Annotated in this window: 51 protein-coding genes (1 of these 51 only partly in view); 26 read left to right on the forward strand and 25 right to left on the reverse strand. The window is 55.7% G+C overall.

From position 1 onward, the window contains the following. The 5 genes from QCD69_RS12830 to QCD69_RS12850 form a co-directional block, all read left to right on the forward strand. Positions 1 to 614: the 3' portion of a PstS family phosphate ABC transporter substrate-binding protein gene (locus QCD69_RS12830; RefSeq protein WP_301252294.1), read on the forward strand. Its footprint begins 310 nt before the window's first position; the window shows 614 of its 924 coding nt (coding positions 311–924); its start codon lies off the left edge, out of view; its stop codon occupies positions 612 to 614. Positions 615 to 789: 175 nt separating this feature from the next. Then, the gene (locus QCD69_RS12835; protein WP_253455088.1) at positions 790 to 1,893 is read left to right on the forward strand and encodes a cobalamin-independent methionine synthase II family protein; all 1,104 of its coding nucleotides are present in this window, start codon (positions 790 to 792) and stop codon (positions 1,891 to 1,893) included. Between the two features lie 382 nt (positions 1,894 to 2,275). Next, the gene (gene brnQ / locus QCD69_RS12840; protein WP_301252296.1) at positions 2,276 to 3,598 is read left to right on the forward strand and encodes a branched-chain amino acid transport system II carrier protein; all 1,323 of its coding nucleotides are present in this window, start codon (positions 2,276 to 2,278) and stop codon (positions 3,596 to 3,598) included. A gap of 67 nt (positions 3,599 to 3,665) precedes the next feature. Next, a complete protein-coding gene (gene proY / locus QCD69_RS12845) occupies positions 3,666 to 5,021 on the forward strand; it encodes a proline-specific permease ProY (RefSeq protein WP_301252297.1) in 1,356 nt (451 codons plus the stop codon). A 236-nt stretch (positions 5,022 to 5,257) separates the two neighbouring features. Beyond that, positions 5,258 to 5,752 (forward strand): Hsp20 family protein, encoded by a 495-nt coding sequence (locus tag QCD69_RS12850; RefSeq protein WP_301252334.1) that lies wholly within the window; start codon positions 5,258 to 5,260, stop codon positions 5,750 to 5,752. 156 nt (positions 5,753 to 5,908) lie between these two features. Here the strand turns inward: QCD69_RS12850 and QCD69_RS12855 are convergent, their stop codons facing one another. Beyond that, the gene (locus tag QCD69_RS12855) at positions 5,909 to 6,487 is read right to left on the reverse strand and encodes an Ail/Lom family outer membrane beta-barrel protein (RefSeq protein ID WP_301252298.1); all 579 of its coding nucleotides are present in this window, start codon (positions 6,485 to 6,487) and stop codon (positions 5,909 to 5,911) included. Between the two features lie 742 nt (positions 6,488 to 7,229). On the opposite strand from QCD69_RS12855, the gene QCD69_RS12860 reads away from it, so the two are divergent. Then, positions 7,230 to 7,637 carry a SymE family type I addiction module toxin gene (locus QCD69_RS12860; RefSeq protein WP_301252299.1) on the forward strand — a complete coding sequence of 136 codons (408 nt, stop codon included), beginning with the start codon at positions 7,230 to 7,232 and terminating at the stop codon, positions 7,635 to 7,637. Between the two features lie 100 nt (positions 7,638 to 7,737). Here the strand turns inward: QCD69_RS12860 and QCD69_RS12865 are convergent, their stop codons facing one another. The 6 genes from QCD69_RS12865 to QCD69_RS12890 all read right to left on the reverse strand — a co-directional run bounded on the left by QCD69_RS12865 (position 7,738) and on the right by QCD69_RS12890 (position 21,359). Next, complete coding sequence (locus QCD69_RS12865; RefSeq protein ID WP_301252300.1) at positions 7,738 to 8,208, reverse strand: VENN motif pre-toxin domain-containing protein; 471 nt, start codon at positions 8,206 to 8,208, stop codon at positions 7,738 to 7,740. Positions 8,209 to 8,402: 194 nt separating this feature from the next. Beyond that, on the reverse strand, positions 8,403 to 8,621 hold the full coding sequence (locus tag QCD69_RS12870; protein WP_301252302.1) for a hypothetical protein: 219 nt from the start codon (positions 8,619 to 8,621) through the stop codon (positions 8,403 to 8,405). Further along, complete coding sequence (locus tag QCD69_RS12875; protein WP_301252303.1) at positions 8,618 to 17,659, reverse strand: hemagglutinin repeat-containing protein; 9,042 nt, start codon at positions 17,657 to 17,659, stop codon at positions 8,618 to 8,620. The genes QCD69_RS12870 and QCD69_RS12875 overlap by 4 nt, the downstream gene beginning before the upstream one ends. After that, positions 17,656 to 18,201, reverse strand: a complete 546-nt coding sequence (locus QCD69_RS12880) for a toxin-activating lysine-acyltransferase (RefSeq protein WP_301252305.1) — start codon at positions 18,199 to 18,201, stop codon at positions 17,656 to 17,658. Before QCD69_RS12880 ends, QCD69_RS12875 begins: the two co-directional genes overlap by 4 nt. A gap of 9 nt (positions 18,202 to 18,210) precedes the next feature. Next, on the reverse strand, positions 18,211 to 19,899 hold the full coding sequence (locus tag QCD69_RS12885; protein WP_301252306.1) for a ShlB/FhaC/HecB family hemolysin secretion/activation protein: 1,689 nt from the start codon (positions 19,897 to 19,899) through the stop codon (positions 18,211 to 18,213). Between the two features lie 224 nt (positions 19,900 to 20,123). Further along, entirely contained in the window at positions 20,124 to 21,359 is a 1,236-nt protein-coding gene (locus QCD69_RS12890) for a histidine-type phosphatase (protein WP_301252307.1), read from the reverse strand. A 268-nt stretch (positions 21,360 to 21,627) separates the two neighbouring features. Between QCD69_RS12890 and ycgZ the strand changes: the two genes are divergently transcribed. From ycgZ to QCD69_RS12905, 3 genes are all read left to right on the forward strand, one after another. Further along, positions 21,628 to 21,873: a regulatory protein YcgZ gene (gene ycgZ, locus QCD69_RS12895; RefSeq protein WP_253455081.1), complete on the forward strand. Its 246-nt coding sequence runs from the start codon at positions 21,628 to 21,630 to the stop codon at positions 21,871 to 21,873. A gap of 173 nt (positions 21,874 to 22,046) precedes the next feature. Further along, on the forward strand, positions 22,047 to 22,340 hold the full coding sequence (locus tag QCD69_RS12900) for a hypothetical protein (protein ID WP_253455080.1): 294 nt from the start codon (positions 22,047 to 22,049) through the stop codon (positions 22,338 to 22,340). Between the two features lie 45 nt (positions 22,341 to 22,385). Further along, a complete protein-coding gene (locus tag QCD69_RS12905; RefSeq protein WP_125288395.1) occupies positions 22,386 to 22,634 on the forward strand; it encodes a biofilm/acid-resistance regulator YmgB/AriR in 249 nt (82 codons plus the stop codon). Positions 22,635 to 23,109: 475 nt separating this feature from the next. Here QCD69_RS12905 and QCD69_RS12910 read toward each other — a convergent pair whose 3' ends face one another. Then, entirely contained in the window at positions 23,110 to 23,712 is a 603-nt protein-coding gene (locus QCD69_RS12910) for a peroxiredoxin C (protein WP_125288397.1), read from the reverse strand. A gap of 177 nt (positions 23,713 to 23,889) precedes the next feature. Beyond that, positions 23,890 to 24,471: an ACP phosphodiesterase gene (locus QCD69_RS12915; protein ID WP_301252311.1), complete on the reverse strand. Its 582-nt coding sequence runs from the start codon at positions 24,469 to 24,471 to the stop codon at positions 23,890 to 23,892. Positions 24,472 to 24,639: 168 nt separating this feature from the next. Between QCD69_RS12915 and queA the strand changes: the two genes are divergently transcribed. From queA to secF, 5 genes are all read left to right on the forward strand, one after another. Then, on the forward strand, positions 24,640 to 25,710 hold the full coding sequence (gene queA / locus QCD69_RS12920) for a tRNA preQ1(34) S-adenosylmethionine ribosyltransferase-isomerase QueA (RefSeq protein WP_301252336.1): 1,071 nt from the start codon (positions 24,640 to 24,642) through the stop codon (positions 25,708 to 25,710). A gap of 94 nt (positions 25,711 to 25,804) precedes the next feature. Beyond that, positions 25,805 to 26,929: a tRNA guanosine(34) transglycosylase Tgt gene (gene tgt, locus QCD69_RS12925; RefSeq protein ID WP_125288399.1), complete on the forward strand. Its 1,125-nt coding sequence runs from the start codon at positions 25,805 to 25,807 to the stop codon at positions 26,927 to 26,929. A gap of 24 nt (positions 26,930 to 26,953) precedes the next feature. Continuing rightward, complete coding sequence (yajC, locus tag QCD69_RS12930) at positions 26,954 to 27,286, forward strand: preprotein translocase subunit YajC (RefSeq protein ID WP_125288400.1); 333 nt, start codon at positions 26,954 to 26,956, stop codon at positions 27,284 to 27,286. Positions 27,287 to 27,313: 27 nt separating this feature from the next. Continuing rightward, positions 27,314 to 29,161, forward strand: coding sequence for a protein translocase subunit SecD (secD, locus tag QCD69_RS12935; protein ID WP_301252315.1), 1,848 nt, complete (start codon positions 27,314 to 27,316; stop codon positions 29,159 to 29,161). 10 nt (positions 29,162 to 29,171) lie between these two features. Continuing rightward, positions 29,172 to 30,140: a protein translocase subunit SecF gene (secF, locus tag QCD69_RS12940; RefSeq protein ID WP_253455077.1), complete on the forward strand. Its 969-nt coding sequence runs from the start codon at positions 29,172 to 29,174 to the stop codon at positions 30,138 to 30,140. A 45-nt stretch (positions 30,141 to 30,185) separates the two neighbouring features. On the opposite strand, the gene QCD69_RS12945 is transcribed toward secF, so the two are convergent. Both QCD69_RS12945 and lysM read right to left on the reverse strand, forming a co-directional pair. Continuing rightward, entirely contained in the window at positions 30,186 to 30,734 is a 549-nt protein-coding gene (locus QCD69_RS12945; protein WP_253455076.1) for a DUF3251 domain-containing protein, read from the reverse strand. Positions 30,735 to 30,740: 6 nt separating this feature from the next. Then, positions 30,741 to 31,181, reverse strand: a complete 441-nt coding sequence (gene lysM / locus QCD69_RS12950; protein WP_125288404.1) for a peptidoglycan-binding protein LysM — start codon at positions 31,179 to 31,181, stop codon at positions 30,741 to 30,743. Positions 31,182 to 31,374: 193 nt separating this feature from the next. On the opposite strand from lysM, the gene nrdR reads away from it, so the two are divergent. The 6 genes from nrdR to pgpA all read left to right on the forward strand — a co-directional run bounded on the left by nrdR (position 31,375) and on the right by pgpA (position 35,434). Then, complete coding sequence (gene nrdR / locus QCD69_RS12955) at positions 31,375 to 31,824, forward strand: transcriptional regulator NrdR (RefSeq protein WP_125288405.1); 450 nt, start codon at positions 31,375 to 31,377, stop codon at positions 31,822 to 31,824. A 3-nt stretch (positions 31,825 to 31,827) separates the two neighbouring features. Next, positions 31,828 to 32,928 carry a bifunctional diaminohydroxyphosphoribosylaminopyrimidine deaminase/5-amino-6-(5-phosphoribosylamino)uracil reductase RibD gene (gene ribD / locus QCD69_RS12960; protein WP_253455074.1) on the forward strand — a complete coding sequence of 367 codons (1,101 nt, stop codon included), beginning with the start codon at positions 31,828 to 31,830 and terminating at the stop codon, positions 32,926 to 32,928. Positions 32,929 to 33,017: 89 nt separating this feature from the next. Further along, entirely contained in the window at positions 33,018 to 33,488 is a 471-nt protein-coding gene (gene ribH, locus QCD69_RS12965) for a 6,7-dimethyl-8-ribityllumazine synthase (protein WP_125288407.1), read from the forward strand. Positions 33,489 to 33,504: 16 nt separating this feature from the next. Further along, complete coding sequence (gene nusB / locus QCD69_RS12970; RefSeq protein WP_125288408.1) at positions 33,505 to 33,924, forward strand: transcription antitermination factor NusB; 420 nt, start codon at positions 33,505 to 33,507, stop codon at positions 33,922 to 33,924. Positions 33,925 to 33,978: 54 nt separating this feature from the next. Then, positions 33,979 to 34,950, forward strand: a complete 972-nt coding sequence (gene thiL / locus QCD69_RS12975) for a thiamine-phosphate kinase (protein ID WP_301252317.1) — start codon at positions 33,979 to 33,981, stop codon at positions 34,948 to 34,950. Continuing rightward, positions 34,934 to 35,434, forward strand: coding sequence for a phosphatidylglycerophosphatase A (gene pgpA / locus QCD69_RS12980; protein WP_253455072.1), 501 nt, complete (start codon positions 34,934 to 34,936; stop codon positions 35,432 to 35,434). The genes thiL and pgpA overlap by 17 nt, the downstream gene beginning before the upstream one ends. A gap of 77 nt (positions 35,435 to 35,511) precedes the next feature. On the opposite strand, the gene QCD69_RS12985 is transcribed toward pgpA, so the two are convergent. The 4 genes from QCD69_RS12985 to xseB form a co-directional block, all read right to left on the reverse strand. Further along, entirely contained in the window at positions 35,512 to 36,486 is a 975-nt protein-coding gene (locus QCD69_RS12985; protein WP_301252318.1) for an aldo/keto reductase, read from the reverse strand. Positions 36,487 to 36,569: 83 nt separating this feature from the next. Continuing rightward, positions 36,570 to 38,435 (reverse strand): 1-deoxy-D-xylulose-5-phosphate synthase, encoded by a 1,866-nt coding sequence (gene dxs, locus QCD69_RS12990; RefSeq protein ID WP_253455070.1) that lies wholly within the window; start codon positions 38,433 to 38,435, stop codon positions 36,570 to 36,572. A gap of 19 nt (positions 38,436 to 38,454) precedes the next feature. Further along, positions 38,455 to 39,354 (reverse strand): (2E,6E)-farnesyl diphosphate synthase, encoded by a 900-nt coding sequence (gene ispA / locus QCD69_RS12995; RefSeq protein ID WP_301252319.1) that lies wholly within the window; start codon positions 39,352 to 39,354, stop codon positions 38,455 to 38,457. Continuing rightward, complete coding sequence (xseB, locus tag QCD69_RS13000) at positions 39,354 to 39,596, reverse strand: exodeoxyribonuclease VII small subunit (protein ID WP_125288415.1); 243 nt, start codon at positions 39,594 to 39,596, stop codon at positions 39,354 to 39,356. The genes ispA and xseB overlap by 1 nt, the downstream gene beginning before the upstream one ends. 231 nt (positions 39,597 to 39,827) lie before the next feature. On the opposite strand from xseB, the gene thiI reads away from it, so the two are divergent. Beyond that, a complete protein-coding gene (gene thiI / locus QCD69_RS13005; RefSeq protein ID WP_125288416.1) occupies positions 39,828 to 41,276 on the forward strand; it encodes a tRNA uracil 4-sulfurtransferase ThiI in 1,449 nt (482 codons plus the stop codon). A gap of 165 nt (positions 41,277 to 41,441) precedes the next feature. On the opposite strand, the gene yajL is transcribed toward thiI, so the two are convergent. After that, positions 41,442 to 42,041, reverse strand: a complete 600-nt coding sequence (gene yajL / locus QCD69_RS13010) for a protein deglycase YajL (protein WP_253455067.1) — start codon at positions 42,039 to 42,041, stop codon at positions 41,442 to 41,444. Then, entirely contained in the window at positions 42,001 to 42,915 is a 915-nt protein-coding gene (gene panE / locus QCD69_RS13015; protein WP_301252321.1) for a 2-dehydropantoate 2-reductase, read from the reverse strand. Before panE ends, yajL begins: the two co-directional genes overlap by 41 nt. 150 nt (positions 42,916 to 43,065) lie before the next feature. On the opposite strand from panE, the gene QCD69_RS13020 reads away from it, so the two are divergent. After that, entirely contained in the window at positions 43,066 to 43,557 is a 492-nt protein-coding gene (locus QCD69_RS13020) for a YajQ family cyclic di-GMP-binding protein (protein WP_301252322.1), read from the forward strand. 175 nt (positions 43,558 to 43,732) lie between these two features. On the opposite strand, the gene QCD69_RS13025 is transcribed toward QCD69_RS13020, so the two are convergent. The 8 genes from QCD69_RS13025 to QCD69_RS13060 all read right to left on the reverse strand — a co-directional run bounded on the left by QCD69_RS13025 (position 43,733) and on the right by QCD69_RS13060 (position 52,865). Next, positions 43,733 to 45,097, reverse strand: coding sequence for an MFS transporter (locus tag QCD69_RS13025; RefSeq protein ID WP_253455063.1), 1,365 nt, complete (start codon positions 45,095 to 45,097; stop codon positions 43,733 to 43,735). A 126-nt stretch (positions 45,098 to 45,223) separates the two neighbouring features. Next, positions 45,224 to 46,111, reverse strand: coding sequence for a heme o synthase (gene cyoE / locus QCD69_RS13030; RefSeq protein WP_125288628.1), 888 nt, complete (start codon positions 46,109 to 46,111; stop codon positions 45,224 to 45,226). Positions 46,112 to 46,124: 13 nt separating this feature from the next. Further along, on the reverse strand, positions 46,125 to 46,454 hold the full coding sequence (locus tag QCD69_RS13035) for a cytochrome o ubiquinol oxidase subunit IV (RefSeq protein WP_125288421.1): 330 nt from the start codon (positions 46,452 to 46,454) through the stop codon (positions 46,125 to 46,127). Next, a complete protein-coding gene (locus tag QCD69_RS13040; RefSeq protein ID WP_253455061.1) occupies positions 46,454 to 47,068 on the reverse strand; it encodes a cytochrome o ubiquinol oxidase subunit III in 615 nt (204 codons plus the stop codon). The genes QCD69_RS13035 and QCD69_RS13040 overlap by 1 nt, the downstream gene beginning before the upstream one ends. After that, the gene (gene cyoB, locus QCD69_RS13045) at positions 47,058 to 49,049 is read right to left on the reverse strand and encodes a cytochrome o ubiquinol oxidase subunit I (protein WP_253455059.1); all 1,992 of its coding nucleotides are present in this window, start codon (positions 49,047 to 49,049) and stop codon (positions 47,058 to 47,060) included. The genes QCD69_RS13040 and cyoB overlap by 11 nt, the downstream gene beginning before the upstream one ends. Positions 49,050 to 49,053: 4 nt before the next feature. After that, positions 49,054 to 49,983 carry a cytochrome o ubiquinol oxidase subunit II gene (gene cyoA, locus QCD69_RS13050; protein WP_301252323.1) on the reverse strand — a complete coding sequence of 310 codons (930 nt, stop codon included), beginning with the start codon at positions 49,981 to 49,983 and terminating at the stop codon, positions 49,054 to 49,056. Positions 49,984 to 50,766: 783 nt separating this feature from the next. Beyond that, entirely contained in the window at positions 50,767 to 52,242 is a 1,476-nt protein-coding gene (gene ampG, locus QCD69_RS13055) for a muropeptide MFS transporter AmpG (RefSeq protein ID WP_301252324.1), read from the reverse strand. Between the two features lie 44 nt (positions 52,243 to 52,286). Beyond that, positions 52,287 to 52,865: a lipoprotein gene (locus QCD69_RS13060; protein WP_301252325.1), complete on the reverse strand. Its 579-nt coding sequence runs from the start codon at positions 52,863 to 52,865 to the stop codon at positions 52,287 to 52,289. Positions 52,866 to 53,150: 285 nt separating this feature from the next. On the opposite strand from QCD69_RS13060, the gene bolA reads away from it, so the two are divergent. From bolA to clpX, 4 genes are all read left to right on the forward strand, one after another. Next, positions 53,151 to 53,465 carry a transcriptional regulator BolA gene (bolA, locus tag QCD69_RS13065; protein ID WP_253455054.1) on the forward strand — a complete coding sequence of 105 codons (315 nt, stop codon included), beginning with the start codon at positions 53,151 to 53,153 and terminating at the stop codon, positions 53,463 to 53,465. Positions 53,466 to 53,785: 320 nt separating this feature from the next. Beyond that, positions 53,786 to 55,090 carry a trigger factor gene (tig, locus tag QCD69_RS13070; protein ID WP_253455053.1) on the forward strand — a complete coding sequence of 435 codons (1,305 nt, stop codon included), beginning with the start codon at positions 53,786 to 53,788 and terminating at the stop codon, positions 55,088 to 55,090. 326 nt (positions 55,091 to 55,416) lie between these two features. Then, a complete protein-coding gene (gene clpP, locus QCD69_RS13075) occupies positions 55,417 to 56,040 on the forward strand; it encodes an ATP-dependent Clp endopeptidase proteolytic subunit ClpP (RefSeq protein ID WP_125288429.1) in 624 nt (207 codons plus the stop codon). Between the two features lie 88 nt (positions 56,041 to 56,128). Beyond that, positions 56,129 to 57,101: ATP-dependent protease ATP-binding subunit ClpX (clpX, locus tag QCD69_RS13080; protein ID WP_301252328.1), on the forward strand; the 973-nt coding region annotated here is incomplete at its 3' end.

Below are 57,101 nucleotides of genomic sequence, written 5' to 3' on the forward strand. Positions count from 1 at the left end.
TGGCGATGGACGCGCTGGTGGTGGTGGTCAATCAGGATAATCCGCTACAGGGCATCAACGCTCAGCAGCTCGACGCTATTTTCTCCGTAACCCGCCGCTGCGGCGCGACGTTTGCCGTACGCAACTGGGGCGATCTTCAGCTTAAGCAGCAGGAATGGGCGCAGCGGCCTGTGCAGCGCTTTGGCCGCAATTCCGCTTCCGGCACCTGGGGATTCTTCCGCCAGCAGGCGCTGTGCAACGGCGATTTTCGTAACGACGTGGGCGAATATCCCGGTTCCGCTGCGGTGATCCAGGCGGTGGCAAGCACGCTGAACGGTATCGGCTACGCCAGCATGGGCGCGCATATGACCGGGGTAAAAACGCTGCCGGTCGCCCTTGACGGCGCTCGCGAGATTGCGCCTTCGGTAGAGAATATTCGCAGCGGCCGCTATCCCTACGCGCGTCCGCTCTATATCTATGTCAACAAAGCGCCGGGCCAGCCGCTGGAGCCGCTGACAAAGGCTTTTTTACGGCAGGCGCTGTCGGCGCAGGGCCAGGCGCTGGTCACCCAGGCGGGCTATCTGCCGCTGTCGGACGATCAGCTGAAGAAGGCCAGAGCAATGGTGGAGGGGTAAGCACCCTCAACATGAATTTTTTTCATGGGTAATGAAATTTCCTCGTTTGCCGCTGAATCTTTCTCATGACATTCTTGCATTCAGCCATTTAGACATCCAGATGTCTCAGGATAACAAACAGTAACTATTTCACCATGAAATTATGCGCCGCTGCGCAGGCCAGGAGTGACCGATCATGCAAAGAGATTCAGCCCAATACCGCGCCGAAGTTGTAGGAAGTTTTCTGCGTCCTGCCGTTATCAAGCAGGCCCGCGAGCAGTTTCAGGCCGGGGAAATCGACGCCGCCGCCCTGCGCCAGATCGAAGACAAAGCGATCCGCGAGGTGGTAGAGCACCAGCGCGCCAGCGGCCTGAAAGTAGTCACCGACGGCGAGTTCCGCCGCGCGTGGTGGCACTTCGATTTCTTTGACGGCCTGGACGGCGTGGAGCGCTATGAAGCGGAGCAGGGCATTCAGTTCAACGGCGTGCAGACCAAAGCCCGCGGCGTAAAGGTCACCGGCAAGCTGGGCTTCGGCAACCATCCGATGCTGGAAGATTTCCGTTTCCTGAAAAGCATCAGCGGCGACGCTATCCCTAAAATGACTATCCCAAGCCCAAGCGTGCTGCACTTTCGCGGCGGCCGTAAAGTGATTGACGCTAATGTCTATCCCGATCTGAAGGATTACTTCAACGATCTGGCGCTGACTTACCGCGATGCGATTAAAGGTTTTTATGACGCCGGCTGTCGTTACCTGCAGCTGGACGATACCGTCTGGGCTTATCTGTGTTCGGAAGATCAAAAGCGTCAAATCCGCGAGCGCGGCGACGATCCTGAAGAGCTGGCGAACATCTATGCTCAGGTGCTGAATAAAGCGCTGGAAGGCAAGCCGGACGATATGACCGTGGGCCTGCATGTTTGCCGTGGTAACTTCCGCTCGACCTGGATTTCCGAAGGCGGCTATGAGCCGGTCGCGGAAATTCTGTTCGGCACCGTGAATATCGACGCCTTCTTCCTGGAGTACGACAACGAGCGTTCTGGCGGGTTTGAGCCGCTGCGCTTTATCAAACCGGGCAAACAGCAGGTGGTACTGGGTCTGGTAACGACCAAAACTGGCGAATTGGAAGATCCGGAAACGGTGAAGAAGCGCATCGCGGAAGCGGCGCAGTTCGTCAGCCTGGATCAAATCTGCCTCAGCCCGCAGTGCGGCTTTGCTTCTACGGAAGAGGGCAACAGCCTGACCGAAGCGCAGCAGTGGGCCAAGCTGCGCCTGGTGGTGGATATCGCTAAACAGGTCTGGTAAGCCGGGCAAAAGATGCAAAAGGCGCGTTTATACGCGCCTTTTGTGCATCCATTGGCAAAATAATGCAGAAAATAACGCCGGGAAGTTCAAAAAAAATACAAATCATGTAAGGCATCTCGCCTGTAATCTGAAGTGATTATCTGGCTTAAGCAATTTCTACGCTATATCACTCTGCTTTCTCGATCCCGTATTGCCTTTCTCCGCTATAAACGTTTTACTTACCGCCGTTTTATTTATCTCCCTGTATAAAAGATCATAAATAGCGCAAACGCGCCGGTATTTCTGTCAGGCAGTTATCCGCCGTGGCAAAAGATCGGGCGCTGAAAGCGCACGGGGAAACGGAACCGACATCGCGATTTCACTCAACATCAGTACGGGCCTTATGACAAATCGTTTAACTTCTAAAGACATCCTCGCGCTGGGCTTTATGACATTCGCCCTGTTTGTGGGTGCCGGTAACATTATTTTCCCGCCGATGGTGGGTATTCAGTCCGGGGAACACGTCTGGATCGCCGCGCTTGGCTTTTTGCTGACCGCCGTCGGCCTGCCGGTTATCACCGTTGTCGCGCTGGCGCGCGTGGGGGGCGGTATCGATGCGCTCAGCTCGCCGATTGGCAAAGCGGCGGGCATCGTGCTGGCCACCGTCTGCTATCTGGCCGTCGGCCCGCTGTTCGCCACGCCGCGCACCGCGACCGTCTCTTTTGAAGTGGGTATTGCGCCGATGACCGGCGACAGCCCGCTGCCGCTGTTTATTTACAGCCTGGTCTATTTCGCGCTGGTCATTGGTATCTCCCTTTATCCGGGCAAGCTGCTGGATACCGTCGGGCATATCCTGGCACCGCTGAAGATCGTGGCGCTGGCCGTACTGGGCATCGCCGCGCTGATCTGGCCAGCGGGCGGCCTGGCACCGGCTACCGATGCTTATCAGCATGGCGCTTTCTCCAGCGGCTTTATTAACGGCTATCTGACGATGGATACGCTGGGCGCGCTGGTGTTTGGCATCGTTATCGTTAACGCGGCGCGTTCTCGCGGCGTCAGCGAAGCCGGTCTGCTGACGCGCTATACCATTATCGCGGGCCTGATCGCCGGGGTTGGTTTGACGCTGGTTTACCTTGCTCTGTTTAAACTGGGTTCCGACAGCGCCTCTATAGTCGATCAGAACGCCAACGGCGCTGCTATTCTGCACGCCTATGTGCAGCATACTTTCGGCGACCTGGGTAGCCTGTTCCTGGCGGCGCTGATTTTTGTTGCCTGTATGGTGACGGCGGTTGGCCTGACCTGCGCCTGTGCCGAGTTCTTCCAGCAGTATCTGCCGCTGACCTATCGCCAGCTGGTATTTATTCTGGGCCTGTTCTCGATGCTGGTGTCCAACCTGGGGCTGAGCCAGCTGATCCAGTTCTCTATACCCGTGCTGACGGCTATCTATCCGCCTTGCATCGTGCTGATTTTGCTGAGCTTTACGCTGCGCTGGTGGAACAAGAGTACGCGTATTATCGCACCGACCATGCTGGTGAGCCTGATTTTCGGCGTTATCGACGCTATCAAAACCACCGGTTTTAAGGATGCGTTGCCTGCATTTACGGCCAATCTGCCGCTGGCCGAGCAGGGCCTGGCCTGGCTGCCGCCTTCGCTGGCAATACTGGTCGTCGTGGCCATCTGCGATCGCGTTATGGGACGCGCGCAGGTGAATGCGCACCAGCAGTAAAAGTGTGATACCTTCTCCTGCCCGATCTCCGGCAGGAGAAGTTGACAGAGTTTAAGCAGAATGAAAGATGAAAAATAATACGCTCAAAAAGGGACTGAGTACCCGCCACATCCGCTTTATGGCGCTCGGTTCGGCCATCGGCACGGGTCTGTTTTACGGTTCGGCTGACGCAATGAAAATGGCCGGGCCAAGCGTGATCCTCGCCTATATTATCGGCGGCGCTATCGCCTATATCATCATGCGCGCGCTGGGCGAAATGTCGGTGAACAACCCGCAGGCCAGCTCGTTCTCCCGCTATGCTCAGGATTATCTTGGCCCGCTGGCTGGCTATATCACCGGCTGGACCTACTGCTTTGAAATTCTGATCGTCGCCATTGCCGACGTCACCGCTTTCGGCATCTATATGGGCGTCTGGTTCCCCGACGTGCCGCACTGGGTGTGGGTGCTGAGCGTGGTGCTGATTATCGGCGCGATTAACCTGGCCACGGTAAGAGTGTTTGGCGAGGTAGAATTCTGGCTGTCGCTGTTCAAGGTCGCCACCATCATTATTATGATTGTGGCAGGCATCGGTATTATTTTCTGGGGCATCGGCAACGGCGGCCAGCCTACCGGCATCAGCAATTTGTGGACTAACGGCGGCTTCTTTGCGCACGGCGTTATCGGCATGGTGCTGTCGTTGCAAATCGTGATGTTTGCCTATGGCGGTATTGAGATTATCGGCATTACCGCTGGTGAAGCGAAAGATCCCGCCACGTCGATCCCACGTGCGATTAACACGGTGCCGCTGCGTATCCTGGTGTTTTATGTCGGCACGCTGTTTGTGATTATGTCCATCTATCCCTGGAACCAGGTTGGCACCAACGGTAGCCCGTTCGTCCTCACTTTCCAGCATATGGGCATAGCCGCTGCGGCAGCCATTCTGAACTTTGTGGTGATTACGGCTTCGCTTTCGGCGATTAACAGCGATGTTTTCGGCGTTGGCCGGATGCTGCACGGTATGGCGGAGCAGGGCCATGCGCCTAAAATTTTCGCCACCGTCTCACGCCGTGGTATTCCGTGGATCACCGTGCTGGTGATGATGTTAGCGATGCTGATTGCGGTATACCTGAACTACCTGATGCCGGAGAAAGTCTTCCTGGTGATCGCCTCGCTGGCGACGTTTGCCACCGTCTGGGTATGGATTATGATCCTGTTTGCCCAGATTGGCTTCCGCCGCACGCTGACGCCCGCGCAGGCGAAAGAGCTGAAGTTCGCCATGCCTGGCGGGATATTCACGGCCATCGTCGGTATCCTGTTCCTGTTCTTTATTATCGGCCTGATTGGCTACTTCCCGGATACCCGCGTATCGCTTTACGTCGGTATTGGCTGGATAGCCCTGCTGCTGATCAGCTGGACGCTGGTGAAGAAAAGAATCAAGGCGTAGGCCGGAAAGCGAACAGCATTTCCGCCTGCCACCCTGAAAAAGCCTGAGTCCGGCAGCACGCCCGGCTCAGGTTTTTTTATGCGTCAGACTCAGGGCGACGATGGCAAACAGGCGGTAAAAAATTTTATTTGCAACGCTTGAAATAGGTTCGGCCGACCCTATTTTACTTACGAGCAGGCGGCGAACCTGCCCGAAATGAGCTTTTGAATAGAGACTGTATTCAGGAGGTTATGATGATGACCGTACGCAACTTCTCCCTGATCCCTTCTTTAAGCGACGCGCTGTTTTCAGACCGTTTCAACCGTATGGATCGGCTGTTCAGCCAGCTGACCGGCGACACGCCCGTAGCCGCTACGCCCGCCTATGATATTCGTCGCGTAGATAAAGATCGCTATGCGCTGACGGTGAGCGTACCCGGCTGGAAAGAGAGCGAGCTGTCTATTGAAACGGTAGGCGGACAGCTAACCATTTCCGGTAAGAGGGAAGAGCAGAAAGAAACGGAAAGCGCAGAAAATGGCTGGCTGCATCGTGGCATCAGCCGTGCCGACTTCCGTCTTAGCTACACGGTGCCGGAGCATGTAAAAGTCACCGGCGCGAAACTGCAGGACGGCATTCTTGCTGTGGATCTGTATCAGGAAATCCCTGAAAGCGAAAAACCTCGCCGTATCCCTATCACTCACGGCCAGCAGGCAATTGAAAGCCAGCAGGCTATTGAGCATCAGTCTGCGTAAAAGCTTTGTGGCATAAAAAGACCGCTATCTTTTGGTAGCGGTCATTTTTTAATGAAACGCGCGGAAAGCTATTATTAACGGGACAATGCCGGATGCAAAAATCCTCCGGCATTTTTGAAAGCGCGATTTATAATTTAATGGCGAAAATATCAGGCGTTAGAAGCTATAGCCGAGGCCGATATTAAAACCGTTGACAGAATGGTTTTTATCGCCAGCATTAAGGCGAGAGCCTTCATAACCGATATCAATGGCCAGATACTCTACCGGGTTGATTTGCAGGCCGATGCCGTACATCAGAGAGGCTTTATTTTGATTGCCGGACTCTTCTCCCTTGTTAATATACCCTCTGTCACCCTCATAATTATTCCACTTTGAGCGATAATCCAGCTTGTTATAATTTACCCCTAATAATCCATAGGCGCTGATATACTCATTGAAACGATATGTTGGGCCAGCTGCGAAAGAGTAATATTTTAAATCGATATGGTTATTTATTATATCCCGGTATGCCATAGAAGTACTGTTTTCTTTACCGCTCATATAAGTAAAGGAGCCAATAATTCCAAAAGGTGAATTCCACTCGTAACGGTATTTAAGGTTAACTCCTCTGATATTTTTAAAATCCTGCACTTTGCTTTGTGCGTAACCGATGCTGAAGGTCTGTTGATCGGCATTCGCGGTCGCGCTGAAACCCAGAGTTGCAAAAACAATGCTGACAATAGCCAGATTTTTCATAAATCATCCTTAATTTAAAATTGACATTGTGTTACAGATTCAGCTAAAGGGCGTGCTTACTATAAAGATTGAAGATGCCTGTATTTCTGCTGAAACAGCTGCATAATAACATGGTGATATTTGCTTTGGGAAGGGTGAGATTTAAATTATGATCCAAGTCTTATTTTTATTTCATTGTTTTTTGTCATAATAATCAATAACCTTTGTCTGGATTTTCTGTTGTTTTGCTTGGTTTTTAACAAAAAAATAGCATTACTTAACGTAAATGGCATAATTTGTTATTATTTTAAAATGCTTATACTTATTGTGTGTCGATTATCCTACTGTCACAAATCACTGACTTGAAAGTTAATTATGTAAAATGCGATTTATATAGAGTTTTAAACAGGCCATCTCGCCTGATGCAGGATAAAAACAGGGGGCTTAACGGTATGTGTTATTTATAATACTGGTGCGGAAACCGACCTGAACTTTATCCTGTGCTTTATAGCGCGGAATGCTGATAATCCTTGCCGCTTTGCAGGTTAGTCTCAGTCTGAAAGGGTAGGGGAGAATAATTGATTTTTCCGAGTCGCCTCGCATTTTAATATTGTCTTTTCAGTGAGTTTGCATGGGGGGAGGGTGTATATTTAAACAGGTAAAAGCAGGAAGAGTAAAAGTGGATAGATGATTTTTAGCGCGGCGATATTGGGCTGGACCCCTTTACCGCCGCTAACCACAAGCAACTAGTAAGGAGTTGATCATGGCTGAGCATGATATTAAGCCAGAGGCGGGTATTTCCAAAGCATTACGTAAACTGAAAGTGGGATATACCAGCATACGTCACGAAAATCGTTCAACCGGTATGACCACATACTACAGCCAGTGCCCCAGCATTAACCTCAAAGGTCACTGGCTGGAAGAGGCGGGGTTTGCGACCGGGCAGGCGGTTGAGGTGCGGGTTTTGCCGGGCTGTCTAATCCTGAGCATGTGTGAACCCGCGCCGGAACTGCCCACCGAACCGGAGGTAGTAAGCACGCTGCGTAAGGCCTGTAAAAAGCTTTCGGCTCACAAGCAACGGCAGGTTGAGGAGTTTATCCGGGTAATTGCCACGCCGCAAAAGCGGCCCTGTAAAATCCCGGAAGGGACGATTGAGTGGCGGCCTGTCTGAGGTAACGGACTGGTTATAAGGTAAAATCCCGGCGCTTTGGCCGGGATCCCTGTTTATTGAGGATCTGACGGGGGAGATTTTCGGCTCTTAATTTTGTTTATCAAATCAGTACGCCATCTTTATAACCCTCAACAATGGCTTTAGTAATATTTGCGCCTTCCGGTAAATCACCTTTCGCATTCTTACTCAGCGCGGCACTGGTTTCTTCCATGGTTGCTCCGGCATCAATCATTGAGATTCCCTGCGTTGAAGCTGCCTGGCCGTATCCCATTAGCCCGCCTGGCATTGAAAGGTTATTGTTTTCGGACGAGTTTTTCCCAGCCTGCACCCCGGCAACAGCATTACCGGTACTGTCACCAGCAACGCCTCCGGCAAGACCTGTCGCCAGCGTGCCCAGCGCGCTGATGGTCTGTTTCTCCGTTTCAGTCAGGTCACCGACGTCTTTACCCGGATACAGCTGTTTCATCACCAGCCCGGCCATCAGCTCGCCGCTGACCGCGCCCGCTGCGCCCGCCAGCGCCGAGTTGCCGGATGCGTAAGACGCTACCGCCCCGACGACCGCGTGGGCCATCGCTTTCGCTTCCGGGTTACCTTCCGTCAGGGTATGGATTTGCTCCGCCAGTTAAGGTCTTGCCGCACCGCTGATGGCCTGACCGATGTTGCCACCCGCCAGGCCCTGTATCGCCGCCGTCGCTGCCTGAATACCCTGTTGCAGCGCGCTGCCGGTGCCGAACGGCGCCATCGCGTTGTTGTACGCAACAAATATTAAAAACCTTTAACCCCAAAATATCGAAGCATGGCAATCCCTACTCCCATTATACCTCCTCCACCGGCCCCAACTTTCAGGTAGTGCCATGCTGATGTCAGGTCAAAATTAAAACTTCCAAGCATCACATACTCAATGATAAGTAAAAAAACATATGCAATTTCAGCTAAAAGTATCCCTGCCAAGATTGAAAATAAAGTGAAAAGGATATTGATCATTTTTTATCTCCATTACTGCTTGGAGATGATATTTTTTCGATTCCTTTACCTGTTACTTCAGAGAAAACAGAACCACCTAAGTCCCCAAAAGAACTGGGAACATTGCTGGGTGTTATTTCTTTTGAAATCCCAAATCCTCCTTTAATATCAGTATATTTTTGAAGCGTTGGATTGAATTTCGGATCCCAGCCACCTTTCCACCAGTTTGCCCCGGCATTAACTCCCCATGAGAGCCCTTTACCAATGCCATAGCCGATACCAGATCCAGCACCATTGATGAGCGCACCAGACAGTGGATCTTTGTCATCAATCCAGTTACCCAGCGCACCACCTGCGGCGTTCCAGCCCACGGTACCCGCCAGGCCATTACCCATGCTGATAACATTCACCCAACCCGCTATCGCTGCGTTTGCCGGATCTATCGTGCCATCCGCCAAATAACCGATACCTGCATTCGCGCCCGCACCCAGTCCCCACATTGCCTGAGCACCACCAGGTAGCAACGCTACACTTCCCGTTGCCAGTGCCAGCCCAACAGCATCTCGTTCATTCATCGCTTTCTGGCAGCTTGCAGAACCCGGCGCATCGGCACAACTTGCCATGTCTATTCCATGCTGGCGTATCCATGCAGCCTGAGCATCTTCACTACCGCCGAGTAAATTATTCTCAACCGCATTCTTACCAACCTGCGCCCCCGCCACAGCATTCCCCGCACTGTCACCAGCGACGCCTCCGGCAAGCCCTGCCGCCAGCGTGCCCAGCGCGCTGATGGTCTGCTTCTCCGTTTCCGTCAGCTCGCTGACTTCCTTACCCGGATACAGCTGCTTCATCACCAGCCCGGCCATCAGCTCGCCGCTGACCGCGCCCGCCGCGCCTGCCAGCGCCGAGTTGCCGGACGCGTAAGACGCTACCGCCCCGACGACCGCATGAGCCATCGCTTTCGCTTCCGGATTACCTTCCGTCAGGACGTGTATCTGTTCAGCCAGGTAAGGGCTTGCCGCGCCGCTGATGGCCTGAGCCACGTTACCGCCCGCCAGGCCCTGTATCGCCGCCGTCGCTGCCTGAATACCCTGTTGCAGCGCGCTTCCCGTGCCGAACGGCGCCATTGCCGTATTGTAAGCCTGCTTCGCCACGTCCGCATCCGTGAACGGCTTGCCGGAGGCCGCCAGCTGTTCTCTGGCCGCCGCAAGCGCCTGCGGGTCACGCTTCGCTTTCTCCCCGGCTATCTGTCCCTCAGTCCTGGCAATATCCATTGCCTGACTGCCGATTTCAGCCACGAGCTGCGCCGCCTTCAGCCGGTTCTGCTCTTTCTCTTTATCAAAGATTACTTCCAGCCCCGGATTGGCATTTTCCACGTCGCGGCTCAGCTCTGCAACAGCCTGTTGCTGATTTGCTTCATCGCGAACAACTATCGTGCCTTCGCTCACGGCAGAGTGGGTGGTGGAGCTGGCGCTGTCCGAGCCGTTCAGGCCCGCCAGGATATTGCTCGCCATGTTTCCTTCGAACTGGCTGCCGATGGAACCACCCGTGCTGATACCCGCCCCCGCGTGCTCAACCTTGTATTCCGCGTGGTTTTCAATGTCGCTCCAGCCCAGCGTGCCGGTGTCGAGTTTGTTCCTGTCTGCCGTTGCCGTCGAACTGATAACCGCGCCGTCCAGCTGCGTATGCTCCCCAACGGTGATATCAAAGCCGCCCTGACCGGCGAAAATACCTGTCTGCTCCGTCACCGACCGCCAGTCGCTGCTCATTTTGCCCCGCGACGCGTTCACGCTCGCCGTTGCCGTGCCCGCCCCGAAGGTGTAGCCCGCTCCCGCGCCGACATTCTGCTGCTTCGAGTCGAAGGTCTCGCTGTCCTGCTCGCTGGTCAGCGTCAGGTTGCGGCCCACCTCCAGCTTCACCGCCTCGCCGTTCACCTGCGCACCGGTCAGGGCGGTATCACGGCCGCTGGTGATACTGACGTTGCTCCCCGCGTTAAGCGTGGTTTCCACATGGCTGACGCCGTCCGCGTTCTCGTGGCCTTTGCCTTTGTTCACGCTCGCCGAGACGTTAAAGCCGGTGCCGCCCGAACCGGCGGTGATGCCCACGCCCACGCTGCCGCCTTTGCTGCTGTTGGTGGCGCGCGTGCTGCTGCTTTCCTCCGCCGACAGCAGGTTCACGTCGCGGTTTGCCGACAGCTGCATATCCTTACCGGCCTGAAGCTGGCTGCCCTGCACGGTGATATCGCCGTCCTGACCTTTCACGCTGCTTCCTGTCGCGGTGATGCTCAGGTTGCCGCCCGCCGTCAGGCCGCTGCCCTGCTGCGTGGTCTGTGTCAGTGAACTTTCAGATTTTGACGACTGGCTGCCGTAAGAAACACTGACGCCGACGGTCGCATTGTTCGCCGGGTCGTCCCCCTTCGCCGCGTCCAGCCGTGCGGCCTGGGTCGCACTCACGCCGCTCAGCGCTGCCTTCATGCCCTGCAACGCTGCCACGCGGCCATCGCTCTCTTCACTGGCCTGCTTAGCCGTGGTCACCGCCGCGTTAAGCGCCGAGCCCGCCGTGCCGGAAAGCGCCAGCGTCAGGCCGCTCTGCTTCTGCTCCGTTTTATGCGTTTGTGAAGACTGGTTTTCCGCCGCGAGGATGCTGACCTCCTTGCCGCTCAGGCTGATGTCTTTTCCTGCCAGCACGTCTGAACCTTTCACGGTCAGCGTGTTACCGGCCGTCAGATTAACGCCACCCTGCGTGCTGCCGATGGTGCTGCCCGTGCTGCTCAGGGTTTTGCCATCATCGGTGGTTTTCAGGCTGTTTGTCCCTATGCTCACACCAATGCCGCCCGTGCTGGAAAGGCCCGATTTCTTCTCGCTGTAGAAGTGAGATTCTTGCTGCTCAGTGGTAGCAGCCTGAATGTTCAGGTCGTTCCCGGCGGCAAGACTGACATCCTGCGTACCGACCACGTTGCTGCCGGTGACGGTCAGGTCGTGCCCGGCCTTCACGTTTACGCTGTCTCCGCTCAGCAGGCTGCCGCTGGCGGTCTGGTTGCTGAAGGTATCGCGCACTTCAGTGGTGGTTCTGGAGCCAAAGCTACTGCTGCCCGTGGCTTTATAATGCTGATCGAAGGTCTCAGTATCGATGCCGTGCTGAAGGTTGATGTCATTGCCTGCGGTCACGCTGAGCTGCTGGCTGGCGGAGATATTACCTGCCGTCACGTTCACATTATTTCCGGCGACCATTTGTACATCACCCGCGCCGGTCACCTCACTGCCAATCTGCTGGCTGGTGGACTGGTGCAGCCAGTTATCGCCCCAGTTGAGGTTGTCCTTACTTCCGGAGGTCACCGTATTCAGATTGAGGTCACGGCCCGCCACAACGGACGTCGTGCCTCCTTCGCCGCTGTTGATTACCTGCGCGGCCTGAAGATTAATATCTCGCCCGGCCTGCAACGCCAGCGTGCCGTTAGCCTGCGCGACGTAAAAACCCGCCACGCGGTCAATAGTGTTGCGGGCAAAGTCGCCACCGGCGCTCTCTGCGCTGCGCGTAGTCGTGATTGCGTTGATGTCACGGCCAGCAAGGATCGAGAGACTGCTATTACCTGAGAATATCCCGCCTGCGTTGTTGATATCCGTGCGTGCGTGCACGGCGACATCATTCCCCTGGATAAGCCCGCCCAGGTTATTAATATTGTCAGCCAGGATTTGGGTATTTTGCTGCCCGGTAATACGTCCGCTGTTAATCAAATCGCCGCTCAGGTTCAGACTGACATTTTTACCGGCCAGCAGTGCGCCGCTGCCGTCCACATCACCCGCCTGAACCATAGCGTAAACCTGCGGTACCAGTATTTGCTGCGTGCTGCCATCGGCAAGCTGGACGGTCTGAGCAACCAGCCAGACCATATCGCCTGTCATGTGACTCATCTGCTCGGCGCTCAGCGCCACGCCGAGCGTCAGGTTATATTTTTGACCGAAGGCGATACCTTCGTTCATCAACGCCTTATACTGCTCTTCATCATTTTGCGCACCCTTAAGATAGCGCTGCCCGGTCAGGGCAATGATCTGTTCCCGAATCAGCCGCTGTTCATAATAGCCATCGCCCAGGCGTTTGAGGACGTTGTCAGCATTGCTGGTAAAGGCATCCATCATGTAATCGGAGCCCAGCCACTTTTTCTGGTTAGTAAAGCGCGGATCGGTTTCCACCAGATAAGGGCTGGTGTTTTCCGGGTGCGTGCGGAACAGGCTGTTATCCGGCAGGCGGGTGTTTGGCCCGATGGCGCGAACGACACTGCCCGAACTCCCGGTTTTCACTTCAAACGTTTTACCTGCGGGCAGGGTCACCGCACCCGGCATGACTGCTAATAAACTGCCCGCGTTCGGCCCGGCATCAGGCAGGATATTCAGGTTATCCGCATGTTGAACAATGCCGCTGATGTCGCTGTTCTGGCGATCGGAAACAGTCAGACCGCTGCCTTGCCCCTGAGTATATTCCTGCACCGTGCTGGGTTTAAGGGCGATAGCCTGGATCACCGTGGGCGGTACGTAATCTGTGGTATCAACTTTTGATGAGTCGCCGCCTTTGTCTTGATGACGGGAATAGAAGATTGCTTTACCGACATCTTTCGTCTGACGGTTGGCTTCCACTTCCACGTTATTGATAGTGGTCCCCTGAAGCGCCAGCGCGCCACCGGCAACAATCTGGCTCTTGTCGTTAAGGAGATCATTAGCATTGATGCTGAGGTTGCCGCCTGCAATAATCTTCGCCGGGTCACTTTCTTTAACCCGATCTTCGGTGATGGTGCGGGTGTAGGCGTAATGGGTGAAGCGATCGCCGTCTGTGGTATGACAAATAACGCCTTCAATACAAAGAATATTGACCTCATCCTGATAGATGTAAATGGTGTAATCTTTGTCGTTATAGCGCACGCCATTTTTCAGACGAGCGACCTCATACTCAGAGATATCTTCCTGAGAAACCAGTACGTTCTCCAGTGAGAAGTGGTCATTGATATTGTTGATATTGGCAATATTTAGCGCCATATCCCCTGCAGATTCGAGGGTCGCGCTGTGGTTGTTCAGCGTCGCGGCCTGACCGATGGCCTGATAGTCACTATTGAGCGCGCCGCCGACGGCCATCAGCCCGTCGCTGTAGATCAGTGCGCGATCGCGGTTGTTAATGGTGGTGGCGCCAATATCCAGCCTTTGCCGGGCAGCAATCGTAGCCGCTTGCCCATTCTCCGCCAGGTTGTTCAGCGTTCCCGCGCTAATCGCCAGCGCGTCACCGTAGATGCGCCCGCTGCCAATATTACTGACGGTTTCCCCGTTGATGCGGGTGTAAAAACCGTCGATAAGCCCGGAGTTGGATACGGCATGTGCCGCATTCACCTGCGTGGTTCCTGCGTTGATTTCTGCCGCCGCGCCGTTGAAGACATTGTTTGCCGACAGGGTGAGGACGCGGCCTGCCAGGATCAATGCCTGGTTGATCAGATTGCCTTGAGTGGTCAGGCTCAGATTGTTGTTGGCCTGGATGCTGCCGGTGTTGAGCAAGTCCTTCGCCAGCGTGAGCGTCAGGTCGCCCAGCGATAAGAGTTTACCGTCGCCAGTCATTGCGTCGCCGGAGAGGCGGATAAGTGTGCCCGCCTCAATATCACCGGCGCTGTTAATAATCTGCTGAGCCTGTGCGTTCAGACTGTTTTGCGAACTGAGCAAACCTGTGCTGTTGTTCAGTTCTCCGCCGAGGTTTAAATTCAGGCCGTCGTCGGCCAGAATTTGCCCGTTGCTGTTATCCAGATCGGTGGCATTGAGGGTTACAGTGCTGCCCTGGATCCCCAGGCTGACGGCACGGGTATTTTGATTAAGCGCCTGTGCGGCGTTGAGGGTGACATTGGCCGCACCGTGGATGAGGCCGGCACCGTTATCAATCACCGACTGCGCCGCGCTGAGGACCATGTCCCCCAGTGACTGGATTTGTCCCTGACGGTTACTGAGCCTCTGGGTCGTCAGATCCAGCGAGCCTTTGCTGGCAATGTGCCCTTGTTGGCTGTTATCGAAAGCGCCAGCGGTGAGTGACATTGCGCCACCGGATGCCAGCACTCCCTGCTGATTGTCGAAATCAGCGGTATCCAGTGACACCCGGTTTTGTGCGCTCAGCGTGCCGCCCCGATTGTTCAACGTAAAACCCTGCGTATTCCACCGCACGTTTTGCCCGGACTGTAGGGTGCCTCTTTGATTGTCCAGCGCCCAGCTGGTGGCAACGATATCGCCCAGGGCCACAATCTGTCCCTGCTGGTTATCCACATTCTCAGCAGTGAGGGTTATTTGCTGATTGCTTATCATCGCGCCTTGCTGATTTTCCAGCGCTCCGGCTTTAACGGTCAGGGTGCCCTGGCTGGTGATGCCGCCGGTGCTGCCGCTTCTGTTGTTACTCAGCACCGCCCCTTGCGTATCAATCAGCAGATTTTTAGCGCTCTGGATCAGACCGCTGTCGTTGTTCTGCACACCCTGGTTGGTCAGTGAAAGATCGCCCAGCGCAGAGAGTTGACCGCCATCATTATTGAGCAAAGACGTCCGCAGCGAGCTATCGTCACCGCTCACTATTTTCCCGCTGCGGTTGTCCAGTTCACCGCTGTTAACAGACAATACGCCCGTGGCGACAATCTGCCCGGCGGAAGTGTTATCGATGCGCTGGCTGTGGGTATCGAGCGCTAATGTACCGCCGGATTGCAGCCGGCCTGACTGATTGTCCAGCGCGCCGCTGCTCAGGGATATGGCCTTATCGGCCAGCCACTTACCTGCCTGATTATTCACCTTACCCGTGGTGGCCGTCAGCGATTGCGCCGCAATTTGCCCGTTGTGGTTATCAATGTCTCCCGTTGCCAGCTTCATGCTGCCCGCGCTGATGATGCCGCCCTGAATACCGCTGTCAGCATTGAGTACGGTTGCGCCACGGCTGTTGAGATCTAACGCTGCTCCCGACTGGATCAGGCCGCCGCTGTTATCAACCGCGCCGCTCAGCGACGTTAAATCTCCACCGGCGGCAATAATGCCCGCGCGGTTATTCAACGCGCCGTCAAGCGTCAGTTGCAGATTATTCTGGTCAGCGGCAATCAGCCGGCCTTGCTGATTATTCAGCTGCGCGGCGTTAAGCGACAATGCGCCTTGTGAGGTGACAGCACCGTCCAGGTTATCTAACAGTCCGGTGACGTTGAGGTTCATCGGCCCGCTGCCACTTTGCGTCATCTGGCCTGAATGGTGTGAAACCGTGTCGGCATAAAGCGTAATTCCCGTTGCCTGCGTCACGGTATTATCCAGGTTGAGTACCGCACCGCTCAGGCTTAATGCACCGTTGCCGATCAACGTGCCCCGTGCGCCGTCCAGCTTGCCGGTATTAACCGTAAGCTGGCCGTCTCCGGCATGAAGAATTGTTCCCTGCTGGTTATCCAGCGTGGTGCTGTTCAGGGTCAGATTTTTGCTGTTGCTGGCGAGGGCGCCTTCACGGTTGTTGATGCCCCCGGCATGTGAGAGTTGCAGATCCTGTTGTCCGAGCTGCTGCACCGTGCCTTTCTGGTTCGAAAGGCGGTTCGCTGTCAGGTTAAGCTGGTCTGCGGCAATTTTTCCGCCGTCGTTGTTGAGCGTTCCGCGTGTGCTGGCCGTCAGCTGATGCGAGGCGGAAAGATTGGCGTTTGCGGTACTGATATCACCGTGACTGGCCTGCAAGCTGATGCTGTCACCATACGTCTGGCTGCCGCTGAGATCGACAGACGTGGCGCTGGCGTTCACCTGTCCGCCTGCCATATTTTGCCCGCGCGCCTTTAATTCACCCCGGCTGGTCAGCGTTAAATTCCCGGTCGATGCCAGCCTGCCGTCGCTGGCAACGCCGGCCGCGAGTACGCTCTGCGCGCCGCTGTTAATATTGCCTGCCGAAATGCGGGCGTCTGCGCCTGCGGCAATAAGGCCGGTGTTACTGAGGCTGGCCTGGCTGGTGATATCCGTATTGCCCGCCGCATAAATATTACCCTGGTTATCCACCGTCGCCGATGCGGCCAGATTTATATTTAGCGACGCATTTATCGCGCCGCTGTTGATGAGCTTACCGTCGGCATTGACAACAACATCACCGGCCGACGCGCCCAGCGCCCCGGCATTGTGAACGCCGACGCCGGATTCTGTACCGAGCAGGCGAATGCTGTTGGCATACATGCCGCCAAGCTGCGAAACATCAATCGCCAGCTGTGGCCGGGCGCTGCCGTCATCCGCTTTTTTATCAATGCGCTGATGTGCGGCATCGACCTGATTACGCCCGGTCGTTACATTCAGTTCATTTGCCCAGATACCGGCGTTCACTTTGACGGCGCGCGAAATCAGGTCGGTGCTGTCCTGCTGGCTGCTGTCGAGTCCGTTGCCCTGAATAACAATTTCGCCGCGGCCAACGTTGTATCCTGTCAGGTGACCATTATTCATCTGCGCCTGACCTGTCGTCAGCGTGGCGCGGTTTGCGTTAATAAAGCCGCAGCCGTTGCAGGTGATACCCGACGGGTTAGCAATCACCACCTGCGCCTTCTGCCCGGCAACCTCAATAAAGCCGTTCAGCTGGCTTGGGTTGCGTGCATTGACCTCATTGAGAATGACCTTCGCTTCCCCTTTTGCCAGCCACGGGTTGTTGCTGACCATTCCGGCAATTTGCGTTTGGGTGTTGGCGTGTGAGTTATTGAGCACCACGCCTTTTTTATCCACATCGAACTGGCTGTAGACATTGCGGGAAACACCGGCGGCGCTGGGGGTCTGGATATTGATCTGCGGAGTACCGTTGGCGCTATGAATAATGGTGGGTTGCTGGCCGCCCGGCGCACTGCCATCGGCGACGATACCTGCCTGCACGGGGTGAACAGCTCCCAGCGCCAGCAGCAGGGCAAAACTCACGCCATGAACCTTACCAATCAGCTGGCTGAGGGTATGGCCGGTACCGGATGAAAACGGCGATGCGCCCGCCCGGCCTGCACCGGCAATATCCGCCACGACCATCAGCAGGCCGCGTGCTTTGTTGAAAACAATACGGTAGAGGTTCTTATTCATGACAGCGTCCTTACTGGCATTTCTGTAACGGGAACAGACAGCGGATGTGCAGCACGCCAGGCTCTGGCCTGCTGATGACTGATACGATCGCCTTTGAAATTCATGACCCGCTGACCTTTTTCAGCCCCGCGGTGATAGAGCGCACGAAAGCAGCACTCGGGGAAAAGGGTATTGCCGACCAGGCGACGCATGGCCATCGTATCGCCAAAAGGCGCTATCCAGTCGCGGATCCACATCCGCTCGCCACTTGCCCAGTCACGATCCTGCACGCTGATCGCCGGTTGTTTCAGGTAACGTCGCTCGGCAACGTCGTCCAGCCACATCCAGCTTAAGAAAAACAGCGGTCTGGCGTCGCGGCTAACCAATGCATACTGTTGCCGTTTAATGATGGGCAGAAGCACCGTCGGCAGCGCATGGAGAGGCAAGTCGCGATGCGCTGCCGAGTGCATCCATAACCAGACGGCGGCACCGAAAGCTTCAGCTTCACTCATATCCCCACCAAGGATCATGGGTGAATGAATGTTATAAGGCCCTGTTTGCATCACTGCCTCTTAATATTGCCAGTTGAGGTTGAAGCCCAGCGACACCGGATTGGTGCTAAAGCCGTCGGGTCTGGAGAATGGCACGGCAGCAAACAGGTCATAGCCTGTTTTAAATGCCGAACCGCGAATGCCGATAGCGCCCCCGGCGAGGTGGTTGCCGACCAGATATTGCGTGCCGTTCCCGCCGACTTCGCCGTAGTCAACGCCCAGATAAAGTTCCTGCGCCGGCACCGGCGTGGCCCAGGCGATATCATTCCGCACGAACCACCCGCGATCGGCGTTTAGCGTCCGTTCGCCGTCAAAGCCGCGTACCGTCCAGCGGCTGCCGATGGCCAGCTGATCCTGCGGCGTCAGTGGCGTGTGGCTTATCTGGCGTTGGTATTGCAGGTTGTGGCGAAAGCGCTGGTTGCCCAGGGTAAAAGGCGTCTCCAACTGGGCAGAAAGCTGCAGGATTTTTGACAGCGCGGTGCCTTCGCCCCAGTATTCTTCCGGTGCCGGGATGGCGCCAAACCAGCGGGTGCCGCGCTGGTAGCTGATGCCCGCATCCAGCGTGGACCAGGGCAGATAATGGCGATGCTGAAGTCCGGCACGCCAGCCAGCCGTGCGACGACGTTGAACCTCGATTTCCGTGTCGTTGATATAATTTCGGGTTTCCCTCGCCAGAATATCCCAGCTGAAGGTGGTTTTCTGACGGTCGTTACGGTGCAGCAGGCGGCTAAGGCGGAAACTGATGTTCTGGCTTTTACCGCTGTAGCGATAGTCCTGATTAAGTCCGGCGACCGTCTGATGATAGTCATAGCTGTTGGCGGTTATCCCTGCGTCCCAGTAACCTAAAGGCAGCGAATAGTGGCCGGTAAAATTACGGGAGCCTTTATCGCCGTGATGGATCAGGCCAGCGCTGGCGGAAAGATAGAAGAGATCGCTGAGTGAAAGAGGATTATCCAGCGACAGCGTCAGACCGCCCTGATAACGCCCGGTGCTGCGGGTGCCAGAATCATCCAGCGAGACGCCAGCGCGCCACATTTTGCTTTGCTGTCGATGCAGCACTATATCGCTTTCTCCCGGTGCTTTACCCGGAACGATTTCCATACTGGCCTGCACCGTAGGCAGCCGTTGCAGGTTTTCCAGCCCCTGTTCGATATCACGCAGATCCAGCAGGTCTCCGGCGTGGGCCGGGAAAGCGCTGTAGAGAGTGAAATAGCGGTTGCTTTCCGGCGTCAGCATCACCTGACGAATTTTTCCCGCCAGGATGCTCAGCTTCAGCTCGCCGCTTTTCAGATCCTGTGAAGGCGCCAGCACACGAGTCGTGATGTAGCCGTGATCGATCAGGCGGTTTTGCAGCGCGCTCATCAGCAGATTAATGCCTTTCCCGCCCAGACAGTGACCAACAGCCTGACCGGCGATCCGCTGTAAAGGCAGCCAGTGCGGTAACGCGCCTGTTCCCTTCAGAACGACCCGGTTCAGTGGGAAACAGGGTTTTTCCTGGGGAAAGACCAGCCGACTGAAACCTGAGGCCGGTGGCGTAAGGCGTACGTCCGGCACTGTGGGCCGCAACTGCTGCTCCAGGGCATTTTGCCGCTGCAAAATCAGCGGTTCGTTAGCGGGCGTTACGGCAAGTGTTTTTAACGGCAATATAGCGGTTATGAAAATGAAGCTGTAAAGGCAAAGCGGGGCGAAACGATGGCTGAAAACCAACATTGACGGATCCTTGTCAAATAATTAGTTAATTAATAAAGAATTTTTCAGCGTAACGATCGAGGGTCGATCGGACAGCGTAACTATATCGCCTTATGATAAGTAGGGTTTTTCTGATTTACAATCAGAAATATTGTCTGGTCAGGAAGGTGAGGGGCCGAAGCCGATCCTGCTTTCGGCCAGAACTAAGGAAGCAGCGCTTCAGAGAAAGGCGATCGGCCCCTCCCTTACAAAGGGGCAATATGTTTTTCAATCCGCTGCATAGCGGCCTGCCAGGGACACAGCGTGCCTGGGGCCATTTGCCTGCATCCCGGAAACGTCAGCTCGGTCAGCAGCGGAGGGTGCTGCTTATCGAGTGGCGTAAGCTCGCGCAGCTGGGCAAGGCTTTGCGCCTGAAAATAGATGCGGATAAAACGCTCGCCCTTGTATCGCCACCGTTCGAATACCAGACTGCCGCCGGGCGGAATATTGCCGTGCGGATAATCGGCCTGCTGCCAGCGGAAATCCAACAGGGTACGCAGCCAGGCGATATTGATATCATGAGCGACATAGAGCAGCCAGCGCACGTCCGGCGGCGCGTCGGTTGCTCTCTCTCCGGTCGCGCCTGCGCGCAGCGCGCTGGCAATCTGGCTCATCAGCCCTGAAGCGCCGCGGCTGGCCAGCGTGGGCAAATCGTTGGTGTAATCATATTTAGCGCTCAGCAGCGGCAGCAGCGCGGCCAGTTCCGCCTGATTATTAACCTTGCCAAAGGCCACTTCGCTAAGTGGCTTGTTTTCGCTCCATTCCAGCCGCAGCGTTTCCGCCATTGCAGCCAGCGTATCCAGTCCCTGAATGCCGACCGTGCCGTTCGACCAGGTGGCAAGCTGCCAGGGCTGGCTGAAAACAGGGCAGGGCCGGGCGGGCTGACAGACGGCTTTTTTTAACGCGTCGATTTGCGGTTGCAGCCGCCGCTGCGCGTCTGCCAGGCTGCCGCCCATCGCGCGTAGCGCTTCCTGACGATGCGTCGCGGCCTGCTCCTGGCTGACTTTCTCGTTGGGAAGCTGAAACAGCGAGGCCGCCATGACATGTGCCGCAATGTCGCAGCCCGGAAAAGCCGCCTCGGCTAACACCTGCGCTGTGGCCCGGGTACGCTGCATCGGACTGGCTATCAGGTGAAAATCCCGTTCCTTCGGGCAGCCTTCGCCCAGCAGGCCCGCTTCACGATAGTAACTGCTCTCGTAACGTCCTTTCAGCCAGGCTGCCGTATAGCCGTGACCGGTCAGGTTACCGTCTGCGGTCAGCCAGTCGGGCCAGCGCCGGGCCGAACCGTTTTCAATAGCTCGTCGGTTATCCGGCGAAGGCGGGCGAACGCCATGTCGGCTGACTTCCACTACCTTTTCCAGCACGTAGTCCGCCTGTACGGGCTGGCTAAAAAAAGCCGTGAGGCCAGCAAAAAGCACGGCCGCGGAGAAAAACTTGTACATCCATACATCCTTAAAGATTCGTGCTGCCAAAAGCATCCTGGTGACTATTCAATCTGTAGGGAGCGAAAAACGCAGCTTCACCTGCTATAACACCTGAATATCCCTCTCAAAAAACAGGCTGACAGAGTATTACACTGCGGGCCGCACTTTTTGCTACAAGAAATCGGCTTGTACAACTTCAAAATAGCTGTACACATTTGCCGAAACTGGTTAACTTAAGCGCAGAATTATTTAAACACGTTTTAACCTACCAACTGAAGGGGGCTGTATGCGTCAGGATGGATTTAACCCGAAAACTGAAGGTGATATCAGTCGCTACTTCAGTGAAGCGATGATGCCCTCTCAACAGGAAACGTTGGGGCAGATCGTGGTGGAGATTCTGCGTTCGGGTAAAAATATTAACCGCAAGGCGATCTGTTCTAAACTGCTGAGGCGGCTTGAACTGGCCTCCGATGCGGAACAGGAAAAGCATTATCACGAGCTGATAGGCATGTTGTTTGGCCGTGAGGACTGAGTTTCAAAGCCTGGATGATGATTACCAGACGTCCTAACTTTTCTGCTCGGCCCGGCCTGCTTTCCCGCCTGGCCCTTTGATCGGCGGTGGTTGGCAAACCTGCTGCCTCCCAGGGTTACTTCCGGGAACTGTGGCTATTTATGTGCCCACATCACTGATACAGAGAAGCTGGTATGTACAGAAATGACGATGAAAAACTGATTGATATAGTGCTGGGTGAGGCCGTACTGGTGCTGTTAAAAACCGATGCTACCATCAATAACGCCGCGCTGATCCGTCAGCTGCAGGCGATGGCCGCCGTGGAAAAAAGCGCTGCCAGGCACCGTGCCTGCAAACAGGCTATTATCGATGTCAGAAATAATATAAAGACTGGTAACAATCGCTATACGCACGAAATTCGAGACGTGGATAACGTGACGCACCTTTTTACCAGCGAAGGCCCGCCGGACGGCACCAAAAAACATTGAGTCAATTCAGGTGGGGATATCCCGCCCTTTATAAAGGCGAATACTATGCAGCAGCACTCTTCAGAGCCGGGCATCCTTGAACATTTTCAGGGAGAAGGTGATTTACTGGCTCAGGAAACCAAAGTTATCGGCGCCGTGATCAGAGAAATTGCGGCAGCCGGTGGCTACGTAACGAACAAAGCGATTATCCTGAAGCTGATTGAAAAGCTGGAAAACACCTCTGATGTCGTCCAGCTGGATATCTTCCGCCAGGCGCTGGAAGTGGTGGTGGCCCGCACGCCTGACGACGCATAACCTTCACCCACATCCCAGGCGGCTTATGCAGATCGGCAAAAAGCCATAGCCGAAGCCTGCTGCCTGGGACAGTTGAAAAAAGGGGTTGTGCAGGGACTATAAGGGGTTAATGGAAGCGGTCGAGTATCGATCGGAAAGCGCGTTGAATAGCGGCCTTCATGTTTTCGTCTGTAGCTTGTGCGCTGTGGATCTGAAGTCTAATCAGGATGTTATGTCGTCCTACCGGTTCGCCGCTTTCCAGCAGCTCTGCTACGGCTCTGCCGATGAGGGCACAGATTTCTGAAGAATACGCCTGCTCTTTTTTGGGCACTCTCTTCCCTCTTTGAACTGTACTGGTAAACAGACTATCACAGCCCGCCGCGGCGTGCTGTATATTTAACCTGGTGCGCCCGCATCAAAAGCTTAAGCCGCCTGAATTGCCCGCATAAAAAAAGCTCGCCGAAGCGAGCTTTATTCAGCAGTCTGCAAAAAGATATTACAGCTTGCCAGCGTTCTCAGACAGGTATTTCGCTACGCCGTCCGGAGAAGCGCCCATGCCTTCTTTGCCTTTTTCCCACTGAGCCGGGCACACTTCGCCGTGCTCTTCGTGGAACTGCAGCGCGTCAACCATACGCAGCATTTCATCAACGTTACGGCCCAGCGGCAGATCGTTAACAACCTGGTGGCGAACCACACCGGCTTTGTCGATCAGGAAAGAGCCGCGCAGCGCAACGCCTGCATCCGGATGCTCGATGCCGTAGGCTTTCTGGATTTCACGTTTGATATCCGCAACCATCGCGTATTTTACTTCGCCGATGCCGCCTTTATCGATTGGGGTCTTACGCCATGCGTTGTGAACGAACTCGGAGTCGAAAGAGACGCCGACCACTTCCACGCCGCGCTTCTGGAATTCTTCATAACGCTTGTCGAAAGCGATCAGCTCAGAAGGGCAAACAAAAGTGAAGTCCATTGGCCAAAAGAACACAACGGTGGCTTTACCAGCGGTGTGTTTTTTAAAGTTAAAGTTTTCTACGATTTCACCGTTGCCCAGCACGGCTGCGGCGGTGAAATCAGGGGCCTGACGAGTTACGAGAACCATAGTCACTCCTGTAAGGATAAATTAAGGGAAACGGCCGCCAGTATGGGGCGGGATAGCGTTGTAAACCAGCGATAACCGCCGATTTCTCTGATAGGCTTTACCTATCAAAAAGCTTTTTTATTCAATGTGTTCGCTAACAATAACCTTTTTCAGCAAAAGGGCAAGCGGCAATCGTGGCTACAGTGACTGCTGACGGGCTTTTGCCATCATCTGCGGATAAAACTGCCGGAAAACAGCGTCGAGCTGTTGATAATTATCAACAAAATCCTGATAGCAATCTGCCAGCGCGGCCAGGCGAGGACGGCGGCTGGCCATCCCGGTCAGCACGTTTTGCAAATAGGGCGCTTCCGCATACTTTTCCATCCAGCGATCCGTCCACAGATAGCGATTCAGATGCTGGAAACGCTCCGGCGTGGTGGCAAGGTGCGGGCCGATTTCCGCCCGCGCCTGACGTAAAAAATCCGGTAAGGCCGTTTCCGGCACGATCTCATCCCAATGACGGGATAAAAAGTGATCCCAGATGACGTCCAGCGCGATAGGCGATACGCGATAGGTTTCGGGGCGGAAAAAACCGCGTGCGACCCGGACTTCCGGCAGGGCGTCGGTCATGACGTCAACGCGTCGGTGCAGCAAAATGCCGGCGGCAACGTTATCAGGCCAGACGTCACGCGGATTGCCGCGCACGAAGTCAGCCATCAGGTTGCCGAGCAGGGAGCTGTTGGCCAGCCGCGCCAGATGAAGGTGAGCGAGAAAGTTCATCGCGGCAGTATATCGGCTTCTGCCGTGTCGGGATACCGTTGATAGCGGCGTGCAGAGCGCATCGACGCCCGTTGGCGGACGGTTTAACCGATAGATGCGGCGAATGGTTCAGAATTGGCGGGTTTTCAGCTAGAATGTGCGCCCTGATTTCCCTGACTGTGAATGACCATGCGCGTTGCCGATTTTTCTTTTGAGTTGCCCGAATCTTTGATTGCCCACTATCCGCAGGCCCAGCGCAGCGGATGCCGTCTGCTGTGCCTTAACGGCCCGGACGGCGCGCTGACCCACGGGGTGTTCACCGATTTACTGGATTTGCTCAATCCGGGCGACCTGCTGGTTTTTAACAATACGCGCGTGATCCCGGCGCGTATTTTCGGACGTAAAGCCAGCGGCGGCAAAATCGAAGTGCTGGTTGAACGGATGCTGGACGAGCATCGCGTGCTGGCCCATATTCGCGCCTCTAAAGCGCCGAAAGCGGGCGCCGAGCTGCTGCTTGGCGACGACGAAAGCGTCAAAGCGACGATGGTTGCCCGTCACGACGCGCTCTTTGAGCTGCATTTCGACGACGAGCGCGCCGTGCTGGATATTCTGGACGCCGTCGGCCATATGCCGCTGCCGCCTTATATCGATCGTCCTGACGAAGACGCGGATCGCGAGCTTTACCAGACTGTTTACAGCGAACGTCCCGGCGCGGTGGCTGCGCCTACTGCTGGCCTGCATTTTGACGAACCTATGCTGGAAGCGCTGCGGGCGAAAGGGATTGAAACCGCTTTCGTTACGCTGCACGTCGGCGCGGGCACGTTCCAGCCGGTACGCGTGGACAGCATTGAAGATCATATTATGCACGCCGAGTATGCTGAGGTTCCGCAGGAAGTGGTGGATGCGGTGCTGGCGTGCAAAGCGCGCGGCAACCGTGTCGTCGCCGTAGGCACAACTTCCGTGCGCTCGCTGGAGAGCGCAGCGGCGGCGGCCAAAGACGCGTTGATTGCGCCGTTCTTCGACGACACCAAAATTTTTATTTATCCCGGCTATGAGTATCAGGTTATTGATGCGCTGGTCACCAATTTCCATCTGCCGGAATCGACGCTGATTATGCTGGTTTCCGCTTTCGCGGGCTACCGTCACACCATGCACGCTTACGAGCAGGCGGTGGCGGAGAAGTATCGCTTCTTCAGCTATGGCGACGCGATGTTTATCACCCGCAATCCGCAGGCGATAAACGAGCAGGTCGGTAAATAATGCCATAACCGGCTTTGTCCGGTTGCGACGCCTGCGCCCGACCGGGGCGCAGGTCAACTCTTAAGCATCAGACTGTTTCTCTGATGGAGGCAACGTGAAGTTTGAATTAGATACTACTGATGGGCGCGCGCGCCGTGGCCGTCTGGTTTTCGATCGCGGCGTGGTGGAAACCCCGGCCTTTATGCCTGTGGGCACCTACGGCACCGTAAAAGGCATGACGCCGGAAGAAGTGCAGGATACCGGCGCGCAGATTATTCTCGGCAACACTTTCCATCTGTGGCTGCGTCCCGGCCAGGAGATCATGAAGCTGCATGGCGATCTGCACGACTTTATGCAGTGGAAAGGGCCAATCCTGACCGACTCCGGCGGTTTCCAGGTGTTCAGCCTGGGCGACATTCGCAAAATCACCGAAGCGGGCGTGCATTTCCGCAACCCGATTAACGGCGACAAGATCTTCCTCGATCCTGAAAAATCGATGGAGATCCAGTACGATCTCGGTTCCGATATCGTGATGATTTTCGACGAATGCACGCCTTATCCTGCCGACTGGGATTACGCCAAACGCTCGATGGAGATGTCGCTGCGTTGGGCGCAGCGCAGCCGCGACCGCTTTGATTCGCTTGAAAATAAAAACGCGCTGTTCGGGATTATTCAGGGCGGCGTTTACGAAGATTTACGAGATGTCTCCGTAAAAGGACTGGTAGAGATCGGCTTTGATGGTTACGCTGTGGGCGGCCTGGCGGTCGGCGAGCCGAAAGAGGACATGCACCGTATTCTGGAGCACGTCTGTCCGCAGATCCCTGAGGACAAACCGCGCTATCTGATGGGCGTCGGCAAACCGGAAGATCTGGTTGAAGGCGTACGTCGCGGTATCGATATGTTTGACTGCGTGATGCCTACCCGCAATGCCCGTAACGGCCACCTGTTCGTGACTGACGGCGTGGTGAAAATCCGTAACGCGAAATATAAAGATGATACGGCGCCGCTGGATGCGGAGTGTGATTGCTACACCTGTCGCAACTATAGCCGCGCCTATTTGTATCATCTGGATCGTTGCAACGAAATACTGGGTGCGCGTCTTAACACTATTCATAACCTGCGCTACTACCAGCGCCTGATGGCTGGTTTACGCAAGGCTATTGAAGAGGGTAAATTAGAGCACTTTGTTACCGAATTTTATGCGCGGACGGGCAAAGCGGTTCCGCCGTTAAACGTCTGATAATTAATCAATGAGGGAAAATTAATGAGCTTGTTCATTTCTGATGCAGTGGCTGCTGCGGGTGCGCCAGCACAGGGAAGCCCGTATTCGCTGGTCATCATGCTGGTGGTTTTTGGTCTGATCTTCTATTTCATGATCCTGCGTCCACAGCAGAAACGTAGCAAAGAGCATAAAAAACTGATGGATTCCATCAGCAAGGGTGACGAAGTGCTGACCACCGGCGGCCTGGTCGGACGCGTAACCAAAGTGGCGGATACCGGCTATGTAGCTATCGCGCTGAACGAGACGACGGAAGTTGTGGTCAAACGTGATTTCGTGGCTGCCGTTCTGCCGAAAGGTACGATGAAGGCGCTGTAATTTTTTGTTTTCCCTAAGGGAACTGCCGTGTTAAACCGTTATCCTTTGTGGAAGTACATCATGCTGATCGTCGTGCTTATCGTCGGTCTGCTCTATGCGCTTCCCAACCTGTATGGTGAGGATCCGGCTGTTCAGATCACCGGCGCGCGCGGAAGCGCCGCCAGTGAACAGACGCTGAATCAGATCCAGAATGCTTTAAAAGAAGAGAAAATCCAGAGCAAATCCATTGCGCTGGAAAACGGCGCTATCATGGCGCGCTTCGCTAACGGCGACGTGCAGCTGCGCGCTCGTGACGCCATCATCAAAACGCTGGGCGAAGACTACGTTGTCGCGCTCAACCTTGCTCCAGCCACGCCAGGCTGGCTGAGTATGCTGGCCGCAGAACCGATGAAACTCGGTCTCGATCTGCGCGGCGGCGTGCACTTCCTGATGGAAGTCGATATGGATACCGCCCTGGGCAAGCTCCAGGAGCAGAATATCGATAACCTCAGAAGCGATCTGCGCGACAAAAATATTCCCTACACCAACGTGCGTAAAACCGATAACTACGGTCTGGAAATTCGTTTCCGTGACGCACAGGCGCGTGACGACGCCGTCAGCTATCTGACCGGCCGCCATCGCGATCTGGTGATCAACGCCAGCGGCAGCAACCTGCTGCGTGCGGTCATGTCGGATGACCGCCTGCGTGAAGCGCGCGAATATGCGGTTCAGCAGAACATTACTATCCTGCGTAATCGCGTGAACCAGCTTGGCGTTGCCGAACCGCTGGTGCAGCGTCAGGGCGCTGACCGCATCGTGGTCGAGCTGCCGGGTATTCAGGATACCGCGCGTGCTAAAGAGATCCTGGGCGCGACCGCCACGCTGGAATTCCGTCTGGTTAACACCTCCGTCGATCCTACCGCTGCCGCCAACGGCCGCGTACCGGGCGATTCCGAAGTGAAAAATACCCGCGACGGCCAGCCGGTAACGCTGTACAAGCGCGTGATCCTGACCGGTGATCACATCACTGACTCGACGTCGAGCATGGATGAGTACAACCAGGCACAGGTTAACATCTCGCTGGACAGCGCGGGCGGCAACATCATGTCCAACTTCACCAAGGATAATATCGGCAAGCCGATGGCAACGCTGTTTGTGGAATACAAAGACAGCGGTAAGAAAGACGCCAACGGTCGCGCTATCCTGGCGAAGCAGGAAGAAGTGATTAACGTCGCGAATATCCAGTCTCGCCTGGGCAACAGCTTCCGCATCACCGGCATCAGCAATCCAAACGAAGCGCGTCAGCTGTCGCTGCTGCTGCGTGCGGGCGCGCTGATTGCGCCAATCCAGATTGTGGAAGAACGCACCATTGGTCCAACCATGGGCGCGCAAAACATTACTCAGGGTCTGGAAGCCTGCCTGTGGGGCCTGATCGCCTCTATCGTGTTTATGGTGGTTTACTACCGTAAATTCGGCGTGATTGCGACCACTGCGCTGGTGGCAAACCTGGTGCTGATTGTGGGGATTATGTCTCTGCTGCCCGGCGCCACGCTGACCATGCCGGGTATTGCCGGTATCGTGCTGACGCTGGCGGTCGCCGTTGATGCTAACGTACTGATTAACGAACGTATCAAGGAAGAGCTGAAGAACGGACGCTCCGTTCAGCAGGCGATCCATGAAGGCTACAGCGGCGCGTTCTCCAGTATTATCGACGCCAACGTCACCACGCTGATCACGGCTATTATCCTTTATGCTGTCGGTACGGGATCCATTAAAGGCTTCGCTATCACCACGGCTATCGGTGTAGTGACCTCTATGTTTACCGCTATTGTCGGTACCCGCGCCATCGTCAACCTGCTGTACGGCGGTAAACGCATCAACAAGCTGTCTATTTGAGGAGTGCGTTGTGGCACAGGACTATAGCGTTGAACAACTGAACTACGGCCGTAAAGTCCATGACTTTATGCGCTGGGACAAGCTGGCCTTTACTCTTTCCGGCCTGCTGCTGATCGCCTCATTTGCGATCATGGGCCTGAAAGGGTTTAACTGGGGTCTGGATTTCACCGGCGGTACGGTGATTGAAATTACCCTGGAGAAACCGGCCGAGCTGGATAACCTGCGCGGCGCGCTGGAGAAAGCGGGCTTTACCGATCCGCAGGTGCAGAACTTCGGCAGCAGCCGCGACGTGCTGGTGCGTATGTCGCCGCACGAAGGCAACGCGGGCCAGGAGCTGGGCAACAAGGTCGTCAGCATTATTAATCAGGCGACGGCGCAAAACGGCACCGTAAAGCGCATTGAGTTTGTTGGCCCAAGCGTGGGCAGCGATCTGGCGCAGACCGGCGGCATGGCGCTGCTGGTGGCGCTGATAGCCATCCTGGTTTACGTCGGTTTCCGCTTCGAGTGGCGACTGGCGTTAGGCGCCGTGCTGGCGCTGGCGCATGACGTGATTATCACCATGGGCATTCTTTCTCTGTTCCATATTGAGATTGATTTGACCATTATCGCGTCGCTGATGTCGGTTATCGGTTACTCGCTGAACGACAGCATCGTGGTATCGGACCGTATTCGTGAGAACTTCCGCAAGATCCGTCGCGGTACGCCTTACGAAATCTTCAACGTCTCGCTGACGCAGACGCTGAGCCGTACCATTATGACCTCCGCCACCACGCTGGTGGTGGTGCTGATGCTGTTTATCTTTGGCGGCGCGCTGCTGGAAGGCTTCTCGCTGACCATGCTAATCGGCGTGTCCATCGGGACAATTTCATCTATCTACGTGGCTTCGGCGCTGGCGCTGAAACTGGGGATGAAACGCGAGCATCTGCTGCAGCAGAAAGTGGAGAAAGAGGGCGCCGATCAGCCTTCGATTCTGCCTTAAGCTTTCCGCTGTTAAATAAAAAGCGCCGCATCTGCGGCGCTTTTTTTATGGTTTCGTCTGGGCCACAACGTCATGAACCCGGACATAGCCCAGCTGTTCCGGCGGCAGATTGCTCAGGCGCAGCGGCACCGTGACTTCGCTACGAGGCAGCAACGAGGCCGCCACGCTGAAGGTCTGGCTCTGGCTGTTTACCTGCAGCGGTTTGCCGGTAGTCGGATCCAGCTCGCCCCATTCTACCGTTGCGCTGAACGCAGGCAGATTGTTGTCGCCGGCAGAGCGAATATGCAGCATCGCCCGCGTGCCGTTAGCTTCATTTTCTATATGGCTCAGCGACAGCTTCACCTCGCCCAGCTGGCTTTGCAGCGGCACGGCCGTATTGGTGGCCGGCAGCAGCCAGGCGCCCTGGGTAGAATTGCCGTTAAGCATATTCTGCCGCGTCAGCGCCGTTGCCTGCTCGGTAAGCTGCTGCATCTCATTGTTGAGCTTGCCCACCTGGTTATGCAGCTTGTTGATCTGCGGCTGCTGCGGTGAGGCGCAGCTTGCCAGCAAAACAACCAGCGGCAGCAGCGAGGCCTTTTTCAGGTATCCGGCCATAGTTGCCTACTGAGGAATGCGTAAGGTCTGACCCGGATAGATCTTGTTCGGATCGGAGAGCATCGGCTTGTTAGCCTCAAAGATTTGATTGTACTTGTTCGGATCGCCATACACTTCTTTCGAGATAGCGCTCAGCGTGTCGCCTTTCTTCACCGTATAGAATTTTGCTTCGGTCGCGGTTTCAGCCACCTTCACGTTATCCTCAACGTGGGTGATACCGGCTACGTTACCGGCCGCTACCAGGATTTTTTCCTTCAGCTCTTGCGAAATGCTGTCGCCGCTGATGCTGGCCTTATCGCCATCCACCTTAACGTCCACCTTGTCGCTGCCCGGCAGGCCCAGCTTGTGGATATATTCTTTCAGCTTCGCGCTCTGGTCTTCACCAGCGCCGCTTACGGAATCCCACAGCTTCTCGCCAGCTTCTTTTACAAAGTTAAATAAACCCATATTTCCTCCGGCTAATCCTTGTTTTTAAAAAAGTTACGCCTGAGCGTTCTCTCATTATAGCGGAAGAACGAGGAGATACCTGGTCAGATGCCAGACAAAGCGATTCGGCGGGGGAAAGAAGGGCAACCCGATATTTTGTTGCTCGCCACTTCGCGCTACACTGTGTTCACTTTTCCAGGATCCAGGAATTATCATGCATTGCCCGTTCTGTTCTGCTGTGGATACCAAAGTTATCGATTCCCGCCTTGTGGGGGAAGGAACCTCGGTGCGCCGTCGCCGTCAGTGCCTGGTGTGCCATGAACGCTTCACCACTTTTGAAGTGGCCGAGCTGGTGATGCCGCGCGTGGTGAAAAGCAATGATATCCGTGAGCCCTTCAATGAAGACAAGCTGTGCAGCGGCATCATGAAGGCGCTGGAGAAGCGGCCGGTCAGCTCGGACGACGTTGAAAACGCCGTCAGCCATATCAAAAGCAAGCTGCGCTCCACCGGCGAACGGGAAGTACCCAGCAAGATGATCGGCAATCTGGTGATGGACGAGCTGAAAAAGCTGGATAAGGTGGCCTATATTCGCTTCGCCTCGGTTTACCGCAGCTTTGAAGATATCCGCGAATTCGGCGAAGAGATCGCCCGCTTACAGGATTAAGGCATGGATGAAATCTATATGGCCCGCGCGCTTGAACTGGCCAGGCGCGGACGCTTTACCACAACGCCCAATCCGAACGTAGGCTGCGTTATTGTACGCGACGGGGAGATTGTCGGCGAAGGCTACCATTTTCGCGCAGGCGAACCCCATGCTGAAGTTCACGCTCTGCGTATGGCTGGCGAAAAGGCGCGCGGCGCGACGGCTTACGTCACGCTGGAGCCCTGTAGCCACCATGGTCGCACGCCGCCATGCTGCGAGGCGTTGATTGCCGCAGGCGTAGCCCGAGTCGTCGCCGCCATGCAGGATCCCAACCCGGAAGTGGCGGGGCGCGGCCTTTACCGCTTGCAGCAGGCCGGTATCGAGGTCAGCCACGGGCTGATGATGCAGGAAGCGGAAGCGCTGAATCGCGGCTTTCTGAAGCGGATGCGCACCGGCTTTCCCTGGGTGCAACTGAAGCTGGGCGCGTCGCTGGATGGCCGTACGGCAATGGCAAGCGGCGAAAGCCAGTGGATCACCTCGCCGGAGGCGCGACGCGACGTGCAGCGCCTGCGGGCGCAAAGCGCCGCGATCCTGACCACCAGCGCGACGGTGCGGGCGGACGATCCCTCGCTGACCGTGCGCTGGGACGAGCTGAACCAGGACGTGCGCGCAATCTATGCGCAGCAGGATTTACGCCAGCCGGTCAGAGTGGTTATCGACAGCCACAATCGCGTTACGCCGCAGCATCGGCTGATTTCCCAGCCGGGGGAAACCTGGCTGGCGCGTCAGCAGCCCGACGGGCTAAGCTGGCCGGATAACGTGCAACAATTTTGCGTGCCGCGCCTCAATGGGCAAACCGATCTGGTTTCCCTGCTGATGCTGCTGGGACGCCGCCAGATCAACAGCGTCTGGGTAGAAGCAGGCGCTGCGCTTTCCGGTGCGCTGCTGAGCGCGGGCGTGGTTGATGAGCTGATCGTTTATCTTGCGCCGAAATTATTGGGCGATGCGGCACGCGGTTTGTGCCATCTGCCCGCTTTAGCACAACTTGCTGAAGCGCCGACGTTTATATTCAGCGATAGTCGTCAGGTTGGGCCAGATTTGCGCCTGACGCTGACGCCGCGATAGCGCTCTGCAGAAAAGCGGAAGCAGAGCGTTAAAGAGTGTGATAGAATCCGCCCCCCTGCGGGGCCATAACAAACCCTGAAAGGAAGATTATGAACGTTATTGAAGCTGCTGTTGCTACTCCTGACGCGCGCGTGGCCATTGTTATTGCGCGTTTCAACAATTTTATCAACGACAGCCTGCTGAGCGGTGCCCTTGATGCGCTGAAGCGTATCGGCCAGGTAAAAGATGAAAACATCACCGTTATCTGGGTGCCGGGTGCCTATGAAATGCCAATGACGGCGCGTGCGCTGGCGAACGCCGGCAAATACGACGCGGTTGTGGCACTGGGCACCGTGATCCGCGGTGGCACCGCCCACTTCGAATATGTTGCTGGCGAAGCCAGTTCTGGCCTGGCCAGCGTCGCTATGAACAGCGATATTCCGGTTGCCTTTGGTGTTCTGACGACGGAAAACATCGAGCAGGCCATTGAGCGCGCCGGAACCAAAGCGGGTAACAAAGGGGCGGAAGCCGCTCTGACCGCACTTGAAATGATTAACGTATTGAAAGCCATCAAAGCCTGATTTTAAGGGGAATTTTGTGAAACCTGCTGCTCGTCGCCGCGCCCGTGAATGTGCTGTCCAGGCGCTTTACTCCTGGCAGTTGTCAAAGAACGACATCTCTGATGTCGAATACCAGTTTCTGGCGGAGCAAGACGTCAAAGACGTTGATATCAGCTATTTCCGCGAGCTGCTGGGCGGCGTTGCGACCAACAGCGCGTACCTTGACGGCCTGATGAAGCCTTACCTTTCCCGCCAGCTGGAAGAGCTGGGTCAGGTGGAGAAGGCGATTCTGCGCATTTCGCTGTACGAGCTGAGCAAGCGCTCCGACGTTCCCTACAAAGTGGCTATTAACGAGGGGATTGAGCTGGCGAAAGTGTTTGGCGCTGAAGACAGCCACAAGTTCGTTAACGGCGTGCTGGATAAAGCCGCTCCGCATATCCGCCCCAACAAGAAGTAATCCTCTCAGGCCGGTCTTATCCGGCCTTCTTCCTTTTTTCTGCTGGAAAGCATTATGGCATGTGGCGAATTTGAACTTATCACGCGCTATTTTGATCGCATAACTAGCTCTCGTCGTGATGTGGAAAAAGGCATTGGCGATGACTGCGCCCTGCTTAACCTGCCCGAAAAACAGACGCTGGCGATCAGCACCGATACGCTGGTAGCGGGCGTACACTTTTTGCGTGACATCCATCCCGCCGATCTCGGTTATAAAGCGCTGGCGGTCAATCTCAGCGATTTGGCGGCAATGGGCGCCGATCCCGCCTGGCTGACGCTGGCGCTGACGCTGCCCGAGGTAAACGAAGCCTGGCTGAAAGAGTTCAGCGACAGCCTGTTCGAACTGCTGGATTATTACAATATGCAGCTGATCGGCGGCGATACCACGCGCGGCCCGCTGAGCATGACGCTGAGCATTCACGGCCTGGTGCCGCAGGGCAGGGCGTTGAAGCGGTCTGGCGCAAAGCCCGGCGACTGGATTTACGTTACCGGCACGCTGGGCGACAGCGCGGCAGGGCTGGCGCTGTTGCAGCACCATATCAAAATTAACGATCCCGCCGCGCATGAAGCCTTAATCAAACGCCACTTGCGCCCGATGCCGCGCATTCTGCAAGGGCAGGCGCTGCGCGACCTGGCCAGCGCCGCTATCGATATCTCCGACGGGCTGATCTCCGATTTGGGGCATATCCTGAAAGCCAGCGGCTGCGGCGCTCGTCTGCATCTGGATGCGCTGCCGCTTTCCGGGGTGATGAAAAGCCATTTTGACCCGGAGCAGGCAATCAGCTGGGCGCTGAGCGGCGGTGAAGACTACGAACTCTGCTTTACCGTCCCGGAAATCAATCGCGGCGCGCTGGACGTGGCGCTGGGGCATTATGGCGTGCCTTTTACCTGTGTAGGCCAGCTGGCGCCGCAGTCAGAAGGGCTGGTGCTGCTGGAAAACAACCGGCCCGTCGAGCGCAAACTGAAAGGATTTGATCACTTTGGATAAGCACGAGGCGAAAAAACGCCTGAAGATGAGCAATCCCTGGCACCTGCTGGCAACCGGTTTTGGCAGCGGATTAAGTCCGGTGGTGCCCGGCACCATGGGATCGCTGGCGGCTATTCCTTTCTGGTATCTGATGTCGTTTTTGCCGCCGGATATCTACTCTCTGCTGGTGATGTTCGGCATTTGCATTGGCGTTTATCTCTGCCATCGCACCGCGAAAGATATGGGCCTGCACGACCACGGCAGCATCGTCTGGGACGAGTTTATCGGTATGTGGATCACGCTGATGGCGATCCCGGTGAACAGCTGGCAGTGGGTGCTGGCCGGATTCGTGATTTTCCGCATCCTGGATATGTGGAAGCCGTGGCCGATCCGCTGGTTTGACCGCAACGTCCACGGCGGCATGGGCATTATGATAGATGATATTGTCGCCGGCATTATTTCCGCCGGTATTCTCTATTATGCCGGGCACCATCTGGCGCTGTAGCGAGCCGTGTAAAAAGGAGGCCAGCATAGCTGGCCTCTTTGCTTTATGCTTTAGTCCTGGCGCAACAGCGGCGCGGCTTATTCAAATCCCACCACGTGATGCGGCTGATAAACGCTTTCCAGTTCCGCGATCTCTTCCTGCGTCAGCTCAATATCCACTGCTTTTACCAGATCGGCCAGCTGCTCTGCGCGTGAAGCGCCGATAATCGGCGACGTGACCACCGGTTTTGCCAACAGCCATGCCAGCGCTATCTGCGCACGGCTCACACCGCGAGCTTCGGCAATAGCCGCCACGCGCTGCGCAATCGCGCCATCGTTCTCTTCGCTTCTGGCATACAGCGTGCTGCCGTATTGGTCGGAAGCGGTGCGCGCGGTGGTTTCACCCCACGGACGGGTCAGGCGACCGCGCGCCAGCGGGCTCCACGGCAGCACGGCGATATTTTCTGCCTGGCAGAGCGGGTGCATTTCGCGCTCCTCCTCACGTTGGATCAGATTGTACTGATCCTGCATGCTGACAAACCTTGTCCAGCCGTGACGATCCGCCGTGTAGAGCGCCTTGGCGAACTGCCAGGCATACATAGAAGACGCGCCGATATAGCGCGCTTTCCCGGCCTTCACCACGTCGTGCAGCGCCTCCAGCGTCTCTTCCAGCGGCGTGTTGTAATCCCAGCGGTGGATCTGCAATAAATCCACGTAGTCGGTGCCCAGGCGCGTCAGACTGTCATCAATGGACTGCATAATGCTGGCGCGTGAAAGGCCGCCGGCAAGATTACTCATCGGAAAGTAAACTTTGGTCGCCAGCACGATATCTTCGCGGCGCGCGTAGTCTTTCAATGCACGTCCCACGATTTCTTCACTGCTGCCGTCGGAATAGCTGTTGGCGGTATCGAAGAAGTTAATGCCCGCCTCCAGCGCCTGTTTGATCAGCGGACGGCTGCTCTCTTCAGGCAGTGTCCAGGCGTGGCGGCCGCGTTGGGGTTCGCCATAGGTCATACAGCCCAGGCACAAACGGGAAACGGTGAGATCGGTATTGCCTAACGGAAGGGTTTTCATGCGTGCTCCTGCTGATGTTAAAAAGGCGCAAAGGCCTAAGCATAGCAGGTACAGGCTCCCCGGAAGGGGAGCCTCGTGCGGTATTACAGCGCCAGCCAGCGCTTAATCTGCTGTTCGATGCCTTCGGCGTCCAGCTGATAATCGTGGCGGATCTCTTCCTGGGTGCCCTGCGGAATAAACTCATCCGGCAGGCCGATATTCAGCACCGGCACCAGCACGCGTTTCGCCATCAGCGCTTCAATCACGCCGCTGCCCGCGCCGCCTTTAATCGCGCCTTCTTCCAGCGTGATCAGCGCCTCGTGGCTGGCGGCCAGCTCAACGATCAGCGCCTCGTCCAGCGGCTTCACAAAGCGCATATCCACCAGCGTGGCGTTCAGCGATTCCGCGACGGCGGCGGCTTCCGGCAGCAGCGTGCCGAAGTTCAGGATTGCCAGCTTCTCGCCTTCGCGTTTCACCACGCCTTTGCCCAGCGGCAGCGACTGCAACGGCTGCAGCTCCGCGCCGGTTCCGGTGCCGCGAGGATAGCGTACCGCGCTTGGGCCAGCGCTATAGTGATAGCCGGTATAGAGCATCTGACGGCATTCGTTCTCGTCGCTTGGCGTCATGATCACCATATTCGGAATACAGCGCAGGAATGAGATATCAAAAGCGCCCTGGTGCGTCTGACCGTCCGCGCCAACGATGCCGCCGCGATCGATAGCAAACAGCACCGGCAGCTTCTGGATCGCTACGTCGTGGATCAGCTGATCGTAGGCGCGCTGCAAAAACGTCGAGTAAATGGCGACCACGGGCTTATAGCCACCAATCGCCAGTCCGGCGGCAAAGGTGACGGCGTGCTGTTCGGCAATCGCCACGTCAAAATATTGCGCCGGATAGTCGCGCGAAAAGCTGACCATGCCGGAGCCTTCACGCATGGCAGGCGTAACGGCCATCAGCTTGTTGTCATCGGCGGCGGTTTCGCTCAGCCACTGGCCGAAAATCTTCGAGTAGCTCGGCAGACCTTCGATCGCTTTCGGCAGCAGGCCGCTGGCCGGATCGAATTTCGGTACGGCGTGCCAGCTAATCGGATCTTTCTCCGCAGGGGCGTAGCCTTTGCCTTTTTTGGTCATGATATGCAGGAACTGCGGGCCTTTCAGATCGCGCATGTTTTTCAGCGTCTGCACCAGCGTCAGCACGTCGTGGCCGTCGACCGGGCCAATATAGTTAAAGCCCAGCTCTTCAAACAGCGTGCCGGGCACCACCATACCTTTCAGATGCTCTTCGGTGCGTCTGACCAGCTCTTTGATCGGCGGCAGGCCGGTCAGCACTTTTTTGCCGCCTTCGCGCAGCTTCGAGTAGGTTTTACCGGAAAGGATTTGCGCCAGGCGGTTGTTCAGCGCGCCGACGTTTTCCGAAATCGACATCTCGTTGTCGTTCAGCACGACCAGCAGATCGGATTTGATATCGCCCGCGTGGTTCATCGCCTCAAACGCCATGCCCGCCGTGATGGCGCCGTCGCCGATCACGCAGGCGGTGCGGCGGCCTTTGCCTTCTTTCTCTGCGGCAACGGCCATGCCCAGTCCGGCGCTGATCGAGGTACTGGAGTGGCCGACGTTCAGCACGTCATATTCGCTTTCGTCGCGCCATGGGAACGGATGCAGGCCGTTTTTCTGACGGATAGTGCCAATACGATCGCGGCGGCCGGTCAGAATTTTATGCGGATAGGCCTGGTGACCCACGTCCCAAATCAAATGATCAAAAGGCGTGTTATAGACATAGTGCAGGGCAACGGTCAGCTCTACCACGCCCAGTCCGGAGGCAAAGTGGCCGCTGGAGCGGCTGACGCTGTCGAGTAAATACTGTCGTAGCTCATCACAGAGTTTTGGCAGGCTCTCTTTAGGAAGCGAACGTAGTTCTTGTACCGAAGCGGCCTGCGCCAGCGTTGGATATTTTGCAGTATCAAAACTCATCAGAGACTCATTGTGAAAGTTATTTATTGCGTTCAATTATGTAACTTGCAAGCAGCTGTAGTGATGCTGTGTCAAAGCCTTGCGCGGCAAGTATTTCCAGTGCGCTGAGCGACTCCTGACAGAGCTCCCACGCTTTTGCCCGCGCGCGCTCAAGTCCCATCAACGCCGGGTAGGTACTTTTTCCTAACTGCTGATCGGCTCCCTGCCGTTTGCCGATGATGGCGGTGTCGCCCACCACATCCAGAATATCGTCCTGCACCTGAAACGCCAGGCCGATGGCTTCGGCATAGCGATCGAGCGCGGGCAGCGCGTCGCGTCCTCTGTCGCCGGCGGTCAAAGCGCCCAGGCGAACCGCGCAACGGATCAGCGCGCCGGTTTTATAACGGTGAATTTGCTCAAGCTCGCGCAGACCGACCTGCTGGCCTTCCGCCGCCAGATCCAACGCCTGGCCGCCGCACATGCCCGCAACGCCGCTGGCCTGCGCCAGCTCGGAAATCATCGCAATACGGTACTCTGCCGTTACGCCAGGCAAAGGCGTATCGGCAAGTATAGTGAAGGCCAGCGTTTGTAGCGCGTCACCGGCCAAAATAGCCGTATCTTCGCTGAATTTAATATGGCAGGTCGGCTGGCCGCGACGCAGGCTGTCATCGTCCATCGCAGGCAGATCGTCATGGATCAGCGAGTAGGCATGAATGCACTCGACCGCCGCAGCGGGCGCATCCAGCGCGGCATCGTCAGCATGAAGCATTTTGCCGGTAGCATACACCAGAAACGGGCGCAGGCGCTTGCCGCCGAGCAGCGCGCCGTACTCCATGGCATTCACCAGCGGAGACTGCTGAAAGGGCAGCGCGGTAATAAAGCGTTGTAAAGCCTGGTTGACGCGCGCGTGATGCGCGGTAAGAAGAGCGCTAAAATCCATCAGTCGTTTTCCGGCGTGAAGGGCTGAAGGTCGCCATTTTTGTCGTCGTTAAGCAGGATTTGCACACGCTGTTCCGCCTGCTGCAGTTTCTGCTGGCCCGCTCGCGCCAGCTGCACGCCGCGTTCAAATTCGTTGAGCGCCTCTTCCAGCGGCAGCTCGCCGCTTTCAAGACGGGAGACAATTTGCTCCAGCTGGGCAAGCGAGGTTTCAAAACTGGCGGGCTGTTCGGCTTTTTTCGGCATAATAACGGTTGCTCGGTGATGTTTTAGTCTGTCAGGTCACTCATGGTAGCCGACTCAAATTGATTAGCAAAATAATGATTCCGGGCGCTGTTGAAGAAGCAGTCGCCGGGCAGATGTGATACACTCATCTCCCCTGGATGTGAAGGGCGTAAGCTACTTTGCAATTCTCTGATTTTACCAGCTAAGTGCGCTCCATTTCAGCACTTAATTGCCCGTTGAGCCCGTGCCACCATGAAGTTTATCATTAAATTATTCCCTGAAATCACCATTAAAAGCCAGTCCGTTCGCCTGCGTTTTATCAAAATGTTAACGACGAACATTCGTAACGTATTGAAACAGTGCGACGAGACGCTGGCCGTGGTGCGCCACTGGGACCATATCGAAGTCCGTTCCAAAAACGAAAGCCAGCGCGGCTATATTATTGACGAACTGTCGCGCATTCCCGGTATTCATCACGTGCTGGAAGTCGAAGAGCGCGGCTATACCGATCTGCACAACATTTTTGAGCAGACGCTGGCGATGAACCGCGAGCGTATCGAAGGCAAAACCTTCTCCGTACGCGTCAAGCGTCGCGGCAAGCATGAGTTCAGCTCGCAGGACGTTGAGCGCTATGTAGGCGGCGGGCTGAATCAGCACGTCCAGAGCGCGCAGGTCAAGCTGAACCATCCGCAGGTCACGGTCAACCTGGAGATCGAAGACGATCGCCTGCTGCTGATCACCGGACGCTATGAAGGCATCGGCGGTTTCCCTATCGGCAGCCAGGAAGACGTGCTGTCGCTGATCTCCGGCGGCTTCGACTCCGGCGTGTCCAGCTATATGCTGATGCGTCGCGGCTGCCGCGTGCACTACTGCTTCTTTAACCTTGGCGGCGCGGCGCATGAAATCGGCGTGCGTCAGGTGGCGCATTACCTGTGGAACCGTTTTGGCCGCTCGCACAAGGTGCGCTTCGTGGCTATCAACTTCGAGCCGGTGGTTGGCGAGATTCTGGAAAAAGTGGACGACGGCCAGATGGGCGTGGTGCTGAAACGCATGATGGTGCGTGCGGCCTCGACTATCGCCGAGCGCTACGGCGTGCAGGCGCTGGTGACCGGCGAAGCGCTGGGCCAGGTCTCCAGCCAGACGCTGACTAACCTGCGGCTGATCGACAACGCTTCCGATACGCTGATCCTGCGCCCGCTGATTTCGCATGACAAAGAGCACATCATCAAGCTGGCGCGCCATATCGGCACGGAAGATTTTGCCCGCACCATGCCGGAGTATTGCGGCGTGATCTCGAAAAGCCCAACGGTAAAAGCGGTAAAGGCGAAAATCGAAGCGGAAGAGCAGAACTTTGATTTTGCCGTGCTGGAGAAAGCTATCGAAGAAGCCACCAATGTCGATATCCGTCAGATTGCGGAAGAGACCGAGCAGGAAGTGGTGGAAGTCGAAACCGTGGTGTCGTTTGGCGACAACGACGTGGTGCTGGATATCCGCTCGCCTGACGAGCAGGATGACAAGCCGCTGGAGCTGGAAGGCGTTGAGGTAAAAGGCATGCCGTTCTATAAACTCAGCACCCAGTTCGGCGATCTGGATCAGAGCAAAACCTGGCTGCTTTACTGCGATCGGGGCGTAATGAGCCGTTTGCAGGCGCTCTATTTACACGAGCAGGGCTTTAAAAACGTTAAGGTTTACCGTCCGTAAGCGGAAAGGTAAAAGGCGCTGGCTTCAGCGCCTTTTTTATCTCTTAACTCCGCTTTTGTTCGCAACAGGTTACCGGCTAAAGCGCTGGCCTGGCTGCTTCTCTGTCGCCAGCAGGCCTTTGCCCGTCAGCGACGCCGCTCAAACGGGTAGTCGCGCAGGCCGGATCTATTCCACCCATTCCCGATAGTCAAAAATACCCGCCGCCGGCACCAGCTGCTGCGCCACCTCATGCGCTTTCTCTTTACCTGCCAACAGATCGATCAGCTTCAGGGCAAAGTCGATCGCGGTGCCGGGCGCCTGGCTGGTGAGCAGATTGAAGCGGCGATCCCAAACTACGCGTTTATCCATCCACTGGCTTTCGGGAATAGTTTCCTTGAGGCCGGGAAAGCCGGTCATATTGGCAATCGGAAACAGCTTATGCGGCACCAGCACCGTGCCGGCCGCTGCGCAGATCGCCGCGACAATACGGCCGGACTGGTGAAACTGCCGCACCGTTTCCACCAGCAGCGGGCTGTCGCGAAAGGCTTCCGCGCCTTTCAGGCCGCCGGGCAGCACGATGGCGGCAAAATCGTTGTCGGCTACCTCAACCAGCGTGGCATCGGTTAACAGCCGTACGCCGCGCGAACAGCGGATTTCTTTGCTGCCGTCATCCGTTACGCTGGCGGTAGTGACCGTGAAGCCCGCGCGCACCAGCAGATCAATAGTGGTAACGGCTTCGGTTTCTTCACTGCCAGGTGCCAGGCAAACCAGTACGCTCGCGCTCATAATCTTGTTCCTTACGCTTAATCATTTCATAAAGTCGGCTGTTTTCCGGCGTGGTCAGCCCCTGCGCCCGCGCACGACGGATAACGTAGCCGGTAATATAGTCAATCTCCGTACGCCGCTGCGCGCGGATATCCTGCAGCATGGAAGAGGTATTGGCGGCGGTCGCGGTAATAATCTCTTTCACGTAGTCCAGCAGCGCCTCGCGAGAGGTATGTTCACCTTCACGCTCCATAACCATCGCCACTTCATCGCAGAGCAGGGCCACCTCCTGCGGATGGTTAAGCAGCTCGCCGTTGGTGCAGTCATACTGAACCGTCAGCGGATTGATCACGCAGTTTACGGCCAGCTTTTGCCAGGCGGCGGAGGAGACATTGTTATGCCAGGCGACGTCCGGCAGCGCCTGTTGCAGCGTTTCTGCCAGCCTGCTGAGCATGGCGCCGTCCGGAGAAGTCGGGCCGATATGGGTAATGCCGGAAGCAACATGGATAACCATGGTGCCGTCGCGCTTTGCCGCATGGGTCGTGATCCCGCGCAGCAGCGGCTGCGTGAGCATTTTAAGCTCGTCAAGCGTGCCCATGCCATTATGCAGCAGCAGGATCGGGCAGTCTTCACGCAGAATAAACCGCAAATTTTTTACCGCTTCGGATACCTGCCACGCTTTCAGCGTTACCAGCAGCAGGTCGCTTTCCGCTAAAAAAGCAGGGTCGTTGGCAATAAAGGTTTTGTTACTTATGTCGCCCTCAAGATCCACCACGTTGACCGAGCAATAAGGCTGCGGTACGCGTAGCCACCCCTGCACCTCATTGCCCTGAGCGTCCAGCGCAGCCAGCCAGATCTGCCCTAAAGCGCCGCATCCCAATACGGTAATCTTCATTCTTCCTCTCCGCAGCGGGTTGGATTAATTCTGCCGGGCCGAAGGCCGCGCTGGCAGAGCTGTTCTTATTATAGCTTTCCATGCCGATGGTTTTTTTACTGATGCTAAGTCGGTATTATGCCTGTCACAACAGAATCAGGAGAAAAAATCATGCCATCATTCGATATCGTATCTGAAATCGACCTGCAGGAAGTGCGCAACGCCGTTGAAAACGCCAACCGTGAAATTTCCACCCGTTTCGATTTTCGCAACGTGACGGCCAGTTATGAGCTGAACGAGAAAAACGAAACGATCAAGGTGCTGAGCGAGTCTGATTTTCAGGTGAAGCAGCTGATCGATATTCTGCGCGAGAAACTGCTCAAGCGCAGCATTGAAGGCGGCGCGCTGGAAGTGCCGGAAGAGATTGAGCACAGCGGCAAAAGCTGGAGCGTGGAAGTCAAACTGAAAAAAGGCATCCCGTCTGACGTGGCGAAAAAAATCGTCAAGCTGATCAAAGACAGCAAGCTGAAAGTGCAGTCTCAGGTGCAGGGTGAAGAAGTGCGCGTGACCGGTAAGTCCCGTGACGATCTTCAGGGCGCGATGGCGCTGGTGCGCGGCGGCGACCTGGGGCAGCCTTTCCAGTTTAAAAACTTCCGCGATTAATAATAAAAGGGCGATGCATCGCCCTTTTATTCAGTTTTCCCCGCCTGAATTCCACCGCTTCCGCCAGACTTTGTCATCGTAAAGGCGTTATCACGGCATTACGCAGCGCGACAAAGAGGGGAGGGCGGGGAGCGAGGCCGGAAATAATGGGGCGACAGGCCCCATTAACAGATAATCAGCAGCTGCCGACCAGCGCTTCCAGCTCGGGGCGATTGGTGACTTTGCTGTCAATCTTCACGTAGGCGCTTCGCTCTTCCGGCACGATAAAGACGGCGGCGACGCCAGGCTGCGCCCTCAGGCGTTTTTCCAGCGCGGCGGTGTCGGTAATATCATCGTGCAGCACGATACGCAGGCTGCTGACGTACGGCGGCTCCTGCATGGTGCAGCTCACCAGCAGCCAGACTACGGCGATAAAAGCGCCGACCACAAAGACGGTGGAGGCATCGAAGTGGCCATACAGCCAGCCGCCCAGGCTACCGCCGATCGCCACGCCAATAAACTGGCTGGTGGAGTAGACGCCCATCGCGGTGCCCTTATAGCCCGGTGGCGATTCTTTACTGACCAGCGAAGGCAAAATCGCCTCCATCAGGTTAAAGCCGATAAAGAACAGCTGCACGCCTAAGACCTGCGTCCAGAAGTGGTTGCCCGCGCCCCAGAGCACGATTTCTGCGATCAGGATAATCGCCACGCAGGCGATAAATACCCGCTTCATCTGGCGCTTCACTTCCGCATAGATAATAAACGGGATCACGCCGCAGAAAGCGATCAGCATGGTGACCAGATAGACTTTCCAGTGCTGCTCCGCCGGGAAGCCGGCCTGCTCGAACTCGCCGGGCAGCGCCACGAAGCTGGACATCAGCAGAATATGCAGGCACATAATGCCGAAGTTCAGCTTGACCAGGCGGCTGTTGGCCAGCACCGCGCGGAAGCTGCCCTTAACAATGCCGGATTCGCGGTTAAGCATATGGTTAGAGGCAGAAGGCACCACCAGCAGCGTGATCACAATGCCGCTGGACGCCAGCAGCGCAATCATCCAGAACAGCGCATGCAGACCAAGCGCATGGGTCACAATCGGCCCAAGCACCATCGCAATCGCAAAGGTAACGCCGAAGCTGATACCGATAAAGGCCATTGCTTTGGTGCGGTTCTGCTCGCGCGTCAGGTCGGAAAGCAGAGCCATTACCGCCGCCGCAATCGCGCCGGAACCCTGTAAAGCGCGGCCCAGGATCACACCCCAAATAGAGTTGGTGCTGGCGGCAATCACGCTGCCGAGCACGAAAATCAGTAGTCCGCCGACAATCAGCGGCTTGCGGCCGATACGGTCGGAAAGCAGACCAAAAGGAATTTGAAACACGGCCTGTGCCAAACCGTAGATGCCGATAGCAAGACCTATCAGCGCTTCGCTGGCTCCCTGTAATGCCATGCCGTAAGTGGTCAGGACGGGCAGAACCATAAACATGCCCAGCATACGCAGGGAGAATACCGTTCCCAAACCCCATGTCGCACGCAGTTCGACCGGAGTCATTTTATTATCGTTCATTACTACCTCAGTTTATCTGGTGAGCATATTTTAAGGCGTTGGGAAAGGTGGGTAAAATTATTATTAACGAGAAGTGGTAACAAAAAGAAAGGGCGCGATAATCGCGCCCTTCGGAGGAGGTGGAAGTTACCAGACGTAAGTCAGTAAATCCTTTGAGGCCGGCGTCATAAAGTCAACCGACATCATCACGCTTAGCGCGGTGATGGCGACGATGGAGAAAACGAACAGCTTGCGTGCCCAGACGCGATCGTTCTGCGTCTTATAGCCCGAAAGCGCCATTCCCAGCCACCATACGCTCACGGCGGCGGCGACCACCAGATATTTGTAGCCCGCGTAGCCCACCAGCGTCAGCATCAGTGTCGCAACCATAAACGCCAGGATATACAGCGTGATATGGTTTTTCGCCACGGAGATGCCTTTTACCACCGGCAGAACCGGGATATTCGCTGCCTGGTAATCTTTAAAGCGGAAGATAGCAATCGCATAGGAATGCGGCATCTGCCACAGGCTAAAGATAGCCAGCAGGATCAGCGCGCCAGCGTCGAACTGGTTGCTGACGGCACAGTAGCCGATAACCGGCGGCGCAGCGCCGGAAAGGCTACCAATCAGCGTGCCGTAGACGGATTTACGCTTCATATAGAGGCTGTAAATACCGACGTAAACCACAAAGCCCATCACCGCCAGCCACATGGCCAGCGGGTTTGCTCCGAGATACAGCAACGCGAATCCAGCAATACCCAGAACGGTTGCATAAACCAGAGAGACTGTCGGAGAAATGAGGCCTTTTACCAGCACACGGTTTCTGGTTCTCTCCATTTTTACGTCGATGTCGCGGTCAATAAAGTTGTTATAAACACAACCCGATGCGACCACCAGCGAGACGCCGACTAAGGTGGTGAGAAACAGGGAATAGTCGATGCTGCCTTTAGAAGCCAGCAGAAATCCCCCGATGACAGAAATTAAATTCCCGAAAATAATTCCTGGTTTCGTTACTTGCAGGTATTGCTTAATCATCACAGGCGACTCTTTAACGGACCATCATGTTGTAATTGAGGTTCCACATAATCCATATAGAGCCCACTACGACAATCAGAATGATGACGGCGGAAAACACTATCGCCACCAGATTCCAACGCTGATCGGTAGACGTGCTGAGGTGCAGGAAGTAATAAAGATGCACCAGCACCTGTACTACGGCTGCAATCACCACCACGGCCAGCATCGTCGTTTTAGACGCGCCGCCTTCCATGACGATCCAGAATGGAATCGCAGTCAGAATGATCGACAGAATAAAGCCGATCATATAAGTCTTCACGTTACCGTGAGAGGTACCATGATCGCTTAATGTCTTGCTCATTACATGGCCCCCAGCAGATAAACAATGGTAAATACGCAGATCCAGACAACGTCCAGGAAGTGCCAGAACATGCTCAGGCACATCACGCGGGTGTGGTTGGTGGAGGTCAGGCCCTTAGTGGCAACCTGATACATCAGCACCAGCATCCAGATCAGACCTGACGTCACGTGCAGACCGTGCGTACCTACCAGCGTGAAGAACGCCGACAGGAAGCCGCTGCGCTGCGGACCAAAGCCTTCGGTAATCAGGTGATGGAACTCATAGATTTCCATCCCGATAAAGCCAAGACCAAACAGGAAGGTCAGGCCCAGCCAGCCGAGAACGGCAGACTTAGTCCCTTTTTCCATGCTGATAACGGCAAAGCCGTAGGTAATGGAGCTGAACAGCAGCAGGGCGGTTTCAACCAGAACAAACGGTAATTCAAAAATATCTTTCCCTGACGGGCCGCCAGCGGTGTTGTTGACCATAACAGCATAGGTCGCGAACAGCGTGGCGAAGATGATGCAGTCGCTCATCAGGTAGATCCAGAAGCCAAACAGCTTATTGGCTCCTGCATCGTGATGCCCATGCTCCGCATGGGCGTCGTGGTGCTTAGTCAGAGTTTCAGTTGACATTTTTCAGACCTGCTTTGCTAATTTCGTCAAAGTGCTGATTCTCGATTTTTTCGATCTCGGCAACGGGAACGTAGTAATCCACGTCATCGTCGAAGCTCTTGATAATCCAGGTAAGGATCATGCCGAGGAAGGTGAGACCAGCCAGCCACCAGATGTGCCAGATAGCGGCAAAACCAAACACCATGCTGAACAGACCGATGACCAGACCCGCGCCGCTGTTTTTCGGCATGTGGATCTCTTCATACTTAGCAGGACGTTTGTACGCTTCGCCTTTCTCTTTCATTTCCCAGAACGCATCGCGCTCGTGGATAACAGGCACTTCAGCAAAGTTGTAGAACGGTGGTGGTGAAGAGGTTGCCCACTCCAGCGTACGACCGCCCCACGGGTCACCGGTCAGGTCGCGCAGCTGCTCGCGGTCACGTACAGATACCCAGAACTGGGTAAGCTGGCACAGGACGCCACAAGCGATCAGCGCAGCACCGACTGCCGCAACCACCAGCAGAGTGTGGAACTGAGGATCGATATTCTGGCTCAGACGACGGGTCATGCCCATGAAGCCCAGCGCGTACAGCGGCATAAAGGCAACAAAGAAACCAATGATCCAGAACCAGAAGGCGCGGATACCCCATTTTTCGTTCAGGCAGAAGCCGAACGCTTTCGGGAACCAGTAAGTCACGCCAGCAAAGCAACCGAATACCACACCACCGATAATAACGTTATGGAAGTGGGCAATCAGGAACAGACTGTTGTGCAGAACGAAGTCAGCACCCGGCACCGCCAGCAGAACACCGGTCATACCACCTACAGAGAAGGTGACCAGGAAGCCTACGGTCCACAGCATGGCAGAGTGCATCTGAATGCGGCCCTGGTACATGGTGAACAGCCAGTTGAAGATCTTAACACCGGTCGGGATGGCGATAATCATCGTCATGATACCGAAGAAGGCGTTAACGTTCGCACCGGCACCCATCGTAAAGAAGTGGTGCAGCCACACGATGAAGGAAAGGACGGTGATAACAACCGTTGCCCAAACCAGCGAGGTGTAACCAAACAGGCGTTTTTTCGAGAAGGTTGCAACCACTTCGGAGAACACGCCGAAGACAGGCAGAACCAGGATATAAACTTCCGGATGTCCCCAGACCCAAATCAGGTTGACGTACATCATCATGTTGCCGCCCATTTCGTTGGTAAAGAAATGGAAGCCCAGATAACGGTCAAGGGTCAGCAGCGCCAGCGTCACGGTCAGAACCGGGAAGGAGACGATGATCAGTACGTTAGTACACAGGGATGCCCAGGTAAACACAGGCATTTTGAACATGGTCATGCCCGGAGCGCGCATTCTCAGGATAGTAACGAAGAAGTTAATACCTGTTAATGTCGTCCCGATACCGGAGAGCTGCAGACTCCAGATCCAGTAGTCGACCCCGACCCCCGGACTGTATTCCGCGCCGGAAAGCGGTGGATAAGCCAGCCAGCCGGTCTGAGCAAACTCGCCCACACCCAGTGACAGGTTAACCAGCACCACGCCCACAGCCGTGAACCAGAAGCTCAGGTTGTTCAGGAACGGGAAGGCCACGTCGCGCGCGCCGATCTGCAAAGGAACAGCAATGTTCATCAGACCGATAACGAACGGCATTGCTACGAAGAAGATCATGATCACGCCGTGAGCGGTGAAGATCTGGTCGTAGTGATGAGGCGGCAGGAAGCCTGGATCGCCCATCGAGGCCATCACCTGCTGGCTACGCATCATGACCGCATCGGCAAAGCCGCGCAGCAACATGACGAAAGCCACGATGATATACATGATACCCAGTTTTTTATGGTCGACTGACGTCAGCCATTCAGTCCACAGGTATTGCCACTTACCGAAGTAAGTGATTGCTCCAGCAACAGCCAGACCACCAAGAATGATGGCGGCAACCGTAACCATGATAATCGGCTCATGGTACGGAACAGCATCAAGGGTTAATTTTCCCAACATCGTATTATTCCTCGGCTCCCGCGTGAGAGGCGTCGTTCATGTCCATGCCTTCATGCTCAGAGGACATAGCCATATTCCCGTGGTTCATCTTGAATTTGCCAATAACCTGCTTGAACAAATCAGGATTCGCCGTAGAGAAGAACTCCACCGGATGGTTTTCGCTTGGCGCAGCCAGTTTCTCGAAATCATCCATGGTCATCAGCTGGTTAGAAGACTCTTTCGCTTTCGCTACCCACTGATTGAATGCTGCATTATCAGGTGTGGCGATAGCTTTGAACTTCATGCCGGAGAAGCCGCGACCGCTGAAGTTAGAGGAGATACCGTCAAACGTGCCGGCCTCATTCGCGATCAGGTTCAGCTGAGTCTGCATACCCGCCATAGCGTAAATCTGGCTACCGAGGGTAGGAATGAAGAAGGAGTTCATCACGGAGTTCGAAGTGATCTTAAAGGTCACTGGCGTGTTGGCCGGGAAAGCAATCTGGTTAACGGTTGCAATACCCTGTTCAGGGTAGATAAACAGCCATTTCCAGTCCAGCGCCACCACATCAATCTCAATGGGTTTCACATTGGAAGCCAACGGTTTGCTTGGTTCCAGCGCGTGGGTTGATTTCCACGTCAGGACGCCAAGGAAGAGAATGATAAGGATGGGCACAGTCCATACCACGGCTTCCACTTTATTCGAGTGTGACCAGTTTGGACTGTATTTTGCTTCGGTATTCGATGCCCGATATTTCCAGGCGAACACCACGGCCATCAGGACTGCGGGAATAACGACGATCATCATCAAGCCGAAGGCTGTCAGTATCAGCGAACGTTGCTCCATTGCAACCTGTCCTTTGGGACTCAACAATGCACTATCACAGCCACTTAACAATACAGTGCCTGCGATTAATGACAGAATCCCCAAACTTTTATTGTATTTCCTGAGTCTCATTTAACGACCTCAATGACAAGGGCTCTATTGTCGTTTAAGTGTGGCGGCATTTTACGGGAACGTTTCAGTACTGTAAACCAGCAACAGCTTGTGTCAGCGAGGTGTTGACACCTTTTGCAAACACTGTCACACATGTTTCGGAGGGTGACAAAATATGAATAATAGCAGGGCTTTGGGGGTGATATAACAAAAACAGATGGAAAATCCCCTTCAGAAATCAGGGTCGCTATAAACAGCGAAATTGGTACTCAATTATTTAACATAGCCGTAGCATTTGATCTATGTCAAATAAACAAAAATAGTTTCGCAGCGGTTGTGTTTTCTCGTTTTATTGTAAATGTAAAGACGAGAATCTTTAGGAAATAACGGACGAGGCAAAATAAGCGCAGCGGTGGAATTGTTAAAAAATGATTAAATTACCTACACCACTGACGCTATTTACAGCGAAAAAAAAGGGCGTTTGTTACGTTGCTGTTAGCTTATTTTCTGCTATGGGCAATAAATAATAGCCGTTAAGGGTGCACAGAACAGCGCTGCTAATGTATTCCGGCTTCTTCAATGCTAACCCGATGTAATCAGACGGCACTGAGTTTGCCTTAAATCCGGGGTGGTCTGCATCCGCTTTCTCGAGTGAACGAGCTTGTTACGTGAGGTTTATCACACTATTCACTCTGGTTATCAATTGTTGTTGACAATGGCAAACGCACATCAATGAGTGAAGCCCGGCCCGGCCAGACGGGTGACAACGGGAACCGCCGTCCGATTGCCGGACGGCAAATGACCTTAGTCCTGCGCGCTGCGCTGCGCCAGATAATCGAGCAGCGAACCCAGCATCACGCCCGCCAACCCCAGCAGCGCCGCGCCGCCAAACAGCGTTGCGAGTAAATGGTCGATATGCGCCACGCCCAGGGCATCCAGTGCCAGCAGCGCCAGCGCAATCCCCGCCAGCGCGCAGCCCAACAGCAGCAGACGGATAGCCCAGCGGTAGGCCTGTGGCCAACGATCGCGGGGAGCGAACTCGCGCGTTTTCTCTGCCCTGTCCAGCGTGCGCTTACAGCCCGCCAGCAACACCAGCCCCGGCAGCGCCGCCGCGACGGAAAAGGCGTAAAACGCGGGCCAGCCCCAGCCTGCCACAAACCAGCCCGCGACCGGCCCGACATAGACGCGACCGACGGCGGACAGGGCAGAAAGCAGCGCGAACTGCGTGGCGGAAAACGACTTGTTGCACAGCGTCATCAGCAGCGCCACAAAGGCCGCCGTGCCCATACCGCCGCACAGATTCTCTGCAAAGACGGCCGCCGCCATGCTGTAAAGGTGTTTGTCGGTCACCGACAGCAGCCAGTAAGCCAGGTTTGACAGCGCCTGTAGGATGCCAAACAGCATCAGCGCGCGATAAAGGCTCAGCCGCTGCATCAGTATGCCGCCGAACAGCGCGCCGATAATCGTGGCGAACAGACCAAGCGTTTTGTTCACCAGCCCCACGTCGCCTGCGTCAAAGCCCACGCCGCGAATAAGGAAGATAGTGGTCAGGCTGGCGGCAAAGGCGTCGCCAAGCTTATAAAGGACAATCAGCGACAGGATCAGCCAGGCGTTATTACGGGTGAAAAAATCGCGCAGCGGCGCAATCACCGCTTCTTCCAGCGAGCGCGGCTGCACTATTGCCTCATCCGGTTCCTTCGCCAGTAGCGTGGCGATCACGCCCGGCACCATCATCGCGGCCATCAGCCACCAGATGGCCTGCCAGCCCAGATAACGGTCGGCCAGCCAGAGCGCCAGCCCGCCGGAAACCAGCATCGCCAGCCGGTAGCCGAACACGCTGATTGCCGCGCCGCTGCCGCGCTCTTCGGCAGGCAGGATATCCGTTTTCCAGGCGTCAAAAACAATATCCTGCGAGGCGGAACAGAAGGCGACCAGCACCGCCAGCGAGGCGAGCAGCGTCAGATCGCGTGACGGCTGCATAAAGCCCATCAGCGCAATAGCGACGATCAGCAGCAGCTGGGTCACCAACAGCCAGCCGCGCCGACGTCCTAAAAACGGCGGCGTATAGCGGTCCATCAGCGGCGACCAGAGAAACTTAAAGACGTACGCCTGCCCAACCAGCGAAAAAAAGCCGATGGTTTTAATATCGACATTTTCTACGGCCATCCAGGCCTGTAACGTGCCGGACGTCAGCGCCAGCGGCAAACCGGAAGAGAAACCGAGCAGGAGCAGAAGGGCGGCGTTACGACGGGTGAAAATTTGCAGATAGTGACTGGGCATACAAACCTTAAACAGTGCCCGCCAGCGCGGCGGGCAAGGCTATATTAACGGGCGTTTTGCTTGATAAACTCGTGAATGCTGGTGTCCTGCGCCATATCGTCGATGACGTCGCCCAGCGTCGCGTTGACCGCGTTGGTGATCTTATCGTTGGTGGCGTTAAACGCGCCTTCGACGCTGTAGGTCTGACGGTAGTTTTTCACCTGCTTGTTGCCGTTTTTTGCGGTAGCAATAATAGAGATATCGGCCTTGGTGGTAATGCTGTAGCGCACGTTGCCCTGGGTAACGTCTGAATAAAGGTTGTTCACCACGATCTGCAAATCAACCGCGCCGTTCGGGCCGATCATATAGCCGCGCGCGCCCATTTGTTTCTCCAGCACTTCCTGAAGCAGGAAACGCAGATCGCGGGACGGGGTCAGCGTGACCAGCTGGCCGTCGCGGTTCACTTTGGCGAGCGCTTTATCGCTACGCTGATCGGCACCGTTAATGCTGACGGTGACGCCCATCAGGCTCGGATCCTGCTGCGGCAGTTTGATGACTGGCGAAACGTTCAGCGTGGTGCTGTTGGTGGCGCAGCCGACCAGCATAAATACCGCCAGCAGAGGGAAGAATAATTTTTTTAGCATGCTTATGTTCTCGATTTTATGGGGTGTAGTCCGGACAAAACCGAGGTCATCATAACATTGCCTGTAGCAAGAGGAAGCCCCGGCGACGCGCAAATTCATTACCTTATCTTTTCACCCGGGCGGTCGGACGCGCTTTCTGGGCGCGGACAGTTGCAGCCGCCAGCGGGAAAATGCACAGTAGCGCGCCTGAACGGCGGATATTTTTCCGTAAACGGATCGGCAGGCGGCGAAATCCGGCTAATATTGAATAAGATGGGGCGCATCAGGTCGTAGAGGAGTGTGGTTATGATCCGCGAACAAATAGAAGAAAAGTTGAGAACGGCATTTACACCCGTGCACCTGGAGGTTCATGACGAAAGCTATCGTCACAATGTGCCTGCAGGGGCGGAAAGTCACTTCAAGATAGTTATCGTCAGCGACAGCTTTCTTAACCAGCGCTTTCTGATGCGGCATCGCGCCATTTATGGCGTGCTGGCCGACGAGCTGGCGGGAAGCGTTCACGCGCTGGCGCTGCATACCTATACCGAAAAAGAGTGGGTAGGGTTACAGGACACGGTTCCGGCTTCGCCCAACTGTCGCGGTGCCGGTACGCTGGCCTGAGGCAATCTCTGAAAATCTGAAGCGGCCTGCAGGCCGCTTTGTTGTTTCTGGTCGAAAAAACCGCGTTAACCCTTTCTTTTACTCCTTTCAGATGCAAAAAGCGTGAACCTTAACAAAATGGCGGCGCGTTGCAGCCTCGACTCGCTTTGCCGTTGCCGCTATAATGCTGCGTCTGTTTTTCCGAATGTCTTCGGGACGCTTCTGACAACAGGGAATGCGGTTCTGACATCAGAGGCCGTCCCGGTTCTTAGTCTTACTTTGCCCTGACGGGTAGAGCGAGTCTGAAGTTGACCGAGCACGTGATTTTTTGAGGTAATAAGATGCAAGTTTCAGTAGAAACAACTCAGGGCCTGGGCCGTCGCGTTACGATTACCGTTGCTAAAGATGTGATCGAAAACGCGGTGAAAAATGAGCTGGTCAGCGTAGCGAAAAAAGTGCGTATCGACGGTTTCCGTAAAGGGAAAGTGCCGATGACCGTGGTTGCACAGCGTTACGGCGCGTCTGTTCGTCAGGACGTGCTGGGCGATCTGATGCAGCGCAACTTTGTTGATGCGATCATCAAAGAGAAAATCAATCCGGCTGGCGCGCCAAACTACGTGCCGGGCGAATACAAAACCGGCGAAGACTTCACTTTCTCCGTAGAGTTCGAAGTCTATCCGGAAGTCGAGCTGAAAGGCCTGGAAGCAATCGAAGTTGAAAAACCGGTTGTTTCCGTGACCGACGAAGACGTCGATGCCATGCTGGATACCCTGCGCAAGCAGCAGGCGACCTGGAAAGAAACCGATCGCGCAGCGGCAGCTGAAGATCGCGTGACCATCGACTTCTCCGGCTCTGTAGACGGCGAAGAGTTCGAAGGCGGCAAAGCGTCCGACTTCGTACTGGCGATGGGCCAGGGTCGTATGATCCCAGGCTTTGAAGACGGTGTGGTTGGCCACAAAGCGGGCGAAACCTTCACTATCGACGTGAACTTCCCGGAAGACTACCACGCTGAAAACCTGAAAGGGAAAGCGGCGAAGTTCGAGATCGTGCTGAAGAAAGTTGAAGAGCGCGAGCTGCCGGAATTCACCGAAGAGTTCATCAAGCGTTTCGGCGTGGAAGATGGCTCCGTAGCGGGTCTGCGTACCGAAGTGCGTAAAAACATGGAGCGCGAGCTGAAAGGCGCCGTGCGTAACCGTGTGAAGACTCAGGCTATCGACGGCCTGGTCAGCGCTAACGACATCGAGGTGCCGGCTGCCCTGATCGACAGCGAAATCGACGTGCTGAAGCGTCAGGCTGCACAGCGCTTCGGCGGTAACGAGAAGCAGGCTCTTGAGCTGCCTCGCGAACTGTTCGAAGAGCAGGCTAAGCGCCGCGTGGTGGTTGGTCTGCTGCTGGGCGAAGTTATCCGCAGCCACGAGCTGAAAGCGGATGAAGATCGCGTGAAGACCCTGATCGAAGAGATGGCGTCTGCCTACGAAGATCCGGCTGAAGTGATCGAGTTCTACAGCAAAAATAACGAGCTGATGAACAACATGCGCAACGTCGCGCTGGAAGAACAGGCGGTGGAAGCCGTGCTGGAAAAAGCCAAAGTGACCGAAAAAGCGACAAACTTCCAGGAACTGATGAACCAGACCCAAACGGCCTGATCGTCTGATTTTTCAGGATAAATTAAAGCCCGCGGTCATCATGACCGCGGGCTTTTTTCTTTTATCCGCCGGATGGCGTGACATTATGGGCCTTATTCGCTCATTAAAGCGGCAAATTATCGACTATGCTACTTTTCCTGGTTAGCAGCCGCCTGAAAACGTTGTTATGCTTGAATTAGCGGGGGTGTATCCCCAGATAGTAAAGTTACGGTAAGGCTTTAGGATCGCCGATAGCTTTCGGGTGAATAAAGTTGGGGACATAGTGTTCCGGAACGCTCTCAAGTAGAATTGGTAGTGTGGCCAAATGAAAAATCCAGGAGACGGTAATGTCATACAGTGGCGAACGTGAACAAACAGCACCTCATATGGCTTTAGTGCCAATGGTGGTTGAACAAACTTCTCGCGGAGAGCGTTCTTACGACATCTTTTCCCGCCTGCTGAAGGAGCGCATTATCTTCCTGACCGGCCAGGTCGAGGATCATATGGCGAACCTGATCGTCGCGCAGATGCTGTTTCTGGAAGCAGAAAACCCGGAAAAAGATATCCACCTTTATATTAACTCTCCTGGTGGCGTAATTACCGCGGGCATGTCTATTTACGACACCATGCAATTTATCAAACCTGACGTCAGCACCATCTGTATGGGCCAGGCCTGTTCAATGGGTTCTTTCCTGTTGACCGCCGGCGCGAAAGGCAAACGCTACTGCCTGCCGCATTCCCGCGTGATGATCCACCAGCCGCTGGGTGGCTTCCAGGGTCAGGCGTCGGATATCGATATTCACGCGCGTGAAATTATCAAAACCAAGCAGATGATGAATGAGCTGATGGCCAAACATACCGGTCAGAGCGTCGAAACCATCGAGCGCGACACCCAGCGCGATCGTTTCCTTTCTGCCAGCGAGTCGGTGGAGTACGGTCTGGTCGACGCCATTTTGAACCAGCGCGGTTAAGCGGCGCTGGTTGGTAAAAGAGATTGCTGCCGTCATAAAGGCAGACTGACGGCCCGGGCCGTCAGCGTTAAACAAGAGGGGCAAGTTAATGACAGATAAGCGCAAAGACGGTTCAGGGAAGCTGCTGTACTGCTCTTTTTGCGGCAAGAGCCAGCATGAAGTCCGCAAGCTGATTGCCGGCCCGTCAGTGTATGTCTGCGACGAATGCGTCGATTTATGTAACGACATCATTCGCGAAGAGATCAAAGAAGTCGCGCCCCACCGCGAGCGCAGTTCGCTGCCGACGCCGCACGAAATCCGCGAGCATCTGGACGACTACGTTATCGGCCAGGAGCGGGCGAAGAAGGTGCTGGCGGTGGCGGTCTACAACCACTACAAGCGCCTGCGCAACGGCGACACCAGCAACGGCATCGAGCTGGGCAAAAGCAACATCCTGCTGATTGGCCCGACCGGCAGCGGCAAGACGCTGCTGGCGGAGACGCTGGCGCGCCTGCTGGACGTGCCGTTTACCATGGCCGACGCCACCACGCTGACCGAAGCGGGCTACGTGGGCGAGGACGTGGAAAACATCATCCAGAAGCTGCTGCAGAAGTGCGACTACGATGTGCAGAAAGCGCAGCGCGGCATCGTTTACATCGATGAAATCGACAAGATTTCCCGCAAGTCGGACAACCCGTCCATCACGCGCGACGTGTCGGGCGAGGGCGTGCAGCAGGCGCTGCTGAAGCTGATTGAGGGCACGGTCGCCGCGGTGCCGCCGCAGGGCGGGCGCAAGCATCCGCAGCAGGAGTTTCTGCAGGTGGACACCTCGAAAATCCTGTTTATCTGCGGCGGCGCGTTTGCCGGGCTGGACAAGGTTATCTCGCAGCGCGTGGATACCGGCTCGGGCATCGGCTTTGGCGCGACGGTAAAAGGCAAGGCGGAGAAGGCGACGGAAGGCGAGCTGCTGGCGCAGGTGGAGCCGGAGGACCTGATTAAGTTCGGTCTGATCCCGGAGTTTATCGGTCGTCTGCCGGTGGTGGCGACGCTGACCGAGCTGAGCGAGGAAGCGCTGATCCAGA

It is taken from the genome of Erwinia sp. PsM31 (assembly GCF_030433775.1).
GTDB lineage: Bacteria > Pseudomonadota > Gammaproteobacteria > Enterobacterales > Enterobacteriaceae > Erwinia > Erwinia aeris.

What these genes read in the sequence shown, in the direction of transcription:
- QCD69_RS12835 (WP_253455088.1), top strand. Translation starts at nt 790, where the DNA reads ATGCAAAGAGATTCAGCCCAATACCGCGCCGAAGTTGTAGGAAGTTTT.
- brnQ (WP_301252296.1), top strand. Translation starts at nt 2,276, where the DNA reads ATGACAAATCGTTTAACTTCTAAAGACATCCTCGCGCTGGGCTTTATG.
- proY (WP_301252297.1), top strand. Translation starts at nt 3,666, where the DNA reads ATGAAAAATAATACGCTCAAAAAGGGACTGAGTACCCGCCACATCCGC.
- QCD69_RS12850 (WP_301252334.1), top strand. Translation starts at nt 5,258, where the DNA reads ATGACCGTACGCAACTTCTCCCTGATCCCTTCTTTAAGCGACGCGCTG.
- QCD69_RS12855 (WP_301252298.1), bottom strand. Translation starts at nt 6,487, where the DNA reads ATGAAAAATCTGGCTATTGTCAGCATTGTTTTTGCAACTCTGGGTTTC.
- QCD69_RS12860 (WP_301252299.1), top strand. Translation starts at nt 7,230, where the DNA reads ATGGCTGAGCATGATATTAAGCCAGAGGCGGGTATTTCCAAAGCATTA.
- QCD69_RS12865 (WP_301252300.1), bottom strand. Translation starts at nt 8,208, where the DNA reads ATGGCCCACGCGGTCGTCGGGGCGGTAGCGTCTTACGCATCCGGCAAC.
- QCD69_RS12870 (WP_301252302.1), bottom strand. Translation starts at nt 8,621, where the DNA reads ATGATCAATATCCTTTTCACTTTATTTTCAATCTTGGCAGGGATACTT.
- QCD69_RS12875 (WP_301252303.1), bottom strand. Translation starts at nt 17,659, where the DNA reads ATGAATAAGAACCTCTACCGTATTGTTTTCAACAAAGCACGCGGCCTG.
- QCD69_RS12880 (WP_301252305.1), bottom strand. Translation starts at nt 18,201, where the DNA reads ATGCAAACAGGGCCTTATAACATTCATTCACCCATGATCCTTGGTGGG.
- QCD69_RS12885 (WP_301252306.1), bottom strand. Translation starts at nt 19,899, where the DNA reads ATGTTGGTTTTCAGCCATCGTTTCGCCCCGCTTTGCCTTTACAGCTTC.
- QCD69_RS12890 (WP_301252307.1), bottom strand. Translation starts at nt 21,359, where the DNA reads ATGTACAAGTTTTTCTCCGCGGCCGTGCTTTTTGCTGGCCTCACGGCT.
- ycgZ (WP_253455081.1), top strand. Translation starts at nt 21,628, where the DNA reads ATGCGTCAGGATGGATTTAACCCGAAAACTGAAGGTGATATCAGTCGC.
- QCD69_RS12900 (WP_253455080.1), top strand. Translation starts at nt 22,047, where the DNA reads ATGTACAGAAATGACGATGAAAAACTGATTGATATAGTGCTGGGTGAG.
- QCD69_RS12905 (WP_125288395.1), top strand. Translation starts at nt 22,386, where the DNA reads ATGCAGCAGCACTCTTCAGAGCCGGGCATCCTTGAACATTTTCAGGGA.
- QCD69_RS12910 (WP_125288397.1), bottom strand. Translation starts at nt 23,712, where the DNA reads ATGGTTCTCGTAACTCGTCAGGCCCCTGATTTCACCGCCGCAGCCGTG.
- QCD69_RS12915 (WP_301252311.1), bottom strand. Translation starts at nt 24,471, where the DNA reads ATGAACTTTCTCGCTCACCTTCATCTGGCGCGGCTGGCCAACAGCTCC.
- queA (WP_301252336.1), top strand. Translation starts at nt 24,640, where the DNA reads ATGCGCGTTGCCGATTTTTCTTTTGAGTTGCCCGAATCTTTGATTGCC.
- yajC (WP_125288400.1), top strand. Translation starts at nt 26,954, where the DNA reads ATGAGCTTGTTCATTTCTGATGCAGTGGCTGCTGCGGGTGCGCCAGCA.
- QCD69_RS12945 (WP_253455076.1), bottom strand. Translation starts at nt 30,734, where the DNA reads ATGGCCGGATACCTGAAAAAGGCCTCGCTGCTGCCGCTGGTTGTTTTG.
- lysM (WP_125288404.1), bottom strand. Translation starts at nt 31,181, where the DNA reads ATGGGTTTATTTAACTTTGTAAAAGAAGCTGGCGAGAAGCTGTGGGAT.
- nrdR (WP_125288405.1), top strand. Translation starts at nt 31,375, where the DNA reads ATGCATTGCCCGTTCTGTTCTGCTGTGGATACCAAAGTTATCGATTCC.
- ribD (WP_253455074.1), top strand. Translation starts at nt 31,828, where the DNA reads ATGGATGAAATCTATATGGCCCGCGCGCTTGAACTGGCCAGGCGCGGA.
- ribH (WP_125288407.1), top strand. Translation starts at nt 33,018, where the DNA reads ATGAACGTTATTGAAGCTGCTGTTGCTACTCCTGACGCGCGCGTGGCC.
- thiL (WP_301252317.1), top strand. Translation starts at nt 33,979, where the DNA reads ATGGCATGTGGCGAATTTGAACTTATCACGCGCTATTTTGATCGCATA.
- QCD69_RS12985 (WP_301252318.1), bottom strand. Translation starts at nt 36,486, where the DNA reads ATGAAAACCCTTCCGTTAGGCAATACCGATCTCACCGTTTCCCGTTTG.
- dxs (WP_253455070.1), bottom strand. Translation starts at nt 38,435, where the DNA reads ATGAGTTTTGATACTGCAAAATATCCAACGCTGGCGCAGGCCGCTTCG.
- ispA (WP_301252319.1), bottom strand. Translation starts at nt 39,354, where the DNA reads ATGGATTTTAGCGCTCTTCTTACCGCGCATCACGCGCGCGTCAACCAG.
- xseB (WP_125288415.1), bottom strand. Translation starts at nt 39,596, where the DNA reads ATGCCGAAAAAAGCCGAACAGCCCGCCAGTTTTGAAACCTCGCTTGCC.
- thiI (WP_125288416.1), top strand. Translation starts at nt 39,828, where the DNA reads ATGAAGTTTATCATTAAATTATTCCCTGAAATCACCATTAAAAGCCAG.
- yajL (WP_253455067.1), bottom strand. Translation starts at nt 42,041, where the DNA reads ATGAGCGCGAGCGTACTGGTTTGCCTGGCACCTGGCAGTGAAGAAACC.
- panE (WP_301252321.1), bottom strand. Translation starts at nt 42,915, where the DNA reads ATGAAGATTACCGTATTGGGATGCGGCGCTTTAGGGCAGATCTGGCTG.
- QCD69_RS13020 (WP_301252322.1), top strand. Translation starts at nt 43,066, where the DNA reads ATGCCATCATTCGATATCGTATCTGAAATCGACCTGCAGGAAGTGCGC.
- QCD69_RS13025 (WP_253455063.1), bottom strand. Translation starts at nt 45,097, where the DNA reads ATGAACGATAATAAAATGACTCCGGTCGAACTGCGTGCGACATGGGGT.
- cyoE (WP_125288628.1), bottom strand. Translation starts at nt 46,111, where the DNA reads ATGATTAAGCAATACCTGCAAGTAACGAAACCAGGAATTATTTTCGGG.
- QCD69_RS13035 (WP_125288421.1), bottom strand. Translation starts at nt 46,454, where the DNA reads ATGAGCAAGACATTAAGCGATCATGGTACCTCTCACGGTAACGTGAAG.
- QCD69_RS13040 (WP_253455061.1), bottom strand. Translation starts at nt 47,068, where the DNA reads ATGTCAACTGAAACTCTGACTAAGCACCACGACGCCCATGCGGAGCAT.
- cyoB (WP_253455059.1), bottom strand. Translation starts at nt 49,049, where the DNA reads ATGTTGGGAAAATTAACCCTTGATGCTGTTCCGTACCATGAGCCGATT.
- cyoA (WP_301252323.1), bottom strand. Translation starts at nt 49,983, where the DNA reads ATGAGACTCAGGAAATACAATAAAAGTTTGGGGATTCTGTCATTAATC.
- ampG (WP_301252324.1), bottom strand. Translation starts at nt 52,242, where the DNA reads ATGCCCAGTCACTATCTGCAAATTTTCACCCGTCGTAACGCCGCCCTT.
- QCD69_RS13060 (WP_301252325.1), bottom strand. Translation starts at nt 52,865, where the DNA reads ATGCTAAAAAAATTATTCTTCCCTCTGCTGGCGGTATTTATGCTGGTC.
- bolA (WP_253455054.1), top strand. Translation starts at nt 53,151, where the DNA reads ATGATCCGCGAACAAATAGAAGAAAAGTTGAGAACGGCATTTACACCC.
- tig (WP_253455053.1), top strand. Translation starts at nt 53,786, where the DNA reads ATGCAAGTTTCAGTAGAAACAACTCAGGGCCTGGGCCGTCGCGTTACG.
- clpP (WP_125288429.1), top strand. Translation starts at nt 55,417, where the DNA reads ATGTCATACAGTGGCGAACGTGAACAAACAGCACCTCATATGGCTTTA.